The 57,671-nt window shown below is 42.5% G+C and carries 53 protein-coding genes and 1 tRNA gene (2 of these 54 only partly in view); 32 read left to right on the forward strand and 22 right to left on the reverse strand.

Translation table 11 applies throughout. The annotated features are described in order from the left end of the window. The 3 genes from KI659_RS03155 to KI659_RS03165 all read right to left on the reverse strand — a co-directional run. Positions 1–2,221, reverse strand: partial view of an amidohydrolase family protein gene (locus KI659_RS03155; RefSeq protein WP_213943874.1) — the 5' portion only. 1,076 nt of this gene lie to the left of the window's left edge; the window shows 2,221 of its 3,297 coding nt (coding positions 1–2,221); it begins with the start codon at positions 2,219–2,221; its stop codon lies beyond the left edge, outside the window. A gap of 118 nt (positions 2,222–2,339) precedes the next feature. Then, positions 2,340–2,783, reverse strand: a complete 444-nt coding sequence (locus tag KI659_RS03160; RefSeq protein ID WP_213943875.1) for a hypothetical protein — start codon at positions 2,781–2,783, stop codon at positions 2,340–2,342. Between the two features lie 245 nt (positions 2,784–3,028). Continuing rightward, positions 3,029–3,820, reverse strand: coding sequence for a glycerophosphodiester phosphodiesterase (locus KI659_RS03165; RefSeq protein ID WP_213943876.1), 792 nt, complete (start codon positions 3,818–3,820; stop codon positions 3,029–3,031). A gap of 210 nt (positions 3,821–4,030) precedes the next feature. Between KI659_RS03165 and rmuC the strand changes: the two genes are divergently transcribed. The 3 genes from rmuC (at position 4,031) to KI659_RS03180 (ending at position 8,169) form a co-directional block, all read left to right on the forward strand. Continuing rightward, entirely contained in the window at positions 4,031–5,344 is a 1,314-nt protein-coding gene (gene rmuC / locus KI659_RS03170) for a DNA recombination protein RmuC (RefSeq protein WP_213943877.1), read from the forward strand. 73 nt (positions 5,345–5,417) lie between these two features. Next, complete coding sequence (locus KI659_RS03175; protein WP_213943878.1) at positions 5,418–5,765, forward strand: hypothetical protein; 348 nt, start codon at positions 5,418–5,420, stop codon at positions 5,763–5,765. A gap of 283 nt (positions 5,766–6,048) precedes the next feature. Further along, positions 6,049–8,169: a catalase gene (locus KI659_RS03180; RefSeq protein WP_213943879.1), complete on the forward strand. Its 2,121-nt coding sequence runs from the start codon at positions 6,049–6,051 to the stop codon at positions 8,167–8,169. A 74-nt stretch (positions 8,170–8,243) separates the two neighbouring features. Here the strand turns inward: KI659_RS03180 and KI659_RS03185 are convergent, their stop codons facing one another. From KI659_RS03185 to KI659_RS03200, 4 genes are read right to left on the reverse strand one after another with little or no spacing between them, the layout of a single operon-like run. Continuing rightward, positions 8,244–9,101, reverse strand: a complete 858-nt coding sequence (locus KI659_RS03185; protein ID WP_213943880.1) for an NAD(P)H-binding protein — start codon at positions 9,099–9,101, stop codon at positions 8,244–8,246. A gap of 29 nt (positions 9,102–9,130) precedes the next feature. Further along, the gene (locus KI659_RS03190) at positions 9,131–9,826 is read right to left on the reverse strand and encodes a DUF421 domain-containing protein (protein ID WP_213943881.1); all 696 of its coding nucleotides are present in this window, start codon (positions 9,824–9,826) and stop codon (positions 9,131–9,133) included. Continuing rightward, a complete protein-coding gene (locus KI659_RS03195; protein ID WP_213943882.1) occupies positions 9,823–10,410 on the reverse strand; it encodes a DUF421 domain-containing protein in 588 nt (195 codons plus the stop codon). Before KI659_RS03195 ends, KI659_RS03190 begins: the two co-directional genes overlap by 4 nt. 26 nt (positions 10,411–10,436) lie before the next feature. Continuing rightward, positions 10,437–10,958, reverse strand: a complete 522-nt coding sequence (locus tag KI659_RS03200; RefSeq protein WP_213943883.1) for a YciE/YciF ferroxidase family protein — start codon at positions 10,956–10,958, stop codon at positions 10,437–10,439. Positions 10,959–11,360: 402 nt separating this feature from the next. Here KI659_RS03200 and KI659_RS03205 point away from each other — a divergent pair, with 402 nt between their 5' ends. The 3 genes from KI659_RS03205 (at position 11,361) to KI659_RS03215 (ending at position 17,135) form a co-directional block, all read left to right on the forward strand. Beyond that, positions 11,361–12,896: an FAD-dependent oxidoreductase gene (locus KI659_RS03205; protein WP_213943884.1), complete on the forward strand. Its 1,536-nt coding sequence runs from the start codon at positions 11,361–11,363 to the stop codon at positions 12,894–12,896. A gap of 282 nt (positions 12,897–13,178) precedes the next feature. After that, entirely contained in the window at positions 13,179–15,377 is a 2,199-nt protein-coding gene (locus tag KI659_RS03210) for a bifunctional alpha,alpha-trehalose-phosphate synthase (UDP-forming)/trehalose-phosphatase (RefSeq protein WP_317195911.1), read from the forward strand. A 258-nt stretch (positions 15,378–15,635) separates the two neighbouring features. Beyond that, on the forward strand, positions 15,636–17,135 hold the full coding sequence (locus KI659_RS03215; RefSeq protein ID WP_213943886.1) for a PAS domain-containing sensor histidine kinase: 1,500 nt from the start codon (positions 15,636–15,638) through the stop codon (positions 17,133–17,135). Positions 17,136–17,162: 27 nt separating this feature from the next. Here the strand turns inward: KI659_RS03215 and KI659_RS03220 are convergent, their stop codons facing one another. Further along, positions 17,163–17,681, reverse strand: coding sequence for a CinA family protein (locus KI659_RS03220; RefSeq protein WP_213943887.1), 519 nt, complete (start codon positions 17,679–17,681; stop codon positions 17,163–17,165). Between the two features lie 372 nt (positions 17,682–18,053). Here KI659_RS03220 and KI659_RS03225 point away from each other — a divergent pair, with 372 nt between their 5' ends. Beyond that, on the forward strand, positions 18,054–18,704 hold the full coding sequence (locus tag KI659_RS03225; RefSeq protein ID WP_213943888.1) for a DUF4328 domain-containing protein: 651 nt from the start codon (positions 18,054–18,056) through the stop codon (positions 18,702–18,704). Between the two features lie 61 nt (positions 18,705–18,765). Here the strand turns inward: KI659_RS03225 and KI659_RS03230 are convergent, their stop codons facing one another. After that, complete coding sequence (locus KI659_RS03230; RefSeq protein ID WP_213943889.1) at positions 18,766–19,518, reverse strand: SDR family NAD(P)-dependent oxidoreductase; 753 nt, start codon at positions 19,516–19,518, stop codon at positions 18,766–18,768. Positions 19,519–19,710: 192 nt separating this feature from the next. Here KI659_RS03230 and KI659_RS03235 point away from each other — a divergent pair, with 192 nt between their 5' ends. Both KI659_RS03235 and KI659_RS03240 read left to right on the forward strand, forming a co-directional pair. Then, positions 19,711–21,099 carry an APC family permease gene (locus KI659_RS03235; RefSeq protein ID WP_213943890.1) on the forward strand — a complete coding sequence of 463 codons (1,389 nt, stop codon included), beginning with the start codon at positions 19,711–19,713 and terminating at the stop codon, positions 21,097–21,099. Between the two features lie 44 nt (positions 21,100–21,143). Then, positions 21,144–21,731 carry an SAM-dependent methyltransferase gene (locus tag KI659_RS03240; protein ID WP_246535269.1) on the forward strand — a complete coding sequence of 196 codons (588 nt, stop codon included), beginning with the start codon at positions 21,144–21,146 and terminating at the stop codon, positions 21,729–21,731. A gap of 15 nt (positions 21,732–21,746) precedes the next feature. Here the strand turns inward: KI659_RS03240 and KI659_RS03245 are convergent, their stop codons facing one another. The 3 genes from KI659_RS03245 to KI659_RS03255 all read right to left on the reverse strand — a co-directional run bounded on the left by KI659_RS03245 (position 21,747) and on the right by KI659_RS03255 (position 24,701). After that, positions 21,747–22,367 carry a carbonic anhydrase family protein gene (locus KI659_RS03245; protein ID WP_213943891.1) on the reverse strand — a complete coding sequence of 207 codons (621 nt, stop codon included), beginning with the start codon at positions 22,365–22,367 and terminating at the stop codon, positions 21,747–21,749. Positions 22,368–22,394: 27 nt separating this feature from the next. After that, positions 22,395–23,288 (reverse strand): bestrophin family protein, encoded by an 894-nt coding sequence (locus tag KI659_RS03250; protein WP_213943892.1) that lies wholly within the window; start codon positions 23,286–23,288, stop codon positions 22,395–22,397. A 189-nt stretch (positions 23,289–23,477) separates the two neighbouring features. Further along, complete coding sequence (locus KI659_RS03255; protein WP_213943893.1) at positions 23,478–24,701, reverse strand: exo-alpha-sialidase; 1,224 nt, start codon at positions 24,699–24,701, stop codon at positions 23,478–23,480. Between the two features lie 325 nt (positions 24,702–25,026). Here KI659_RS03255 and KI659_RS03260 point away from each other — a divergent pair, with 325 nt between their 5' ends. Then, complete coding sequence (locus KI659_RS03260; protein ID WP_213943894.1) at positions 25,027–25,503, forward strand: DUF6508 domain-containing protein; 477 nt, start codon at positions 25,027–25,029, stop codon at positions 25,501–25,503. 3 nt (positions 25,504–25,506) lie between these two features. On the opposite strand, the gene KI659_RS03265 is transcribed toward KI659_RS03260, so the two are convergent. Next, positions 25,507–26,010: a GreA/GreB family elongation factor gene (locus KI659_RS03265; protein WP_213943895.1), complete on the reverse strand. Its 504-nt coding sequence runs from the start codon at positions 26,008–26,010 to the stop codon at positions 25,507–25,509. A gap of 383 nt (positions 26,011–26,393) precedes the next feature. Between KI659_RS03265 and KI659_RS03270 the strand changes: the two genes are divergently transcribed. From KI659_RS03270 to KI659_RS03290, 5 genes are all read left to right on the forward strand, one after another. Next, positions 26,394–26,969, forward strand: a complete 576-nt coding sequence (locus tag KI659_RS03270; protein WP_213943896.1) for a hypothetical protein — start codon at positions 26,394–26,396, stop codon at positions 26,967–26,969. A 137-nt stretch (positions 26,970–27,106) separates the two neighbouring features. Further along, complete coding sequence (locus KI659_RS03275) at positions 27,107–27,592, forward strand: methylated-DNA--[protein]-cysteine S-methyltransferase (protein WP_213943897.1); 486 nt, start codon at positions 27,107–27,109, stop codon at positions 27,590–27,592. A 63-nt stretch (positions 27,593–27,655) separates the two neighbouring features. Continuing rightward, positions 27,656–28,420 (forward strand): UDP-2,3-diacylglucosamine diphosphatase, encoded by a 765-nt coding sequence (locus KI659_RS03280; RefSeq protein ID WP_213943898.1) that lies wholly within the window; start codon positions 27,656–27,658, stop codon positions 28,418–28,420. Then, positions 28,421–29,227 carry a hypothetical protein gene (locus KI659_RS03285; RefSeq protein WP_213943899.1) on the forward strand — a complete coding sequence of 269 codons (807 nt, stop codon included), beginning with the start codon at positions 28,421–28,423 and terminating at the stop codon, positions 29,225–29,227. A 122-nt stretch (positions 29,228–29,349) separates the two neighbouring features. Beyond that, positions 29,350–29,703 carry a hypothetical protein gene (locus KI659_RS03290; protein WP_246535270.1) on the forward strand — a complete coding sequence of 118 codons (354 nt, stop codon included), beginning with the start codon at positions 29,350–29,352 and terminating at the stop codon, positions 29,701–29,703. Between the two features lie 30 nt (positions 29,704–29,733). Here the strand turns inward: KI659_RS03290 and KI659_RS03295 are convergent, their stop codons facing one another. Next, positions 29,734–30,162, reverse strand: coding sequence for an FKBP-type peptidyl-prolyl cis-trans isomerase (locus KI659_RS03295; RefSeq protein WP_213943901.1), 429 nt, complete (start codon positions 30,160–30,162; stop codon positions 29,734–29,736). A gap of 215 nt (positions 30,163–30,377) precedes the next feature. Between KI659_RS03295 and KI659_RS03300 the strand changes: the two genes are divergently transcribed. The 5 genes from KI659_RS03300 to KI659_RS03320 all read left to right on the forward strand — a co-directional run bounded on the left by KI659_RS03300 (position 30,378) and on the right by KI659_RS03320 (position 37,168). Beyond that, positions 30,378–31,763, forward strand: coding sequence for a sigma-54-dependent transcriptional regulator (locus tag KI659_RS03300; RefSeq protein WP_213943902.1), 1,386 nt, complete (start codon positions 30,378–30,380; stop codon positions 31,761–31,763). Then, a complete protein-coding gene (locus KI659_RS03305) occupies positions 31,753–33,096 on the forward strand; it encodes a sensor histidine kinase (protein WP_213943903.1) in 1,344 nt (447 codons plus the stop codon). Before KI659_RS03300 ends, KI659_RS03305 begins: the two co-directional genes overlap by 11 nt. Positions 33,097–33,260: 164 nt before the next feature. After that, positions 33,261–35,927, forward strand: coding sequence for an MGH1-like glycoside hydrolase domain-containing protein (locus tag KI659_RS03310; protein WP_213943904.1), 2,667 nt, complete (start codon positions 33,261–33,263; stop codon positions 35,925–35,927). Continuing rightward, positions 35,899–36,501 carry a ribonuclease HII gene (locus tag KI659_RS03315; protein WP_213943905.1) on the forward strand — a complete coding sequence of 201 codons (603 nt, stop codon included), beginning with the start codon at positions 35,899–35,901 and terminating at the stop codon, positions 36,499–36,501. The genes KI659_RS03310 and KI659_RS03315 overlap by 29 nt, the downstream gene beginning before the upstream one ends. Positions 36,502–36,565: 64 nt before the next feature. Continuing rightward, a complete protein-coding gene (locus KI659_RS03320; RefSeq protein WP_213943906.1) occupies positions 36,566–37,168 on the forward strand; it encodes a hypothetical protein in 603 nt (200 codons plus the stop codon). 55 nt (positions 37,169–37,223) lie between these two features. Here KI659_RS03320 and KI659_RS03325 read toward each other — a convergent pair. Together KI659_RS03325 and KI659_RS03330 are read right to left on the reverse strand one after the other, a co-directional pair. Continuing rightward, positions 37,224–37,306 (reverse strand) — tRNA-Leu (locus KI659_RS03325). 79 nt (positions 37,307–37,385) lie between these two features. Then, positions 37,386–38,417, reverse strand: coding sequence for an alpha/beta hydrolase (locus KI659_RS03330; protein WP_213943907.1), 1,032 nt, complete (start codon positions 38,415–38,417; stop codon positions 37,386–37,388). Between the two features lie 117 nt (positions 38,418–38,534). Here KI659_RS03330 and KI659_RS03335 point away from each other — a divergent pair, with 117 nt between their 5' ends. The 5 genes from KI659_RS03335 (at position 38,535) to metG (ending at position 44,827) form a co-directional block, all read left to right on the forward strand. After that, entirely contained in the window at positions 38,535–40,190 is a 1,656-nt protein-coding gene (locus KI659_RS03335) for a M28 family metallopeptidase (protein WP_213943908.1), read from the forward strand. Positions 40,191–40,685: 495 nt separating this feature from the next. Next, positions 40,686–41,486: a mechanosensitive ion channel family protein gene (locus tag KI659_RS03340; protein ID WP_213943909.1), complete on the forward strand. Its 801-nt coding sequence runs from the start codon at positions 40,686–40,688 to the stop codon at positions 41,484–41,486. Between the two features lie 104 nt (positions 41,487–41,590). Beyond that, positions 41,591–42,145 carry a hypothetical protein gene (locus KI659_RS03345; RefSeq protein ID WP_213943910.1) on the forward strand — a complete coding sequence of 185 codons (555 nt, stop codon included), beginning with the start codon at positions 41,591–41,593 and terminating at the stop codon, positions 42,143–42,145. 25 nt (positions 42,146–42,170) lie between these two features. Continuing rightward, positions 42,171–42,674, forward strand: coding sequence for a hypothetical protein (locus KI659_RS03350; protein WP_213943911.1), 504 nt, complete (start codon positions 42,171–42,173; stop codon positions 42,672–42,674). Between the two features lie 92 nt (positions 42,675–42,766). Then, on the forward strand, positions 42,767–44,827 hold the full coding sequence (gene metG / locus KI659_RS03355) for a methionine--tRNA ligase (RefSeq protein ID WP_213943912.1): 2,061 nt from the start codon (positions 42,767–42,769) through the stop codon (positions 44,825–44,827). A 64-nt stretch (positions 44,828–44,891) separates the two neighbouring features. Here metG and KI659_RS03360 read toward each other — a convergent pair whose 3' ends face one another. Then, complete coding sequence (locus tag KI659_RS03360; RefSeq protein WP_213943913.1) at positions 44,892–45,809, reverse strand: EamA family transporter; 918 nt, start codon at positions 45,807–45,809, stop codon at positions 44,892–44,894. 159 nt (positions 45,810–45,968) lie between these two features. Here KI659_RS03360 and KI659_RS03365 point away from each other — a divergent pair, with 159 nt between their 5' ends. Next, on the forward strand, positions 45,969–46,160 hold the full coding sequence (locus tag KI659_RS03365) for a hypothetical protein (RefSeq protein ID WP_213943914.1): 192 nt from the start codon (positions 45,969–45,971) through the stop codon (positions 46,158–46,160). A gap of 11 nt (positions 46,161–46,171) precedes the next feature. Here KI659_RS03365 and KI659_RS03370 read toward each other — a convergent pair whose 3' ends face one another. The 5 genes from KI659_RS03370 to rsfS all read right to left on the reverse strand — a co-directional run bounded on the left by KI659_RS03370 (position 46,172) and on the right by rsfS (position 51,220). Next, the gene (locus tag KI659_RS03370; protein ID WP_213943915.1) at positions 46,172–46,636 is read right to left on the reverse strand and encodes a hypothetical protein; all 465 of its coding nucleotides are present in this window, start codon (positions 46,634–46,636) and stop codon (positions 46,172–46,174) included. 150 nt (positions 46,637–46,786) lie between these two features. After that, complete coding sequence (locus tag KI659_RS03375) at positions 46,787–47,239, reverse strand: ferritin-like domain-containing protein (protein ID WP_213943916.1); 453 nt, start codon at positions 47,237–47,239, stop codon at positions 46,787–46,789. A gap of 190 nt (positions 47,240–47,429) precedes the next feature. After that, on the reverse strand, positions 47,430–48,677 hold the full coding sequence (locus KI659_RS03380; RefSeq protein WP_213943917.1) for a metallophosphoesterase: 1,248 nt from the start codon (positions 48,675–48,677) through the stop codon (positions 47,430–47,432). Between the two features lie 80 nt (positions 48,678–48,757). Further along, a complete protein-coding gene (gene ftsH, locus KI659_RS03385; RefSeq protein WP_213943918.1) occupies positions 48,758–50,809 on the reverse strand; it encodes an ATP-dependent zinc metalloprotease FtsH in 2,052 nt (683 codons plus the stop codon). A gap of 63 nt (positions 50,810–50,872) precedes the next feature. Beyond that, a complete protein-coding gene (gene rsfS / locus KI659_RS03390; RefSeq protein ID WP_213943919.1) occupies positions 50,873–51,220 on the reverse strand; it encodes a ribosome silencing factor in 348 nt (115 codons plus the stop codon). 88 nt (positions 51,221–51,308) lie between these two features. Here rsfS and KI659_RS03395 point away from each other — a divergent pair, with 88 nt between their 5' ends. The 6 genes from KI659_RS03395 to KI659_RS03420 form a co-directional block, all read left to right on the forward strand. After that, entirely contained in the window at positions 51,309–52,070 is a 762-nt protein-coding gene (locus tag KI659_RS03395) for a biotin--[acetyl-CoA-carboxylase] ligase (protein WP_213943920.1), read from the forward strand. Positions 52,071–52,151: 81 nt separating this feature from the next. Beyond that, entirely contained in the window at positions 52,152–53,471 is a 1,320-nt protein-coding gene (ahcY, locus tag KI659_RS03400; RefSeq protein ID WP_213943921.1) for an adenosylhomocysteinase, read from the forward strand. 159 nt (positions 53,472–53,630) lie between these two features. Beyond that, a complete protein-coding gene (locus KI659_RS03405) occupies positions 53,631–54,308 on the forward strand; it encodes a TetR/AcrR family transcriptional regulator (protein ID WP_213943922.1) in 678 nt (225 codons plus the stop codon). Next, positions 54,305–56,011, forward strand: a complete 1,707-nt coding sequence (locus tag KI659_RS03410; RefSeq protein WP_213943923.1) for a peptidase domain-containing ABC transporter — start codon at positions 54,305–54,307, stop codon at positions 56,009–56,011. The genes KI659_RS03405 and KI659_RS03410 overlap by 4 nt, the downstream gene beginning before the upstream one ends. Positions 56,012–56,015: 4 nt before the next feature. After that, complete coding sequence (locus KI659_RS03415) at positions 56,016–57,365, forward strand: HlyD family secretion protein (protein ID WP_213943924.1); 1,350 nt, start codon at positions 56,016–56,018, stop codon at positions 57,363–57,365. After that, positions 57,362–57,671, forward strand: partial view of a TolC family protein gene (locus tag KI659_RS03420; protein ID WP_213943925.1) — the 5' portion only. 1,103 nt of this gene lie beyond the right edge of the window; the window shows 310 of its 1,413 coding nt (coding positions 1–310); the start codon lies at positions 57,362–57,364; the stop codon falls past the right edge of the window. Before KI659_RS03415 ends, KI659_RS03420 begins: the two co-directional genes overlap by 4 nt.

Below are 57,671 nucleotides of genomic sequence, written 5' to 3' on the forward strand. Positions count from 1 at the left end.
TAGCATAAAACTGCCAGTTTTGCTTTACATTCAGGCCTTCACGGAATGCACCGATATGCGCATGCGCATCTACTATACCCGGCATGATGGTTTTGCCCTCCATGTCGTACACTTTGGCGTTGCCAGGCACATTAATCTCATCAGCTTTTCCGATAGCGCTAATTTTGTTTTGATCGATTACGATTGTCCCGCTTTCTATCACTTCATTCCCTTCCATGGTGATTAGACGGGCGTTGGTGAAGGCTATAATCCCATCGGGTTTGTCCACCTTGGCGGTCAGAGTTATTTTCAACCCATCTTCAGCTGGCTTCACAGGCTCCTCCGGAGAATCTGGCAGGAAAGTAAACTTGTCGGCCAATTTATTGGAATAATAGGTATCACCCATCATCCAGTAGACCACATCGCTGTCTTTAGACCAATGCAGGTTTACCCCGGCATCCCTGGAAAGTTGGGAAACTGGTATAGAGGTGGACTTATCGTCCAGGTCCAAGGTACGGCCAGTCATCACTAGAGGAGCTACATAAGCTTTGTGAAGGTGCGTGAAGGCTACCCATTTGTTATCTGGGCTAGGTACCAAGCGATTAGCATATTTAGACTTAATGTGGGACCTTTCGTCATGTCCATTTAAATCGACACTTTTCAGCTCTTTGGTCAAGCTTCCAAAGAAAGTACCTCCCGTTTGGATAAAGATGCGGTCTCCTTCCCTGTTGAAAGTGGGATGATCCCCATCCTTTGTAATTAACTTAATGTTTTCACCTTCAGAAGACATGGTATAAATGCCCGGATTTTTGGAGAAAGTCCTTCCTTGGTCCATATTTCCAGACTCTCTTCGGAACACGATCGTTTTCCCGTCAGGAGAGAAAGAGGGTCGTCTGTAAATTCCTTTTTCCTTGGTGAGTTTGGTGGTTTTGCCACCTGAGGTGGCCACCTTGTGAATGGCGCCCATTTCCTCATCATCCCAAGTCACGAATACTATCGTTTTGCCATCGGCAGAAAAAGCCGGCTCTGACTCAAAATGCTCCCCTGAAGTAAGTCTTTTGGGGGTCCCGTTTGGAAGGCTTTTGGTGTAAATATATCCAACAGCATTAAATGCAAGGGTTTTCCCATCAGGCGAAGTAACTGCATTTCGGATTACTTTCGACTCGAAGGTGTCTTCAGGAATTGGGTTTTTCTGATGAACCCTATCGGCAATTTGGATTTCGGCATCAACCGTAAATGGGATTTCCGAAACTTCAGCAGACTTGACAGTTACTTTGTTGATTTTACCATTTGCCCAAAATACAATCTGCTCATTATTCGGCATCCAGCTGAAACCTGGATAAACCCCAAAAATAGCCCAGGCAGTTTGCTGATCTTGATTCAAACCATCAAAAATAGGCCATTCTTCTCCTGTTTCAAGGTCATGGATATATAGAACTGATTTGGTCCTTACTCTTTTAACAAAGGCCAGTTTCTTCCCGTCAGGAGATACCTGAGGTCTTGCTGCTCCTCCCGGTCCACCGGTGATTGTGGTGATTTCTCCATTGGCAAAATCATACCGTTTGATGACATAGATTTGCTTATTGGGGTCTCTGTTGTATTCAAATGCCCCTCCAGGAGCCATATCTTCACTATAATACATGTATTTGCCATCAGGGGATACAGTTGGTTCATTGGTGTCTTGCTGGTCATTGCGGCGCTCGGTAAGCTGGATGCCGTTGCCCCCTGTGATGTGGAATTTCCACATTTCTCCGGCTCCTAGTGATCTGCCAGAAGTGAAATGTTTTCGGGCAATGAGAAAATTGCCATCAGGCATCCAGGCAGCGTTGTTGAGAAGTCGGAAGGTTTCCTTGGTTACCTGGCGGGCTTCTGAGCCATCAGGCTTCATCACCCATAGGTTGTCCCCGCCACCCGCATCGCTGGTGAAGGAGATCCAGTTGCCATCAGGGCTGAATCTCGGCTGTACCTCAAATGGAAGTCCTGTTCGCACGGGAGTGGCCTTTCCCCCGTCAATAGACATAGTGTAAATGTCGCCTAAAAGGTCAAAAACAATTGTTTTGCCATCAGGACTGACATCAAGGTTCATCCAAGTACCCTCATCGGTAGTAAAAGTATGTGTTTTGAAATTCCAGTCTCCTTTGGGGTTGGAGACATCCCATTTGCCATCATTCTCTTCTTGGGCAAAAACCGCCAAAGAAAACAGACAGGCAAGTAAGGAAAAGCTAAATTTGAGGTTTATCATAAGTCTATATTGGTTTTAAAAAGGAAACCAAATATAAGACTCGAAGAGGAAATCTCCTACGTGGATTATAGGAGTGGGATATATGGTGGCAATAATAGCGGGATGTAAGGAAAAAATATTAACTGGATGTGCCTTCCAAGTGGCTTAGTTCCTCGATTTTTTGTCCCAGTATCCAGGCTGTTTGTTTCTTAGGGCTCTCGAAATCCTCTTGATTGTCGTCGATCTGGATCTGTTCGAGTGCTGCTTTGTAATATTGGACCGCCTGATTATAATCACCTTTTTGTATCAACACCTTTGCTTTGTATTCGGCTTCCTGGTACACTTCATATGGATGCTTTTGATGCCGATTTCCAAATTTAAACTTGTAAAATAAGATGCCTGCTACCACAAAAATTACGGTAAATATATACATAAGTTCGGATGAGGAATCAAAACTGTAAAGGTTATAAATGGAAGTGGTCTCGGGTTTTAATTTATTAACACTTAACTCGCCTTGTGCTGATAATATTTGGGAAAAGGTATCGGAGCGATACAAAAACTCAATGAAAGGATCTATACTCATATCATTAGTGGCGTTTAGTAGAATAGTACAATTAAAAGGTAGCCTTGGTGGCTGGTTTCTTATTGAACGTCTGCAAGTAATGAAAAAGATATTTAATTATCTAAATTTGAGCCCGATTAATTGTTAAAACCATAAAATTTGTGTGTAAAGTGAAAGTTTTTCGAGTTTTGTCAGGCCTTAGACCTAGTAACTGTTGAATTACTTTCTTTTATACCGCCATCTGGTTTGAGTTTGTCAAGATAATTTCAATCCCTTTTTTGTACAATTTCAAGTAGCATCTCTGGCTCATCTGTGGTGATGAAATCCGTATTGTGATCGAGTAGCCAATTCATGTCCTCAGGATTGTTGACAGTCCAGGCATTTACAGTCAAGCTTAATTGATGAGCTTGGGTAATCCATTCGGGATTTTTTTTCACCACTGATATATGGTAGTCAAATCCGTAATAGCCTTTGTCGGCCAATTCTTGTGGGGATTTTTCACCATTTAAATAAGCCACCCGTGCCATTGGGTCAAGCTCAATTATCTTTCTGCAAATTGCTTTCTCAAAGGAAATGTAATCCACCCAGTCCTGCGCATCAAGCCTTTTGACCAACTCCACACTCTTTTCAGCCAACAATACACTTCTTTCCACGCCCAGTTCTGATGGCTTGGCCTCAAAAATCAGTTTGGTCTTTTTCTGCTTGATCCCTTCCTTTAAATACTCTTCAGCGGTCGGGATTCTTTCACCGTTAGGCAATTCTTTTTCGTAAAGTTGCTCCAAGGTGGATGTTTCTATGGACATGCCCATGAAGTCCGGGTCATGGTTGACTACCAAAATGCTGTCTGCTGTCATCCATACATCAAATTCGGATCCCTCACAGCCAAGTTTGATCGCCTCCCTGAGTGAGGCTAGGCTGTTTTGAGGATGACCGGCATTTTTCCAAGCTCCTCTATGGGCTATTACTTTGTTTTTGTGAAATTCGGAGCCGGCATCTTGTTGGCAGGCTGAAAAAGAAAAGCCAATCAGGAGAAGCAAAAGAATGGAATAGGTATGCATGATTTTTTTGTTGAAAAATAGCGAGAATCCCTTATGCCTACAAATTTTTTGCGTCAAATAATGTCTAAGAAATCATTAAGCCACCATGATTTTTTTACTTTAGGATAAATTTAGGTAAAATCAAATATGGAGATTATTGGATGGGTTGCAGCTTTAGGTCTTTTGGGGCTTAGTATGATGGTATTAGTAAGGTTGATATCACAATTAGCGATGTCAACAGAACAAATTAGATCAGGTGAGGAAAAGCTCAGGGAACAAGTGGAAAGAAATGCCTCATTGGAGATTCGATTATCGGAAAATGTCAACTTGGAAAGTCAGTATAGACTTTCCCTCGGGAGGCTGGAGGATGCCTTGGCACGTGAAAAAGAATTGATAAAGCAATTTGATAGCCTGCAGCAAGAAGCTTCTGACACTAAAGAAAAACTCATTACTTCAAGGGAAAGGGCGATCAATCTGGAGGATAAGCTTGCGGCTCAAACCGCTGATCTTGAAAAACTAGGCCAGAAATTCACCCAACAATTTGAACTGCTGGCGGGGAAAATTCTCGAAGAAAAATCCCAGCGCTTCAGCCAGCAAAACAAGGAAAATATAGAATTGATCCTGAAGCCTTTGAACAACGAGTTGGGTGAATTTAAGAAAAAGGTGGAGGAGACCTATGATAAGGAATCCAAGGAGAGGTTTAGCCTTGAAAAGCAGGTCAAGGATCTGATGGCACTGAATTATCAGATTAGCGAGGAGGCCAAAAACCTTACGGCAGCGCTAAAAGGGAACACCAAGACACAGGGAAACTGGGGAGAGGCGATTCTGGAGACGATTTTGCAAAACTCAGGGCTGGAAAAAAACCGGCATTACGTGGTTCAGGAGTTTTTGCGGGATGAATGCGGAGAATACCTCTATGGGCCAAATGGGAAAAGAATGCAGCCAGATGTCACCATCACTTACCCAGATGACCGAAAAATTATTATAGACTCCAAAGTATCCCTTTTGGCATATGAGCAGTATTTCAATGCCGAACTTGCAGATGACCGCAAACTGGCCCTTCAAGCTCATCTAAAATCAATCAAGACTCATATAGACCAGCTTTCGGCCAAACAATACGATGGTTATGCCAAGGTTTTGGATTTCGTAATCATGTTCGTACCCTTGGAGGCTGCCTATATTGCGGCAGTGCAGGCCGATTCGCAGCTTTGGGAATATGCCTATAAGAAGCGCATTTTGTTAATCAGCAGTAGTAATTTAATCGCGGCTTTAAAAATGATCAAAGACCTTTGGGTCAGAACGGATCAGAGCCAAAATGCCTTGGAGATTGCAGAAAGAGGGGGGAAGCTGTATGAAAAGTTTGTTAATTTTATAGGGAGCTTGGAGGAAATCGGAGGGCATTTGGAAAAATCGCAGGCGTCATATGAAACCGCCATGAAGCAGCTGAAAACCGGAAGGGGCAACTTAATCGGGCAGGTGGAAAAACTGAAGCAACTAGGGGCAAAAGCCAATTCCTCCATCCCTGAAAAGTTGCTAAAAGAGTGAGAAAAGAGCAGGTGGCGCAATTTTTGAACCGTTTAAAATAGATTTGATTTTTCATTTTAACCACGAAGAAATTATGAGCGATTCCACGTATATGACCCCACTCTCCCAAGTTATGAAAAGGCTTGAGGAAAAAGGATATGGTGCAGAATTTAGAACCAAAAAAGACAAAGGAGCCGTACTGGATGATGGCGATAAAAGCTATTCAGCTGAGGACTTGAAAATTGTAAAGGTCTATCGCTTTGAGGGAGAGTCAGATCCTGCGGACATGGCGATTCTTTATGCCATTCAGGCCAATGATGGAAAGCATGGTTACCTATTAGATGCCTATGGGACATATTCTGATGAAGAGCAGCAATATCATATAGAATTTATCAAAAAAGTACCAGCCGATAAGGATGAAAGGCTGGATGATATAGATTAGGATTTTAAACGATAAAATAAAGGGGGTAGGAGAATTTCTACCCCCTTATTTTTGTCCAAAATAGTAAAGACTATTACCGAAAGTAGTCATTTTGTATCCAATGCGAGTCACAGCCTTTTACTCCGGATTGGATTGAGGGGCTGTTCCCTAGGATGAGAAGAGCCCATTATGGTTAATTAACTGAGCATTTTGATTAAACTATCCGTGGTCTGCTTTTTTAGGTTTAAATGGAATGGCCTTTGAAACCTGAATGTCTTTTAACCACTAAAAAATTTTCAGTTTTATGGACAATAAGCCAAAAAACCAACCTGGCCAAGAGCATGATTACATGACCACCAACCAGGGTGTGAAAATCAACCACACCGACGATAGCTTGAAAATAGGAGAGCGCGGGCCAACCATCATGGATGACCATCATTTTAGAGAAAAAATGATGCATTTTGACCACGAGAGGATTCCTGAGCGGGTTGTCCATGCCCGGGGTTCGGCTGCCCATGGCTATTTTCAGGTATATGAAAGCATGGCTCCCTATTCAAAGGCCAAATTTCTGCAGGATCCTTCAAAAAAGACGCCCGTTTTTGTGCGGTTTTCTACTGTGGTAGGCTTTAAAGGCTCTGCGGACACAGTTCGGGATGTGAGAGGTTTTGCCACCAAGTTTTACACCGAGGAGGGAAATTACGACCTTGTGGGTAACAACATGCCGGTATTTTTTATTCAGGATGCCATCAAGTTTCCTGATTTGGTGCATTCCATAAAACCAGAACCAGATAAAGAAATTCCTCAGGCAGCTGCAGCCCATGATTCATTCTGGGATTTTATCTCTCTGATGCCCGAATCCATGCACATGATTATGTGGGTCCTTTCTGATAGGGGGGTGCCTCGAAGCTACTCCAAGATGGAGGGCTTTGGGGTACATACCTTCAGATTTATCAATAATGAAGGCAAGAGCCATTTCATCAAACTGCATTGGAAACCTTTGACTGATATGGCCTCCCTAGTGTGGGATGAAGCGCAAAAGGCTGCCGGGAAAGATCCGGATTTTAATCGAAGAGACCTTTGGGAATCGATCGAAATGGGTAATTACCCAGAATTCGAGCTCTGTGTACAAATGATTCCAGAAGAAGATGAGCATAAGTTTGCGTTTGATATACTGGATGCGACTAAGTTGTGGCCGGAGGAACTGGTGCCGCTCAAAAAAGTAGGAAAAATGGTATTAGATAGAAATCCTGAGGATTTCTTTACCGAAACTGAGCAGGTGGCCTTCCATCCTGGGCATCTGGTTTCAGGGATTGACCTGACAAATGATCCCCTGCTGCAGGGAAGGCTGTTTTCCTATTTGGATACCCAATTGACACGATTGGGAGGACCAAATTTTGCGGAGCTCCCAATTAACAGGCCCCATGCAAAAGTGGAAAATAACCAGCAGGACGGCATTATGCGCCACCACAACAACCACCGCAACGCGGTAAATTATTACCCCAATACGAGAGCTGATGGCAAGCCCAAAATGGCTCCTGAGGATGAGCAAGGGTATGTGCATTATCCCCAGGAAGTATCTGGCAAGAAAATCCGAGGCAGAAGTGAAGGGTTTAAGGACCATTATTCTCAGGCGACACTTTTCTATAGAAGCATGACGGATATTGAGAAAAAGCATATAGTGGAAGCCGCTTGGTTTGAATTGGGCAAAGTGAAAGAAATGGCAATACGTGAGAGAGTTGTAAAACAATTCTATCACATTGATGCAGATATGGCCAAGCAGGTGGCTGAGGGAATTGGCGTTAAGCCATTGGAGCAGTCTGAAGTGGATAAGATTCAGCAGGAGGTGAAAGCCTTCCAGGAGAATTTATGGAGTGGTAAAGAAAATGTAACAGACTCCCCATCTTTGAGCATGGAAAAGGTGAAAAAAGCTGATTCCATCAAAGGTGTCAAAGTAGGAATCTTAGCTGAAAAAGGTGCGAATGTTTCTACAGTCAACAAATTAAAAGATTGGCTAAAAGAGCATAATGCCGATGCCGAGGTAGTTGCTTCGCAGTTTGGGGTTTTTGGCGATGAGCTGAAAGTGGATAAATCGTATATTACCACCGCCTCCGTTTTGTACGACAGCATATTTATAGTGGATGGTAAGGAGAGTATTGAGGCGATGGCCGAAAATGGAGATTCTATCCACTTTGTGAATGAATGCTACAAACATTGCAAGCCAATCGGCCTGATTGGAAACGCTTCGGAGTTTTTGGAAAACACCTCTATCCGTAAGCTTGTACAGGCCAATGGGGAAGGCAACTGGTCAGATAAAGGGGTAGTTAGCGGAAAAGAAGCGTCAGACGATTTCTTTAGCGACTATTTCAAAGCCCTTGCCATGCAAAGACATTGGGGCAGGTCCAGTAAGAATAAGGTACCTGCTTAAAAAGAAAATAACCCCCTTGTTGATCAAGGGGGTTATTTTTGTATCACCGGTTAATAGGAAAATTCAAACTATGATTAGATTTGGTTGAGATCCAGTTGGTCTAAATATTCTTCAAAAGTCATCTTACCATGTTTTTCCCCAATCATGTCCTTCGAACAGACAAACCGGAAATAATCCATGTTGTGAAATAAGTCAGGCTTCAAAACGGATAAAGGAAGAATGGAACCTTTCACGGCCGTATTGGGTACTTTTAGGATTTCCCCACCAGTTTTTCTTTGAATCATTTTGGCCATTTCCAAACGTGTATGGATTAGGGGACCGCCTACTTCCATAATCTCCGGTCCGGCATTGAGGTTGTCATAAATCAGTTGAGCCAAATCGCCTTGGTATATCGAGTTGGTCTTGGGCGAACCATCGCCAATGACTGGGATCATCCCATGTTTGCCGAGTTTGATCAGGTCATTTAGACCTCCAAAAAATCCTGCAGGCCTGATGATGGTGTGATTTTTGAAATTCTCAGCGAGCGCCTTTTCAGCCTTATAGTGGACTTGGGCCAATTCCAAAGAGTTTTCTTCCGAGGCTCCCATAATTGAAACGAATAGGCCCCTCTTGACCCCGGCTTGGCTTGCCTGTTCAAAAAGGTTTTTGTTGCCGTGGAAATCAATGCTGTCATATGTTCCCTCAGTACTTCTGAAGATACTTACACTTTTCCCAATAGATGAAAGGAGGATATTGACATTTTCAAATACCCCCAATTCGTGAATGGGCTTTTGGACATCTTGAATGACAATATCCTCTGTGAGACGTCTGACTTGTTCTATGTTTTCGTCGTCATGGATTAAGGCTCTCACTAAATGTCCGTTTTGGGTAAGAATTTTAAGGATTTCCAATCCAAGTGTCCCTGAGGCTCCGGCTAAAAGTATTTTGTCCATGGTTAGGTTGGGTTAGGGTTTCTAGTTTTTTAAGATGATTTGGCTATTACAGCCTTTTCGGTTGCGGTATTGCCGCAATTATTGCACATAAAATCATGCCGTGTGCTTGCCTTGGATGCACATCTGGAGCAAATGATGATTTGCACCTCTTCAGTTACTTCCCTAATGAACTCCTGGTCGATAGCCGGTAAAAGCAGAAGGCCTGGTTTTGGGTCTTTATCCTCCACCAAAGAAAAGGATCCGTTACTTTCGAAATAAAGTCTTTTGACCTGACCAGTATGGATGAGTTTTTCGGATCTAAGTTGGGCTTTTAGCCTTTCTTTGGATATGAGGGTTTTCTCCATGGTTTTGATATCCAGCACCCCATCCTCTATTATCGTGGCCACATCTCCTTGGACTATTCTTTCGAACCTTTCATTTTTTGAATTGGTCCAAGAAATCAGGCGCTGTGAAAACACCACAATTACCGCAATGATTAGGGCGTCCAAAAGACCTTGCTCGGGGGCTAGCACTGGTACCCCAATGGCAGCTGCAAGGGCTACCATGGATGCCATTTCGAGCCGGCTTAATTGTGAGGTCATTCTTTTACCCATTAGCCTCATGGAAACCATCAGAAGTGCGTATACAAACACGGTTCTCAGCACAACTTCCAGCAGAAATGCCTCAGGCACTTTTCCAAAAATGAACCTGTGATAATCAGAAAGTCCGATTTCCAATAATGTCATAGATTGTTGAATTTTGCTTCCCGCTGGATTTTCTCATCCTTCATTGGAAGTATATGGTTCTTCTTTTCCTCGTTTTCTGATTTATATATTGAAATAGTGCCGCTGGCTTCCAAGTAAAGTCGCTTTACCTCCGATAGATGGGTGATCTGTTCGTTTCTTAATAAGGCAAAAAGCTGGTTTTTGCTGATTCTCGACTTCAGCATCGCATCTTCCAAGATTTTGCCATCCTTTACCAAAATGGAAAGCTTACCTTGGGAAAGTTCTTCAAACCAGGTGTATTTGACGCCCATTAGATTAAAGCCCCGCTGGAAAAAGTATGCGATTATGAGTGCGGTAAAGCCCATCAGCAGTCCTCTGTCATATATTTGCATAGGGACGGCTACCAAGGCACCGAGAGTTACCATCACGGCCATTTCGGATAGGCTCAATTGGCCACCCATTCTTTTCCCCATTATTCGCAGGGTGAATAGGAGGGTGGCAAATACTATGATGGAACGGATAAGTACCTCTACCAGAAACATAGTAGGCACATCACCAACCCAGATCCGGTGCCAGTCCCACATTTCAACTTCTACATGCTCCATAATTCAAAAAGTATTAGTTTCTCTTTCTAAAAGGTCAGAAGGCTTTCACTTGTTTGAATTTTCTCTGACATTTTCTGTTCGGAATGGAGGTTTTCCCTAAGTAAGCCATTCACGTCGGTAAGCCCCATCTTATCGCTTACTGCCACTAATTGTGAATAGCAGGCGATTTTATAATGGTTAAAATGGCTTAGGAGTTTATAGATTTTGAGGTCGATTATTGCTGGGGAAGAATCGTTATCTTCTGATATGTCTTTGGCTTCCTGACTGACGGCGCTTAGGATATGGCCGTGTATCGATTTGATGGGATTATCCACCAATAGGAAAATCGTTTCCAGGTTTTCCACATGCTTGTTACTAATTGAAGCATAAAAGCTGATGGTTTTGCCGAAATCTTTTGAAAATTCTTTTCGGAGAAAAAGGCCTAAAATATCAAGCATTTCTTTTTCCGTTCCGTAGATGCTTTTTAAGTCGGTGAGAAAAAGGGTAGCCAAAACTTGGTTGTCATGATCCTGTAGTCTTTTCGGGGAGGGGTGGTCTGGAAAAATCATAGCTCATCTTTTAGTATTGATTATGTTCCCCCAAAAAGATACCAGTATTTAACTCCTATACTTTTCAGGTTACCAATAACCCTATTCAAGGAATTTTCCATGGAGATAGATACTGAAAAGTAACATCTTGTTACACCTCAGCCTCAGCTTTACTGGGTATGCATAGTTTTATGCCGTTGACTAGATTTGAGATTTAAAATAACACATTGGGGTAAAGGGTAAACAAATTGTGATTTTACGCAAAACAATAACTTGAAAATCGTGTCTTTCTCCCTACAATGCGGTGAATGTATTGGGTAATCCGTATTTTATTTCTGATATTTTTTTCTTCAAAAGGCTTAAGGAATAGACTTTGGCTAAGTAAAAGTTAACCTTGAAAAGGGTTTAACTAAAAAAGATCAAATGGAAGATATAAATAAGTCATTGTGGGAAGAAAAGGAATATCCAAATTATACCATTTTGGATATCGGGGTGGAAACTCAAGTCTGTGTGATAGGTGGCGGAATTACGGGCCTAACTACTGCCTTACTTTTAAGGCAGAAAGGCCTTGAGGTTGTCCTCTTAGAACGGGGGAAGATAGGCTCCGGAACCAGTGGGCACACGACCGGGCATATCACCTCGGCAATAGATTTTTACTATCACCGGCTTATGAGATTTTACGGGCAGGAGACATCCCAGGAGATTTATATGGCGACCGTAAAGGCCAGAAAGCTTATTGAGAATCTGATCAACAATTACCAAATCACGGATGCCAATTACGAAAGCATCCCCGCTACCTATTTTGTGGACAGGGCCAAGCAAATGGATGAGTTTTTCAAAGAGCGTGATGCTTTTGAAAAGCTCGGAGTGGGAATAGCCCATGACCATGAGTGGAAGATCGAGGGGGAGCTGACAAGTTTTAGTATCCATAACCAAGGAATGATGGATACGCTGGGCTATTTGCATGGATTGGCAAAGGCGCTTACAGAAGCGGGCGTCAACGTTTGTGAGTATTCACCAGTTACTGATTTTACACACGTTAAAGACAAATGGCATATAAAAGTCAATGGGCATTTTGTGGTAGCGGACCATTTGGTTCAGGCTACTCATACTCCGCTGGGCCTAAATCCTGTCCACATGGAAATGGTGCCTTACAATTCCTATGTGATGGTGTTTAAGCCTAAATTGCCCGTGCAAAAAGGGTTATTTTATGATTTCAGTTCGCCGTACCATTATATTAGGCCTTGCAAATACAAAGGAGAGGATTGTTACATGCTCGGGGGGGCGGACAGCAAGTCGGGAAAGAAAAACCAACAGCAACAGCGGTTGCTTAAATTAAGGGCTTATGCTGAGGAAAAGTTCGGAATTGAAAAGATTTACCATGAGTGGTCATCCATGTTTTTTGAGCCTTCCAATGAACTGCCGTTTATAGGGAAAACGCCGTTTGGGAAAAATAACTACATAGCCTGCGGTTTTTCGGGGGACGGGCTCACCTTTGGGACGATATCGGCAATGATGATTGCTTCTCTGATTTCTGAGGGCCGTCACCCATTGGAAAAAACCTTCAACCCCTCAAGAGTTGAGTTCAACGCCATTCCATTTATCCTTCGGGAAAATCTCAATAACATGAAAGACCTCATCGGTGATCGGATCAAATTGAAGATAGATAAAATCAAAACCCTGCAAAAAGGAAAGGGGATAATAGTGAAAATTGAGGAACAAACTGTTGGTGTGAGCCTGGATCAGAAAGGTGAGCTCCATGGAGTAATACCTGTATGCCCGCATATGAAATGCCTGGTGAAATGGAACGACCAAGGTCAAACTTGGGACTGTGGTTGTCATGGAAGCAGATTTAATGCAAAAGGGGAGGTGGTAGCGGGACCCTCTATGAACCCTCTCCCAACAGTGAAGGTGGAAGTACAGCCAGTGGCACCTATACCTAATACCCGAATCGAGTAAATTGCAGTTTGGGGGTAGTTATTGGCAAGAAATGCTTTTATTACCCCAAATACACTTGGTGCATTTTGTGTACATTATGAGACAAATTAACCACGCATATCAGTAATTGGTATTTTAGCCAACAGGGCATTTTTTCGGCCAACTTGCTTTAATTGTACCTTTTGCCAAAATACCCAAGTTGGCTCGAATACTGCCTGTTTTTACAGTGACCTCAGTAAATAGTTGCAAGGTATTTATTGTAGGTTTTTTTATTGGCCAAATCAAAAGAATGAAATGGGTAAAATGATAATAGTTTCTAATAGGTTGCCTATTAGTTCGACTGAAAGAGGGGATAAGAGTGTGGTGCAGATTTTGGCGGGGGAATATGCCTCGGGACTGCTTAACCAATTGGATAAAGAAGAATATCTTTGGTTTGGATGGCCAGGCGTGGCGGTGGCCGAAGCTGAGGAAAGGGCGGAAATGATTGTTTCCCTCAAAGAAAAGGGAATGGTTCCAATTTTTATGGACCAAAAAGAAGCCGAGCAATTTTACGACGGCTTTTGTAATGAGACCCTTTGGCCAACCTACCATTATTTTACACAATACATAGCCTTTGATGATGATCTTTGGGAGGTATACAAAAAGATAAATGACCGTTACTGTCAAGCTATCCTTAAAAAAGCAAAGGCTGGCGACACGGTTTGGATCCATGACTATCATCTATTGTTGCTCCCTCAGATGTTGAAAGAGCAAATGCCTGAACTTAAAATCGGGTTTTTCCAGCATATACCCTTTCCTTCCTACGAAATATTCAGGGTGTTACCTTGGCGCAAAGAAATCCTTGAAGGCATGTGTGGAGCTGATCTGGTAGGTTTTAACACCTATGATGACATGAGGCACTTTTTAAGCTCGGTTGGAAGAATCCTTGGGTACAACCATGAAGCAGGGTATATCCATACCCCGCATCACCTAGTCAATGTGGATTCTTTTCCCCTTGGAGTAAATTATAATAAGTTCAGAGAGGCTGCGGAAAGCAAGGAGGTTTGCGAATTGGTACACCAATATAAGCATGAATTGGGCAGCCAAAAACTTGTGCTTACCAGTGACAGGCTGGATTATAGCAAAGGGCTTTTGCAAAGATTGAGGGCCTTTGACTTACTCATTGACAATCACCCTGAATATTTGGAAAAAGTCAGTATGGTGATGATCGTGATGCCCTCAAGGACGACGGTGCCCGAGTATATGGACCTCAAGGAGAAGATTGATACCCTGGTAGGTCGCATAAATAGTAAATATTCCACCCTAGACTGGGTTCCGATCCATTATTTCTACCGAAGACTATCATTTCACGAACTGGTGGCTTATTACAGGATTTCTTCGGTGGCACTGGTGACGCCCTTGCGGGATGGAATGAACCTAGTATGCAAGGAATTTATTGCTTCCAGAACGAATGGCGACGGTGTGCTGGTGCTTTCCGAAATGGCAGGAGCCAGCAAGGAGCTTCAGGAGGCCATCATCGTAAATCCCAATAACATCAAAATGATGGAGCAAGCCATTTATGCTGCACTTAATAGCCCGATTGAGGAGCAGCAGAAAAGGATGGAGTCTATGCAAAAGACTGTTCGTAAATATGATGTGTATCATTGGAGCAAGATTTTCCTTTCCTCACTCGATAGGGTAGTTCAAAAGCAACAGAAATTGAAATCCAGATTCTTAGGCAGAAAGGAAATGTCCCTGCTCAAGCAAGGGTTTGAAATAGCCGAAAATCCCGTGATATTTTTGGACTATGATGGGGCATTGATTGATTATAAAGAGAAACCAGAGGAAGCACAGCCAGATCAGCAAGTAATAAATATACTTAAAGAGTTGAGCAAAAATTCGGAGATTGTGATTGTGAGTGGTAGGGATAAAGCTACTTTGGAAAAGTGGCTTGATGGCACTCCTGTCCATATAATGGCCGAACATGGGGTTTATTGGAAACACCAAGATTCAAAAAAGTGGATAACCAAAGTAGACCTAGTCAATGATTGGAAAGCGGCTTTCCGAAAAGAGATGGATGAATTTGTGGAAAGGACACCGGGGACCTTTGTGGAAGAAAAAGAACACTCCTTAGTGTGGCATTATAGGAAAGTTGAGAGCGGGCTGGGAAATCTTAGAAAGCGGGAGCTATTTAGTCATCTTAAATATGTGGCTAGAGGACATCAGCTTCAGGTATTGGAAGGTAACAGAGCACTGGAGATCAAAAAACCCGATATCAGCAAAAGTAAGGCGACGCTGGAGTTTCTGGAAAATAAATCCTATGATTTTATTTTAGTAATTGGGGATAATTGGACCGATGAGGAGACTTTCAAAAAACTCTCGCCAAGTGCAGTTACTATACGTGTGGGCTACACTTATACACGGGCCAAATATAATCTTCAAAATCATTTTCAAGTGAGGGAGTTCTTAAAAGGACTCAGTCTTAACAATACCCCCTCCTCAAAGGGCGTGAATTTGGTGTAAATTACTTATATTTAAACAGGCAAAGCCGCAATTGCTGAATTCAACTGATTTTCGTTAATCCAATTTTCTGATTAATAAAAATCAGTTTTTATTAAACATTTTGGCATTATTTTCGTTGAAAGTCTTTCATAAAAAATATCATTAACGCTTAAATGCACGTTAGTTCTAAAGTGAGCTAGAAGATTTGTGGTGAAGTGAATTATTTTATTTAGGGCATTGAAATTCAGTTTTCACTTATGTCCCCAAAATTTCAGTAGCATGTCTAAGTCAATGTTTGATAATCTTTCTCTAAGAGCAAAGGAATTTACCCGTAACCAAGCACTCTCGGCCCTTACCCAGGATCCCTTAGCAAAAGAGTGGGGCACTTGGCACTATGATTTGATTTTTAAAAAATTAAGCTGGTCAGAAGAACTTACCGATATTTTTAAAATTGAAGGCAAAAAAGGGCAGGGTTTTGACCCTTACATAAACCTTGTGGTGGAAGAAGATAGAGAGAGAGTCAAAAAGGCGCTCAACCTAGCTTTGGAAGAAGGCAAAATAGATGCCCTCATGCATAAGGTGCAACTTAAAAACGGCAACATTAAAACACTCTTTCTTGAAATTAAAATTGCCTATGACAATGCAGGTAAGCCTTTGATTGTTTTTGGAACTCTGAATGATGTGACCGAAACCAAACATGTACAGAGTCAGGAAGTCAAACTTCTAAATGTAATCCAGCATAGTGTCAATGAGATTTACCTCTTCGATGCAGATACATTGAAGTTTTTGTACATCAATGATGGAGCATTAAACAACAGCGGCTACCAGGTCAATGAGGTAAAACAAATGACTCCGCTAGATATAAAGCCTGAGTTCACAGAACAGAAATTTCAGGACTTGATTAAGCCTTTGATAGATGGTTCTCAAGAAAAGGTGCTGTTTGAAACGGTGCATTTGAGAAAGGATGGGAGCCTTTACCCGGTAGAAATCCACCTTCAGTTAATGGGGCACGGGGATAACAAAGCCTTTTTAGCCATAGTGCTCGACATTACCCAGAGAAAGAAAGCTGAGGAAAAAATCCGACAAAGCCATAACTCTCTAAAAGACCAGAATAAGCAACTATTGAGATTTTGTGATCTAGTGCTGGATAACTTAAAAGAGCCATTAAAAAACCTGGCCGATTTGACTGAGGATTTGGAAAAAGCCTCGGAGGAAGCCACCAGAAAGAACCTGATACCAAAACTTCGTCCTGAAGTGACACATTTACAGGAGACTTTCGAATACTTGATTGAAGGACTACGGGTAAGCCAAAGTCTTGAAATGGATTCCAAGTGGAATGACCTGGAATCTGCTCTAAAAAAAAGTCTAGGTAAATTTGAAAGCGAGCTTGTTCTCTATAGCCCCAAGATAGATTTGGATTTAAAAGAGGTAAAAACCATCAAATGTCCCCCAAAATATTTTGACAGTATTTTGGAAAACCTCCTAAGTAATGCATTTAAATATCATTCTCCGGAAAGAAAATTACATATCATAGTCGGCGCTGAGCATGTAAATGACAGTACCTTGCTTACTATAAAGGATAATGGTATAGGCATGCAAATAAAAGGTGGGGATGAGTCCATCTTTGAGATCAAACCACAAAAAAAACATCCCAATTCTAAAGGATTCGGCCTTTTTCTGACCAAAACCCAAGTGGACGCCATAGGCGGTACGATCTGGGTGGAGAGTGAAGAAGGAAAAGGAACAACTTTCTTTGTAGAGTTTCCCAATCAAAAATAAAAAAAATGAGACCGGGTTTGCCCGGTCTCATTTTTTTTGCTCCAAGTATTCTGCAAATTTCTTAATTAACAGGGCGGCGTAATCTTCGCGTCTTTCTTCAGGAGTTTCCTTTTCGCTTTCAATTTTTTCGCAAAATAATAGCTCGCCTTTGTAAGAAGCTGCTCCAAAGGCATAGAGATCAAAAATTCCTTCTTCTGGAAAAGTTGAGGCAAAACCTGTCAACGCCAATCCGTAATCTGATTGGTAAAGGTCGCAAATATTTAAAGCCAACATTTTGGACACTTCCCAGGATACACCGTTACAAGGTTCGCTCAAGGAAAGTGGGACTTTCAGTTGCCTTTTCTTTTGCTCGCAATTGTAGACCGTCAGTCCGCCTTCAAAAAACAAACCTGCTTCCTCTTCTGCGCTAAACAATAACTGAAGTGCTCCAGAAGAAGCGCTTTCGGCCACAGCAATGGTCCGTTTGTTTTTCCTACAATGGTCCTTAATCAAGTCAAGTTGATCTTTAACGTCCTTATAAAACGCAATAGGTTTGTCTTTTCCCATAGATATCTATTAATCTGCTTCGCAGTCCTGCAGGAAAGCATTCATGCATTTTATTAAATTTATATTGAAAAGTGTACTTGACACTTAACTAAAACCATTCCAATTTCTGGTCCTAATAATAGCTAAGATAGCTTTGTTTTTAAATGGTATCCGATTGATGAACAGGGGTGTAGAGACTAGGATGTTCTTTAAAGTAATAAATTTTGTTTTTGTATCTCTTATTTTGCTTTGTGATATTTTTTTTGATAATTATAAAATTTATTGGTTGATTTGATATGAAGACTAATCGAAAATTTTGTATTAAATGTTGATTGTCTACAAAAAAGCGTATTTAAATTTTAAATCAATTTCTTACCTTCAAACACATTCATTATGGGACAAATTTTACAGAATGATTATCGAGCTTACAGAGTATTGTCCGTATTGGCAATTGTGTTCTTTCTAACACTTTCCTGCTTGTTTTTCAGTTATCTGGAATTGCAGATGTTGTCCGGAATGACCAGTAGAAACGCCATTCCATCCATGATGGTGGACCTAAGGCAGGGTTTATTGGGAAATCTGCAAATCATCTTTCTTATTGGATCTGCCTATTTGTTTGTGAAGTGGTTTAAAACCGCTTACCATAACCTCCACCAGATCGATTCCAAAAGCTTGGCTTTCAATGAGCGTTGGTCAATAGTGTGTTGGCTGATGCCTTTCTATAATTTCTATCATCCCTATCAGATCATGAAAGAGATTTGGGTTAAAACCCAGGAATTTAATTATGGTACCCAAGTTCAGAAGACTCCCTTAATAGACCTTTGGTGGGCACTTTGTGTGGTAAATGTGATTGGCAGAATAGTTTACCTGCGTTTGGCATTCCACGCCAATACTTTTGCAGAAATGCACAATGCGACTCAAATGGGCATTTTTATGGATTTGCTTGGGCTTTTGACACTGTTTGTTACCTTTAGTTTGATACACAAAGTTATGGAGTATGAAAGGGATTTGATAGCAACAAGAAAGAATTTGATAGGAGCTTGATTAGTTTGGGTTTAAGTAGTGCTAAAGGGCTGAAGTTTATTCTTCAGCCCTTTTTTGATGCCTATTGTGCGAGGTATCCACCGTCAACCGGATAATAGGAGCCCGTGACAAAAGACGCCTTGTCAGAACTCAGCCACAGTACTAATTCAGCTACCTCTGGGGATTGGCCAAGCCGCCCGATAGGGTGGAGGATAACCAGTCCGTCGAGTTGTTCCTGGGTGAGGTTATTGTCCAGTAAAGGTGTTTTGATGTAGGCTGGCCCCACAGAGTTGATTCGGATATTTTGGTTGGCATACTCCAAGGCTGAAGCCTTGGTCAGCCCTACTACACCATGTTTGGCCGCTACATAGGCAGGAGAATAGCGTGTGCCCACATTGCCAAGGATGGAGGCCATATTCACTATTGCGCCACCACCTGCCTTCAGCATTTCTGGAATTTGATACCTCATTCCATAAAAAACCCCTGAGAGGTTTACAGCGATGACCTTGTCCCAGCCTTCAACTGGGTATTCTCCTGTCATTCCCATTGGGCCTCCTATTCCGGCATTGTTGCAGGCGATGTGCAAGGAACCATATTTTTCAACTGTTCTTTTTACCAGTTCCTCATTTCCATCAGCCGTGCCTACATCGGCCTTTATGAAAAAGGCCTCGCCGCCGTCTTTTTTGATGTCGTCTACGGTTTTGTGGCCGCCATCCTCATTGAGGTCACTGACTATTACTTTGGCGCCTTCTTTGGCGTAAGAGATGGCGACGGCATGGCCGATACCAGAGCCTGCTCCGGTGACTAGGGCAATTTTGTTTTCAAGTGTTTTCATCAATTTGGGATTTAAAGTGAATGGGTAAAAATAGGGTTGTCTTCAAAGTTGATAATGCAATTTTATTAATATAAAAATACTCAAGGCCGATCGAATACCAAAGCAGTTTGTTTGCTTTCAAGAAGTTAGTTTAAACAGCCTTTGGGCTTCATGGTTATAACCTAAGAAGTTATCCACCCATTATTTTTTACCATGAAACATTCTGAGTCCAGTACTGATGCTTTTGCCATGAAGAATCAGATTAATCCGGAAAAAACTTACAATCCTAAAAAGTCTTTAACAACCACGGACGCAGTGGCCCTGATTGTCGGGCTGGTAGTGGGGGCGGGGATTTTTAAGACCCCGTCTTTGGTAGCGGCCAATGTGGAGACTGGAATGGGTTTTATTGGGGTGTGGGTGCTCGGCGGTTTATTTTCCTTTATTGGGGCGCTATGCTATGCAGAATTGACCACAGCTTATCCCAATGCAGGTGGAGATTATCATTTTATTCGCTTGTCATTTGGCAGAAAAATAGCCTTTCTGTTTGCATGGGCCCGGATGAGCGTCATCCAGACGGGTTCTATTGCGCTTCTAGCTTTTATATTTGGGGATTATGCTACCCAGCTTTTCAGTTTGGGAGAATTTTCATCGGTGATTTATGCCGCTCTCGCCATTTGCCTGCTCACCGGCATTAATATTATTGGGGTGAACATGGGAACGGGTGTTCAGAAAGTGTTAACATTGCTGGAGATTGTTGGAATCCTGCTGTTGATTGGAGTGGGGGTGTTTTATAGCCAAGAAGTAATTGGCGACGCAGAATTGATGAAAGAGGAGTCGGTATTAGGTACTAATTTTGGCCTAGCAATGGTTTTTGTCTTATTGACTTTTGGGGGGTGGAATGAAGCCGCCTATATCTCCGCGGAGCTTAAGTATGGTCGAAAGCAGATGGTCAGGGCACTGATCATTGGAATTGGAGTTATCACATTATTATATACTTTAATTAACCTGTCTTATTTGAAGGTTTTAGGTCTTGAGGGGATGGCTGGCTCTACTGCTATCGCTAGTGATATGATGCTGGCAAGCTTGGGTAGGGGCTGGGCTATTGTGATTGTACTGCTGGTGGCTGTGGCTGCTTTGACTTCCGCCAATGCCACTATTTTTACAGGCGCTAGGTCCAATTATGCATTGGGAAGAGATTTTGAGGTGTTTTCTGCACTCGGCAATTGGAACCACGACTTATCCGTGCCTAAAATTGCTTTTCTTGTTCAGGGAGTGATATCCTTATTATTAGTTGGGCTTGGTGTATTTTCTAGAGATGGTTTTGAAACCATGGTGGAATACACGGCACCAGTTTTCTGGTTCTTTTTTCTGTTAGCGGGAATTGCCCTTTTTATCTTAAGAGTTAAGAATGGAAAACAGAAATTCGCTTTCCAAGTACCTCTTTATCCTGTCTTGCCAATAATCTTCTGCTTGACCAGTCTTTATCTTTTATATTCCAGTATTGCCTATACAGGCTGGGGAGCTTTGGTAGGGATTGGAGTCCTGGTTTTGGGATTTTTCCCTTTATTTCTCCAAAAAAGGAAAGAGATAAAATCAAAATGACCAGTAATTAGTTATGATATAATTCACTTAACCATAAAGTTCTAATGAAAAATTTACTTAAAATATTTTCAGGGGGATTATTGTTTTTTTGTATTTCCCCAATGGTCTTTGCACAGCAGTTTACAAAACCTTCTGTTGCCCTAGACGTGCCCTATGTGCCAACGAAAGAGATCATTGTCAATGAAATGCTGGAAATGGCCGATGTTAAAGGGGAGGATGTTCTTTACGATTTGGGGTCAGGAGACGGCAGGATTCCCATCACTGCGGCCAAAAGGTTTGGGACAAGAGGAGTGGGAGTGGATATCAACCCGTTAAGGATAGAGGAAGCAAATGCAAGAGCTGAAAAAGAACAAGTAACCGACAAGGTGAAGTTTATTGAAGCGAATATTTTTGATGTCGATTTCAGTGAGGCGACGGTGGTAACACTCTATTTATTGCCCCAAGTAAATATGAAGCTTAGGCCTAAAATATTGGATCTAAAACCAGGTACCCGTGTAGTTTCGCATAACTACGATATGGGAGATTGGGAGCCCCAGAAAATGAAAAAGATCGAGACGGACAAAGGGTTTGTCCACACCATTTATTATTGGGTGGTACCCGAAAAAGATTATCAAAAAAAGCCAGGGCATTAACCCTGGCTTTTAATTTTATAACCACGTGACTTTTCCGTTGTCCACATCATATATGGCTCCTACGATTTTAATGTCACCGCTTTTTTCTAAGTCATCCACAATTGGGCTTTTATCGCGGATCTGTTCGATCACCACTTCCACGTTTTTCTTTACCACTTCATTGACATAATCGACGTTTTGGCCATTTTTCTCTCCAGATGTTTCCGCTCTTTCCATGGCTGGTTCGATTTTCTTCAATAGGGAAGTCAGGTTGCCCATTTCAAAATGGTCACAAGCACCCGCAACCGCCCCGCATTTCGTATGTCCCAAAACAAGTACAATTCTGGTACCTACGGCCTTGCAGCCATACTCCATGCTTCCCAATACATCTTCATTGACAACATTACCTGCCACCCTGATGCTGAATATATCTCCAATACCCTGATCAAAAATCAGTTCTACGGAAGTTCTGGAGTCCATGCAACTCAAAACAGTAGCAAATGGAAACTGACCCATGGTAGTATCCTGAACCTGTTCAAGTAAGTTTCTTTCAGCCTTTAGGTTTTTGACAAACCTTTCATTTCCTTCTTTAAGGATTTCAATCGCCTTGTCGGGATTGATTTGACTTTGGGTGTCTTTTGTGTGTGCTTTTAGCATTGTAGTTATAGTTTAGGTTAATGAAATTTATAAAATATAGAAGCCATCCGGCTTCAGTGGGCTTGGAACCTTCTGTTTTTCAAGTAGCTGTTTGATATTGACCTCGATGGTTCTTGCAATAGCCGTCACAGGGGTGTCATTTGGCTTGTTTTCGAAGGGATCTTGCAGGTGCGAGGCTGCTTTTTCCAGAAGAAAGAAAACCGAGGAAATCGCTACCAGCAAGGGTATTTCAAATATGAAACTCACATGTCGCAGTGAAATCGATAGGATGATGACGAATAGGTAAATTGACATGTGAAGAAACATCTTATATGTGACCGGGAAGAAGGTGTTGTTGATCCTTTCTGCCATTCCCATATGGTCTATTAATCTAGAAATCGTGCTGTTAATATGTACATGTGTGAAACTATCGATTTCACCCTGGTCTTTTAATTCTTTTAAATCTCTGGCATTCAGCTGCTGAATAGCCAAAGCCTTATTGGTATGTTTGGAGATTTTAATGATTTCTTCTTCTTCTAAGTATTTTTCCATTTCCTCCAAAGGAGGCAGTCCTCTCAAAGACCGCCCCAACACATAGCACCAGGCAATCTGCCTAAATGCCATTTTACGGATCAACGGGGAAAAAGATTGGTCAATAAAAGTTTGTAGTTGGATGGTGAAACTTCTGGAGTCGTTGACTATGGCTCCCCAAACTTTTCGTGCCTCCCACCATCGGTCGTAGGACTGGGCCATTTTGAAAGAAAGCAGGATGGAGATAGCCGTACCCATAAACATCGGAATGGATAGGGGCATTTCGGGTAGATAGGTGTAAAATGACCTAGTCAAAAAATGTACAATTGCTCCGACCACCAATACATAGAGCAAGTCATATCTTATTTTGCTGATTATGTATAGGTATGGGACTTTTTTGGGGATTAGCATTCCTAGGATGTAAATTAGTAGGTTAAGAAAAGCATATAGGATAAACTCCCGATATGTCACATTAGTTTAGGTGATTATACCCCGTTTTATTGAATAGATTCCATAAAAAAAGCCTTTGTATTCCAAAAGGCCCGTGAATTGGGTTTAATTAAAGTTACTAAATTTGGTGAGATTTACCAAACAGGTGGGTTAGAAGGCCGCCACCGAGATTTGTGCAGTGAGTATTTCAGAATTATCTTTTTTGGTGTCAGTCCAGGCAAAAACCAGCTTGTCTCCGCTTTTGGTCATTTGGGGAAAACCGCTGCTTCTCTGGTCTGAGGAGGAGGCAATCTGGACAATCGGCCCTACATTTCCATCCACATTTATCTTTCTGGCCAAAATATCAGCCCCTTCCATCCAGCTTACAATACCGCTTTCTTCATCGATCAAGGTAAAATCCACTCTGCCTATGGTATTTCCTGAATTGATAGGAATAGGTTGCTTAAAGTTTTCCCCGGCGTCTTGGGAAAAAGCCACCTTTACCTCTGGTCTGCCATTAGGGGCAGCAAACCATGCCACGCCCAGTAGGTTTCCCTTACCATCAATTCTTGGTCCGTTTACAGGGCAGCCCGGTATTTTCCAATTGTCGGGATAGACTGGGCGGGGTGAGGTCCATTCCCCGTCAACATATCTTACGATGCTGATGTTTCGCACCTCTTCATCGGAGCGGTCTCGATATACGATCACAGGGCCCTTGGACGTAAGTGTTGCGCTCGTTTGGCAGCAGTCGCAAACTTTGTCATCCAATTCCCACTCTATAGGTTTGTTGCCGTGTTTATCTAGCAGAGCAGCTCTTAAAGTCATAGCCCCACCGTTGTGGCCATGGTGTGCGTCATGTCCGCCTGCTGTATTTCTACCGTCCAGCCAAGCGGCCAGCATTTTATCCTCATAGGGTACAAATGAAACAAAGCCATGCTCTGCTTCCTTTCCATCATCGTGAAGGGGATGCGGGTCGGACCAGGTGTTGCCACCTTCAGAATGGGATAATTTAATATCGTAAGAGTAAACTCCTTCTCCACTTTTTTGAAGGAAAAAACTTATGAGGCTATTTTCCTTGAAGCTGCTAATCTGTGGGTAATCGGCCCAATTTACGAACCAGTCACTTCCTGTGGCAATCTTTTGGGGTTCTGACCATTCATTATTCTGTAAATATGTGTAAAAAAGGCTGTGTTGGTCCCCTTCAGTTTTGATAAAACTCATCATTACCACATCAGCTTGATTGGAATATAAGTAGGGTTGCCCATATTTCGCATTTTGATCCATGTCGAATTGTAGCTGAGTTACGGCAGGCGTTTCATTTTTTTCAGAGGCTTTTTCCTGATTACATCCTACTATTAATAGCATTGTGACAATAGTCAATATGGATTTATTCATAATATCGTAGGTTTTGCGGGTAAGACTGACAAGATAGCAAAAGCTTATTAAATATGTTTAAACAGTTGTTTTTAGTAACCGTATTTTTTTGTTCAACATAAGTCTAGTTATGTTAAACATAAAGTAAGGATATAAGCTAATATAATCTTACAATAATTATACAAATGGGTTTCTATAGCTAGAAGTCTAATTAATTGATATTGAGTATGTATTGATTAAATGTGAGTAAGAAATTATAAAAAGTATAAAAGTGTTTACTAGGTATTGTAAACTCAGCGATATACATTTGTCAATATAAGAATTAAAAAAGTTTAACGATTGGATAATGGATATTTCATTAACGCCGATAGAAAAATTCCCGGGGATATGGCAAGGCATGCAAGCCGAGACATTGGAGCCTCTCTTTTCATTAGCGAATGAGATTGAGAAAGAGTACCAATGGGTAGACAAGTGCATGGGAAGGGTGTTGACTACTAAAAATGCCCAGGCATATTATAATTTGGAGGGTTTTGATACTAGGTTTTTAGATTGTATCAAACTCACCGGTCTATGCGTTGGTTTTGACTGGGAAGAGTGGAAAGATGAGTTGAAGGACTTCAAAAACAACCGCTATGAAGACCTTATTCTTCTAAATCCACTTACTTTGTGCAAGATATTGACGGTATTGGCCATGAGTGAAAAAGAAACTCCGGGAGGTATATCGTCCAGACTTCAGGATAAATTTCTTTTCGCCCTGATAAAAGCCATCCGCCACCAGTTTGAAAATAAAATGACCTATAGTAATACAGCCAGACCGAGCTGAGGATCAAGCCAGATCAAGAAGTTCCAGCTTTTCCACAGTATTGCCTATTTGGAACTCCAACTTTTCATTTAGCCGCTTCCCGATGACAGCCTTGGCAATAGGGGCTGTAAAGGCGATTTTATTCTTTTTCACATCCGCCTCGTCCACGCCCACAATTTTGAATTTCCTCACCATACCGGGTTTTAGCCCTGAAATGGTTTTCAGGGTTACAGTTGAGCCGAACCTTGCTTCGTCCATATTTCCACTGCTTTCCACCACTTTCGCCGAATTAATGCGCTCGATCAGCAGCTTAAGCTTCCCTTCGATCATCAGGTTTTCATAGCGGCGGGCGGCATCATTTTCCTGCTTGTTTTGGGATTTGGCCATTTCCAGTTCAGCTTTTTCATCCAGTAAGGCCTGTAGACCCTCTGGCGTCACATAGTTGGCAACACCGGCAGGCAGAGCAGCCCTTGGCGGTATGATTGGCGCTTCCTCTTGATCTTCTTCCTTTACAAAACCTCTACTCATCTTTAGTATAATTTGTTCTAGCTCTATATACTAAACAATTACCTGACAAACTGTTTATTTTTCATTTTCTCCATCATAAAGATGCAATAATGAACAAAATCTGTCCGCTTTTGTACGGAGTGCTGATAGGACATTTATGAAGGTGTTTTTTTGAAAAAATATTTTAAGTGGTAAGTGAATTTTTTTTCTATCTAAAAATAAGATTTTTCCATGATAATTGTCCGAATTGAAACATTTGGACAATTCAAAATACAAAATTGCTTGAAAACGGACAGGTGGGTTTCCATGCCAAATTTAGTGTTAATACTGTTTGACCCTGAGGGGATTAGAGTGGAATAGAAGATGGATTAGAAGAGGAAACGAACTTCTAAAATCTACTAGCTATGAAAACCTTATTCACATTCGCACTGGCCTTCGGTATTACCTTGATGAGTGTTGCCGACCCAAAAAACCAATTGACAGAACTCTCAGGTGTTGCTTTCGCATATGATAAAGCAAAAGTTACCCTATTGGAGGGAGCAGGAAGAGTGAAGGTTTCTCTTTATGATAAAGAGGGCAACAGACTTCACACCCGATCAGTAAGTGTAAAAGAAAGCGTGACAATCCCTTATGACCTTTCCGATTTACCTACTGGAGCTTATTTGATTAGAATTGAAAACAAGCTGGAAAAGGTTGACCACATCATCGAAACCAAGAACCGGGCTCCAAAAACTCAAGGCTTTAAAGCCATCGTGAAAAAAGGAAAATCCGACAACTCTATGAAGCTTTCCGTTTATGAGGTGAACCAAGCCGGCTTGGATGTCAAATTAATTGATGATGAAAACAAAGTTGTCTATCGGGAATTTATTGAAAATGATGAGCCATTTGTAAGAAAATACAATTTGAAATCCATTTCCAAGGATAGAGTTTATGTGGTGGTGACCGATAAAAATGGTCATAAGCAGTATTTTCATAATTAAGCTAAGATTGTGACCAAACCTTAAGCCGCTTTTAATTTGGCGGCTTTTTCTATGCCTACATGTGGAGGGGTTTGCAATTACTCCATTAGTTTTTTAATCGTAAAGAATACCTTAAATTTAGGCTGGAATTTTTTATTATGAGAGAAATGATGGTCATGCGCTCCAGTCTAGGCAATATTAGGCTGGAAGCAGAAGACGAGAAACTGGTGTCGCTAAATTTTACAGAGGAGAACTTTTCGCTGGAAATAAGTTCCGTGTTTCTATTGGAAGTGAGAAGGCAGTTGAAAAGCTATCTGGATGGGGATCTGCGCCGGTTTGATTTTCCGATAGAGTCGAAAGGGACGGTTTTTCAGAAAAAAGTATGGCAAAAAGTGAGTGAAATCCCTTATGGAAGGACTTGCAGCTACGAGACAATCGCCCATCAGTTGGAAAGTAAAAACGGAGCCCGGGCTGTGGGTGCAGCCAACGGGGATAACCCGCTCTTGATCGTGGTGCCCTGCCACCGGGTCATTTCCAAGTCAGGAGCCCTCACCGGATATGCAGGGGGCTTGTGGAGAAAAGTGAAGCTTTTACAGCTGGAAATGCGCGATCTGCCAGGCAATCAATATTGCCTTGGGTTTTAGTTTGCGCGGCCGACTTTTTGTCGATGGGATAAAGTTTCTAAATTTGCAGCTTATCCCCAAAACATGAACATAAGTCTAAAACCTGGCCAGAAAGTATTTTTCGCATCCGATTTTCATCTCGGCGCACCCGATCCCCAAAGCAGTAAAAAACGGGAGGAAAAAATCATCCGTTGGCTTAACAGTATCGAGAAGGAGGCCGCTGCCTTGTTTTTGGTTGGTGATGTGTTCGATTTTTGGTTTGAGTATGATAAGGTGATTCCAAAAGGCTTTATCAGGTTTATGGGCAAGATCGCCGACTTGAGGGATAAGGGCATACCTATTATCTTTTTTACAGGCAATCACGACTTGTGGATGAAGGATTATTTTACGCAAGAGCTTGATGTTCCGGTTTATGGAAACCCTATCCAAATTAAGATAAATGATAAAAAGTTTCTTGTCGGTCATGGTGATGGGCTGGGGCCGGGGGATAAGAAATACAAAGTGCTCAAAAAGGTGTTTACCAATGAAGCCTGTCAATGGTTTTTTAAATGGCTGCACCCCGATATAGGAATTCGCATTGCCCAAAAGTGGTCGGGCAGCAGCCGCATCACCAACATGCAGAAGAACGAAGATCAGTTTAAAGGGGAGGATGAGTGGTTGTGGCAATATTGCAAGCAGGTAGAAAACCAGATGCATCATGACTTTTATATATTTGGACACCGCCACCTGCCTTTGGAGCTTCCTGTGGGAGAGAGGGGCAAGTATTATAATCTGGGTGAATGGGTAAGTCAATATACCTACGGTGAGTTTGATGGGGAGGAGATGAGTATTAAATCATATAAGTTTTAAATGCGGTTCAGGCTTACATTGCTCGCGATATTTCTCACCACGGCAAGACTTTTTGCCCAAGAGGAAATTGAATTAAGGCCTCTTGCCGAAGTGGAAATGCAAAGTTTAGGGCTTTTGGCCATTGATAACCGGGATAATATTTTTGTTTCCGATGCTAGTGGGGGTATATATCAGTTCAATGCCAAAGGGGAGCAGGTCAACCATTTTTCTCCCAGTCGGCAGGCCCAGGTAACGCAACTGGATGCTGATCGAACGGTCAACATCTTCTCTTTTTCCTATGATCTGCAGGAGTTCAATATCTTTGATAGATTTCTCAACCAGATTGTTTCCAACAAACTGGATAGTCCTGTTGGGATTATCCGGGCAGCGACTTTAGGTAACAATCAGGCGCTTTGGGTGTTTGATGAGAGCAATCTGGACCTGCTGAAACTGGATCACCGACGGATGGTCGTTTTGCAGCATCAGCCACTGAGTTTGTTGTTGGGGGAAGAAGCACTGGAAATCGAGGAAATCAGGGAGTATCAAAACCTGCTTTTTGTCCGAACCGATACCAAGGTGTTTGTTTTTGACAATCAGGGCAACTATTTGCGGCAACACACTTATCAGGGGCAGGACCGACTTGCGCTATTCGGAAACCACCTTTATTATGTAAAGAAGGATGGATTGAGAAGACAGGATTACCGCACTGGGGAAGTGGAGGGGTTTAAGCTACCTGATTATTCTAGACATGCTGTACAGTTGCAAGGTGGTATTTTAGTGCTTTATAATGATAATGGCTTTCAGGTTTTTGAGAATCCGTTTAGATAATTTCTGTTAAATCGCAATTTAGTTATTTCAAACTGGTTGGATTTTTGCGATTTTGCGGCCGAATGGAAAAAACTCTACTAAGAAAAACAAACCTATTTTATAGCCTATTGATTTACTTATCCTTGATAAGTTTGCAAATCAGCTATGCCCAAGGATTGGGAAAAGAAAAGGATCTGAAGTTTCCCAAGGACCTTGCCTATCAGCCCCCGATTGATTTTAATTTGGAAAGCCAGGGCTATAAACAATTCGTGATAAAGCTGAATAATAAAACCAAAGTTTCTACCCGTGTGAAAGTTTATGATATGGTGGGTAATTTGATCATTGAAGATACCATAAAACCCTCTGACGGAGTCTTGAAAAAATACGACATGCGGGATGTCAATACTCAACTTTTTGTGGTGGAAATAGGAAATTCGAAATACAACAAAACTAAAAGTATCTACGCCAATCCAGCCGGTAAAAGAAAAAGGGATTAAAAAAAGACCGGCTTAAGCCGGTCTTTTCAATTATGCTATCTCTACCAATTTGATGTCAAAGATCAAGTCTTTTCCAGCCAATGGGTGATTGGCATCCAAGGTGATTTTCTCCTCGTCCACGTGAACCACTTTTACAGGCATTGGCTGCCCATTCTGATTTTGGATGGAAAGATCCATTCCTATTTCTGGATTGATATCAGCAGGTACCTGCGTACGTGGGATATCCACCAACATCTCGTCTCTTTTTTCGCCGTATGCTTCTGCCGATGGGATAGTGACACTCTTGTCTTCCCCTACAGCCATACCGTGAACCGCCGCATCAAACCCTTTGATCATGTTTCCATCTCCAAGAGTAAACTGAAGGGGCTCTCTGTTTTCAGAACTATCGAATACAGTTCCATCTTGCAATTTACCAGTGTAGTGTACTTTTACGGTATTTCCTTTAGTTGCTACAGACATTTAAATATTTGTTTTGATTTATGATAAAAGTAAAGATAACGATTAAAAAACAGGATAAAAAGTATGTCCGCCATTAATCCCGGAAGTGTCCGCTTTGTGGATGTTTTTGTACGAAAATGAACATCTGAATGGTGTAAAATGCCCTAATTTGCGTATATTGACAGGAAAATTATATGGCACCGTTTCGGCATTGCCATTATTAAACATTTCTTTTTATGGAAGACCAGAATTTAGGTAGAATCTTGATCGTGGATGATAATGAAGATCTCCTATTTGCAGCCAAGATGCTGCTGAAAAAGCACGCCAAAGAAGTGGTGATCGAAAAGGATCCCCGCCGAATTCCTTTTTTGGTCAATAATAACAATTTTGATGTCATCTTGCTGGACATGAATTTCACCGAGGATACCACCTCTGGTAAAGAAGGGTTCCACTGGTTAAAACAAATCAAAGAAATAGATCCCAAAGCAGTAGTAATTTTGATCACAGGTTTCGGTGATGTGGAAATGGCCGTAAAGGCCCTCAAAGAAGGAGCGACCGATTTTATCCTCAAGCCTTGGCAGAATGAAAAGCTCATTGCTACTTTGACTTCCGCTGTCCGGTTAAAGGAAAGTTACAATGAAGTAGAAAAGCTTTCCAAAAAGCAGAAAGCCCTGCAGGCGGACCTGAAAAAACCATTTGCAGATATCATTGGCAGCAGTCCTGCAATGAAGAATGTTTTTGCCATCATTGACAAGGTCGCCCAAACTGATGCGAATGTTTTGATCCTTGGAGAAAACGGTACGGGGAAAGAATTAATCGCCAGAGCTATTCATGACAGGTCCCACCGTCACGATGAGATCTTCGTAGGGGTGGATATGGGTGCGATCACAGAAACCCTTTTTGAAAGTGAGCTTTTTGGGCATAAGAGAGGGGCTTTTACCGATGCCAAGGAGGACCGGGCAGGCAGGTTTGAAGTCGCTGACAAAGGAAGCTTGTTTCTCGATGAAATTGGAAATCTTTCCATGCCGCTCCAATCCAAATTATTGACTGTGCTTCAAAAGCGTGAAGTGACCCGGATTGGTACCAATAAATCTATCCCGGTGGATATCCGATTGATCTGCGCCACCAATATGCCTATCCATGACATGGTGATGGAAAATACCTTCCGTCAAGATTTGCTCTATAGGATCAATACGGTGGAGATATTTCTGCCACCCTTGAGGGACAGGCAAGAGGATATCCCGCTGTTGGCGGAGCATTTCCTCAAGATCTATTCGAATAAATACAGAAAGAATTTCACGGGATTCAAACCCAATGCCATGCAATTGCTGCAGCGGTATACCTGGCCAGGCAACATCCGTGAGCTTCAGCACGCCCTTGAGCGGGCTATCATTATGGCGGAAGGCACCGAGTTGGACAGCAGGGATTTCTTTTTCCTGTCAAACAAGCCTGTCAATGAAAAGCATGCCCCGGCTGCAAATACGCTGAATCTCGATGACATGGAGAAAAATGTGATTCAGAAGGCGATTGACAAAAACGGTGGCAACATTTCCAAAGCTGCAAAAGAGCTGGGGCTCACAAGGGCTTCCTTATATAGAAGATTAGAGAAATATGGATTATAAAATAGGGTTGCTAGGCAGGGTAGTGTTGTTGGCAATGACCCTGTTTTTGACAGCTTATCTCATGGTGGGAGACGGGGGAGTGTTCCCTGTTTCCCTTTTGATTATCTTGGCAATTGCCCAATTGGTGTTTTTGATCCGCTACTCGGAAAGCAGCTTTAAAAAGGTGCGGGAGTTTCTCAACAACATCAAGAAAAACGATTATGCAACGGTTTATCCAGTCAAATTTGACGGAACGGAAACCGATGACCTGCATATAGAATTTAATACTATTTTGGCCAAACTCAAGGAAGACCAAGCTGAAAAAGAAGCGAATTACCACTATTTCCGCTCAGTATTTCAGCACCTAAGCATCGGCCTCATTACTTTCCAGGAGGATGGCGCCATCCAGATTCTCAACACCGCTGCCAAGCGTATGCTCAACATACAGACGCTTGAAAACATAGCTGAAATCAACAAGGTGAACAAAGAGCTTTATCACGCTATTGGAAGTCTTCGCACAGGTGGGAGTGAGCTCATCAAAATCGCCCATCCCGATGGCATTATGCAGCTTTCTGTCTATGTGATTGAGCTGGTGCTGCGCAAAACCAAAATCAAATTGGTCTCTCTGCAAAATATTCAAAGTGAATTGGAAGAAAAGGAGATGGAGGCTTGGCAGAATCTTGTAAAAGTGCTGACCCACGAGATTATGAACTCCATCGCACCGATTTCATCCCTGGCTGCGACTATACGAGCGGATATTGAGGATAAAATTGACCATAACCACGGGGCGAGCGTGGAGGAAGTGGAAGATTACCTGATGGGGGTAGGTACTATTGAGAAAAGAAGCGAGGGTCTCATTAATTTCGTGAGTGACTTTAGAAGCCTTGCCCACATTCCCAACCCTAAGTTTTCCTCCATAAGTCTGGTGGATTTATTCGAAAGGATGGAAATCCTTTTTCAAAACCAGCGTGAAAAGTATGGTATAGACTGTGAAAAGGAAATAGTGCCGGCTGACTTGGTGTTTTTTGCCGATATCACCATGATCGAGCAGGTGTTGATCAATATTTTACAGAACGCCATCCATGCCGTGGAGCATGCTGAAGTGAAAAAGATCAGCTTGAGGGCCTATATTGATGATAACAGTAAGATCATAATCGAAATTAAGGATAGTGGAAAAGGGATTGAAGAAGAAGCGCTGAGCAAGATTTTTATCCCATTTTTCACCACCAAGCAAAAAGGTTCTGGTATTGGCCTTAGCCTTTCCAAACAGATCATGAGGCGCCACAAAGGCAACATCCAAGTGAGCTCGAAAGTGGGGGAGGGCACAGTTTTCAAATTGATATTCAACGGATAAGTGGAAAAGCCAGCAAAACGACTGCTGGCTTTTTTTATTTTTATCTATTTTGCCGAATTAGTCTACAAAGTGAACTTTTGGCCTAAAATAAGCTTACTCTTAGGTGATGCACTTTTGAATAAATCACTTAAATTCACACTCTATTTTTGGATGCAAATACTACAATGAACATAGAAAAGCTCAAATTAAAGGAAGACCGCGACCGCAAAAAACATTGGAAAAAATGGGGGCCTTACCTTACCGATAGACAATGGGGGACCGTGAGGGAGGATTATAGCCCGGATGGCTCTGCCTGGGAAAATGTGACCCATGATGATGCCAGAAGCAAGGCCTATAGATGGGGCGAAGAAGGAATTGGGGGGATTTGTGATCACAAACAGAAACTTTGTTTTGCTTGGGCATTTTGGAACGGGAAGGATCCCATGCTCAAAGAACGCTTTTTTGGCTTGACTGGAAATCAGGGCAATCATGGTGAGGATGTCAAGGAACTCTATTATTACTTGGACTCCAGTCCTACACACAGCTACATGAAAATGCTGTACAAGTATCCCCAAGCTGAATTCCCATATAAATCTTTGCTGGAGGAAAATGCCAGAAGAAGCAAAAAGGACCCTGAATTTGAAATAATCGACACAGGAGTCTTTGATGAAAACGCATACTATGACATCTTTTTGGAATATGCCAAGCATGATGTGGAAGATATAGTGTGTAAAGCCACCATCCATAATAGGGGAAAAGAGGATCAGGAACTCTGGGTAATTCCCACGCTTTGGTTCAGAAAAAACTGGTTTACCGGGCAGGAAAGCTATATGCCTAGGTTTACCAAAGAAGAGAACAATACGGTTGGGGCATTCTTACCTAAGTCGGGAAATTACACTTTTTCATTCTCAGAGGAGCCTGAGTTGGTTTTTTGCGATAATGAAACAAACCGGGAGCGCCTTTATAACATTGAAAACCAGAAGAAATACCTGAAGGATGCTGTCAATGATTATGTGATCCATGGTGACAAAAAGCACCTAAACCCCAACGCTGTGGGTACTAAAGCCTCTGCAATTTATAAAATAACTATTCCTGCTGAGAGTTCGAAAACAGTAACGGTTAGGATGGCACATGAGAAATCTGCAGGTGGGTTGGATAGTGCCGATGAGGTAATAGAAAACCGCAAGAAGGACTGTGATGATTTTTATGCCGAACTTCAGGGAAGAGTAAGGGACAAGGAAATGGTCAATATCCAAAGGCAGGCCTTTGGGGGAATGATGTGGACCAAGCAGTTCTACTATTACAATGTGGAAAGGTGGCTGGAGGGCGATCCGGGCCGATATGTGCCACCAAAAGAAAGAAAAAAAGGCAGAAATACCCATTGGAGACACCTCCAAAACTACGATATTATCTCCATGCCTGATAAATGGGAATACCCCTGGTATGCTGCTTGGGATCTGGCATTCCATTGTATTCCCTTGGCAAGACTTGACCCTGATTTTGCCAAAGACCAGCTGATCCTTTTGCTCAATGATTGGTACATGCATCCTAACGGGCAAATCCCAGCATATGAGTGGAACTTTGGGGACGTGAATCCACCGGTTCATGCATGGGCAGTATTAAGGGTTTTCCAAATTGACTTAAAATACAACGGCAAACCTGATTATGACTTTTTGGAGAGGGCTTTCCATAAGTTGATCCAAAACTTCACCTGGTGGGTTAACCAAAAGGATAGTGAAGGTAAGAACATCTTTGAGGGAGGCTTCTTGGGGCTTGATAACATCAGTGTGTTTGACAGAAGTAACCCTGAAAAATTCAGTGGCCGCTTGGAGCAGGCGGATGCAACCTCTTGGATGGCCATGTTTGCCTTGAATATGCTTAGGATTTCCTTGGATCTTAGCAATCACAACAAAGTGTATCAGCATACAGCCACCAAGTTCATAGAGCACTTCCTCTATATTGCCGGTGCCATGGCCAACATCAAGGGTGATTCCATTTCCCTATGGGATGAGCAGGACAAGTTTTTCTACGACATCCTTCATATGGACGGGCAGGAGCCCGAAATGATGAAGGTGAAATCCATCGTGGGGATCATTCCAATGTTTGCCGTAGAGCCCATTCGGGAAGAGATGTTTGAAAACCTTCCTGAATTCAAAAAACGTTTGGATTTCTTCTTGAAAGAGAAGCCGAAGCTGGCGGCTTTGGTGTCCAGCTGGATTGAACCAGGAAAGAACAAAAGACGTCTTTTCTCCCTATTGAGAGGGCAGAAAATGAAGAGTATACTGAACAAGCTTTTGGACGAAAAAGAGTTTCTTTCTCCATACGGCATCCGTTCCCTATCCAAATACCACGAGAAAAACCCTTATTCGGTGAATCTAAATGGGGTGGAACATTCCATTAAGTACACTCCAGGAGAATCTGATACCGTCATGTTTGGCGGGAATTCCAACTGGCGTGGTCCGATATGGTTTCCTATCAACTTCCTGATCATAGAGTCGCTGAAGAAATTCAACTTTTATTACGGTGGCAATTTTGCCATTGAGTATCCGACGGGCTCTGGGAAGCACATGACTTTGGATATGGTTGCCAAAGAACTATCTTTGAGACTTATAAAGATTTTCAAGCAGGATAAGGATGGGAAAAGAGCTGTTTATGGATTAAATGAACGCTTCCGAAACGACCCCCATTTCAAGGATTACATCCTGTTCTATGAATATTTCAATGGTGACACGGGCGAAGGGCTCGGGGCTTCCCACCAGACTGGCTGGACTGGGTTGGTGGCGGAGTTGATCCATAAAATTTACAAAGAAGAAGAGACTGTGCATGACCCTTTTACCTTATTTAGAATCTGACAGAGTAGAAGCGGGGTGTGATGAAGTTGGAAGGGGCTGTCTTTGTGGTCCCGTGGTGGCGGCGGCGGTAATCTTGCCCCCTGATTATGCGAATGAGTTGATCAATGATTCAAAAAAATTGACCAAAAGCAACCGGCAGGCCTTGGTGGAAGAGATCAAGGCCAATGCCGTGGCTTGGTCTATAGCAGAAGCCTCTGTGGAGGAAATCGACCAGATCAACATTTTGAATGCCTCTTTTTTGGCCATGAGTCGATCTATTTTGGCGCTTGCCATTACTCCTGACCATCTGCTGATAGATGGCAACCGGTTTAAGAGTGAAATTTCCATCCCATTTGATTGCATTATAAAGGGTGATGGGAAATATGCCAGTATAGCTGCGGCTTCTATTTTAGCCAAAGAGTACCGAGATGAACTGATGGTGGAATATGACCGGCGGTACCCAGGTTACGGTTGGAGTTCAAACGCCGGCTATCCAACAAAGGCACACCGTTATGGTATTGAAAAGCTCGGAGCGACCCCCATTCACAGAAAATCCTTCAGGCTATTACCCGATCAATTAGAAATAAGCTTTTGATAGTTGGTGGAAATTACTTAGTTTGCCCATAATTGAGAGAGTTTTACCGATTAAATTAGAGTGAATGGGTATTTTAGGATTAGCAATTACCGGGTTTCTGGGGTTTTTCTTTGTAAGAACCATAGTGCCAACTTACTTCATGAAGAACAAAGAGAATCTTCATCTTAAGTTCAACAAGTCAAAATCCAATCGAATTCATTTTATAGTCCCTTCACTCATTCAGGATGTTAATGGACAAAAGTTTGGTTGGATAACTTTGGACAGTGAATACAACTTAGTGGCCATTAAAGAGCATGTGGGTTTTGGAAGTTCCAGTGGTGTATTGATGGATAAAACTTTGGCTGAATTCAAAAAAGACCTATCAAAAGCCAGCTTTATGATGTCATTTGATGCCACAGAAGTCTCTAATGAGTTTGATTTGGATGGAAAAATGGATTCACCAGACCTGGTTTGTTTGAAAGCTTTATCAGCTGAGTTTGCAAGAAAAGCTGGTATAGATACTGATTCCTTTGGCCTGGCCAAGACACTGGAAAATCTATTTGGTGCAGATGCAAAGGATTTTGACGTCACTGATCTAGGGATCAATCTTTTGCTTCAAGCCAAAGTGGTCCAGAAATTTGGACAAATGAACCTCATTCCAGCAAAAGTCCCAGTGATGGTTAATTAAGAGAAAAGCTATAAAAACGAAAAAAGCCGCTTAAAAAGCGGCTTTTTTCGTTTTGTGCGCACGAGAAGACTCGAACTTCCATGCCCAGAGGGCACCACCCCCTCAAGATGGCGTGTCTACCAATTTCACCACGTGCGCAGTAAAGGGAGAGCAAAAGTAGGAAGGTTTTTGGGTGTTTGCAAACCGATAGACCATATTTTGCCCTCTTGAAATTAAATTATTTTGCGTATTCAACTTCCTCGATAGGTACCGGAATGCCAACTCGCTGAGAAAGAAACTCTTTGCAAGCTTCCAGTACTGACTGCCAGTCCTCAGAGGTAATAGCCGAGCCGATAACATGGTCGTTAGTCTCAGGAAAAGCCATCTTTACCTTCAACTTCTCATCCGTTCCCAATTCCTCAAACATATCCAGCATGGCCGGGACAGACACTACAAGGTCTTGATTTTCATCATCCTTGTAATAATAGCCCATGAAAACGGGTTGCTTAATTTGTTCAAAAGTATCGGTGTTCATTTTTGATTTCAGCAGGACGGCAAGGCTGGTATAGGCATTCACATGGTATTGCTCAGACCAATATTGGGCTTTGTCGCCTGATCTTTCGATTATCTGGACGCCCTCCTCATTGGTAATGGCTGATGCCAAAAGGTTAGTCATCCAGGGTTGAAAGAGTAATTCCAAACGGCCTTCAAAATCCCTGATGGCAGGCGAAAGAAGGACTAATGCCTCAATGTCCTCTTGTTCCGAGCCAAGCATCAAAGTCAAAGCCCCACCCATGGAAGTGCCAATCACCACCACCTTGTCGCCTATTGCCTTGCCTATAGAGTAGGCCTCACGCGCCGCATCAGCCAATTGCTGGGCACTCAAATGCCGGAAGGCGTCATTTCTGTCAATGCCATGTTCTGGAAGCCTGGTCAAAAAGAGGTTTGCCCCAAAATACTGCGCCAGCTCCCTGTGCAGGGGATGTCCCTCTTTCTCACTGGCCCCAAAGCCGTGGATGTAGACAAAAGCGTATTCAGTTTTGTGTTTAGTGGAGGAATCTGCCCATATGATTTTGGCCTCATTGTCTTCTTTGAGGCCTTTCACCGTGTCCTCTCGCAATTGGAGGTAGGCTTCAAGTTCTAAGGGGTCAATAGGAACTTCCGGGTAATCTCCAGTCAGGGGTGAGATTCGTTGCCGGGGACCGGAAACATATCCTATGGCCATGATCACTGCCAACACCAGCAGTACGATCAGTATTTTTCTTAACATGTCTTTTGGATTTTAACCTTAAAACTAGGCGCTTTTCCCTCAAATTCCAATGGCTATTTACTTGATCTATAATTTTTGATTATCTTGATGGGGTTTAATACACATATCAGCAATTTTATGAAAACAAAGTATACCTTATTGGGATTGACTGGACTTGGCCTGCTGTTTTCCTGTCAGCAGGACTTGGCAAATTACGGACAAGGATCCGATCTCATCAAAAAAGAAAACCTTGAAAAGCACGTTCAAACTCTGGCCTCAGATAATTTTTTAGGTAGGATGCCCTTTACGGAAGGAGAAACCAAAACTATCAACTACCTCAAGTCAAATTTTGAAGAAATGGGTTTGGAACCTGGCAATAACGGAAGTTATTTTCAAGAGGTACCCTTGATGAAAATTACGGCCTCGCCTGCTTCAAGCATGAAAGTGGTGAGTGAGAAGGGGGATCTTGAACTGGAAGGGCTAAAGGATTATGTGATCTGGACCCAGCGGACCGAGGAGAAAGTTAGCTTTGAAGATGCGGAGTTGGTGTTTGCAGGCTTTGGAATTGTAGCCCCGGAATATGGTTGGGATGATTATAAGAATATTGACGTCAAGGACAAAATCGTTGTCGTGTTGGTAAATGATCCAGGTTTCGGTACAGAAGATGCCGAGCTTTTCAAAGGCAACACGATGACTTACTACGGGCGCTGGACCTATAAATATGAGGAGGCGGCCAGACAAGGCGCGTTGGGCTGCCTGATCGTTCACAATACCATTCCAGCAGGCTATGGTTTCAACGTGGTTCAAAACAACTGGAACACCTCTAAGCTGTATTTGGATGATAGGTCATCCACAGCATACAAACCTGCTTTCGAGGGTTGGGTGACCTTGTCGGTGGCCAATAAGCTGTTTGATCTAGCAGGCCTTAATGAGCGGGAAATGCTGGCCAAAGCCAGAAAGTCAGATTTTCAGGCGGTGCCGATGAACATGAAAGCCTCCTCTTCCCTTGAGGTTATGGCTGAATATGATGTGTCCAAAAATGTAATAGCCAAATTAGAGGGCAGCAAGCGTTCGGATGAGTATATCATCTATACCGCCCATTGGGACCACTTGGGCATCGGAAAACCCGATGAAACTGGGGACAGTATCTATAACGGGGCTTTGGACAACGCAAGCGGTACCGCCGCTTTGCTTGAAATCGCCCGGGCATTTAAGCAAGCTGATGAAAAGCCGGAACGGACGGTGGTCTTTTTGGCCGTAACGGCTGAAGAGCAAGGCCTTTGGGGGTCTGCTTACTACGCCGAAAACCCTGTTTTCCCCAAAGAAAAAACAGTCGCCAATATCAATATGGACGGCATCAATCCTTATGGTAAAATGAAGGATATCGTTTTGGTGGGAATGGGCCAATCTGAACTTGAAGAAACGCTGACCGACGAGGCTGATAAGGTGGGGCGCTATACCTCGCCAGAACCAACCCCTTCAGCAGGCTACTATTTCCGTTCCGACCATTTTAATTTCGCTAAAATTGGCATACCCGCACTATATACTGGTACGGGAATCGATCATGCCGAAAAGGGCAAGGAATATGGAAAAGAGCTTCAGGATAACTATACTGCCCAATACTACCATAAGCCAAGTGATGAATACGATCCTCAGAGGTGGAATCTTGACGGTGCAGTAGATGATGTAGAGCTGTTGTACCATGTAGGAAGGAAATTGGCACTTGGCAAGGATTGGCCTAACTGGAAAGAAGGGTCGGAATTCAAGGCGACTAGAGATGCGTATATGAAATGAGCGAACTTAAACCCCTTTCGTGGAAAGAAATGGGACACAGAGTTCCACGGAGTTTGGCAATGAGTTTCACAGAGCTTTCTACCGACAAAAGGCAGGAATCCTTCTTAGCGGAGAAGTTAAGGTAAAATTTTTTCACCTCGTTCAAATGTCAAATGAGAAAGGAGCTTACCCAATGGGTGGGCTCCTTTTTATTTAATAATAGTAACAGGGAGTAATTATGAATATTTTAACCAATCAAAAACCAGTGTTTAACCAGTGCTAAACCAGTGTTAAAACAATCTGTTATTGGTTTAACACTGGTTTATAATAGGTTGAAAATATTTATGTGATTGTAAAAAAGAGGGTTAATGAGTTAGGTTGCTTTCTATAATTTCCTGTCTGTTGTCTGCTTTAATGTAAATAAATCTATTGTCGGATATGGGTGAGGAGGAGTCTTGGCAGGGTTGACATTTGGTGCTTTTTTTGCTTCTAAGAGCTAAAATCTAAACTTTTTGAATGGAGACTTTTCTATCGGATATCCGGGGGCAATTTGGTGAATATTATGACACGCTTGTGGCCATCACGCCAAGGTTGCTTATCGCATTGGTTTTGTTGGTTGTCTTTTGGTATATAAGCTATTATGTAAAGAGACTTTCAACCAGCCGTTTGCAGAAAAACATGAATGATTCCCTGCTGGCCTCCTTTTTTGCCAGACTGATTGGGTCTTTGATTTTTATTTTGGGTTTGCTCTTCGTGCTGAGATTTTGGGGGCTCACGGGTATGGTCGGTAGTATTTTGGCCGGAGCGGGCATTACAGCCTTTGTCATCGGTTTTGCCCTTAAAGATATCGGGGAGAACTTTCTGGCGGGGATTTTATTGGCATTTAAGCGGCCTTTCAGGATTGGTGACACCATTGAAATCGTGGGCGTGCAGGGGAGGGTGGTTGCCCTAAACCTGAGGGATACCCAGATCAAGACCTTCGATGGCAAGGATGTGTATATGCCCAATGGGACCATTGTCAAAAGTCCTTTGACCAATTTTACCATTGACGGTTTTTTAAGGCATGGGTTTGATATCAAAATCCCCGCAAAGTCTGACTACGACGCCCTGCTTAAGCAGATTGAGATTGAAGTAAATAGGGTTGAAGGTGTGCTTAAAGGCAGACGAAAAACCTCAATACAGGTAAAAGACATCTCTGGAGGTACCGTTGTCATAACCATTCTGTTTTGGGTGGATACTTTTACAAAGAGAGTTCCTGCCACTCATGTCAAAAACAAGGTAATGCTTACCATACAGAAGTTGGTCGATTCTTGGTAAACTTTGCTGGTAACAGTCATAAGAATCAAATAATAAGATTTTTTACATTAAAACTTTCAGTTCAGAAAATCTTCCTATATTTAAGAAGTCTTTAGTCTGAATTTATGAAAGTACTTCTAATGTCAGCGCTTCTAGCGCTTCTTTTCCTTCCTGCATATGCGCAGGATGTGTATGGTCCACCCACCAAATCAGTATATGTCGAACTCGGTGGAGCGGGGTTGCCTTATTCCGTAAATTATGATTTCCGGTTTGACAAACACCGTGTAGATTCCTGGGGGATGCGTATCGGCGCAGGAGGCTGGGCCATCAATGAGGGTGAAAATTCCAGAACTAGCATGTTAACTATTCCTCTTCAAATCAATAGGCTTTTGGGAAGAGATAAGCATTATTTTGAAATCGGTGGTGGGGCGACTTTTGTAAGGTATAGGGATACTTACACCTCCTACTGGGGAACACCAACTATCACCACTAGTGAAAATTGGAATTTCATCTTGGATACCGGCAATACTCCAGCCCTTATGGGAACCCTCAATTTGGGATACCGAAGAGTGCCAGTGGACGGTGGATTTACCTTCAAAGCCAATCTCAACCCAATCTTTAACCACAATGGATTCTGGCCGCTTTGGTTCGGCATAGGGTTCGGTTATGCTTTTAACTAATTTTACTAACTTATCTTTTATATTTATGAAGAAGCTTTTATTTAGTGCAGTAATTCTGTTTTTTGTAGCCAATATTTGCAAAGCTCAAGCCCCTGAAAGATCAAAAAGTCAAGGAGTCTTTGTGGAGGTTTTAGGAAATGGATTGCTATATTCTGTCAATTATGACACCAGGTTTTCCCAAAGCATGAACGGCTTCGGCGGTCGTGCCGGAATCGGTTACATAGCAATTGAGGGAGTACGCCTCACCACCGTACCTTTATTAGTTAACTATTTGTTTGGTCATGAAAAACACTTTTTTGAAGTGGGCATCGGCGCTACCATTGTAGCCGGATCGGCTGAAACTGACAACGGTTTTGGGCCCGTCGGCGAAAGAGACAGGGCTTCTGGAGCTTTTGGTACAATGAGTATTGGTTACAGATTGGAGCCGACTGACGGTGGGTTTTTGTTTCGAGCGGGTATTACACCAGTTTTTGACTCAACAGTCTTTTGGCCATTGTGGCCGCAGCTTTCCTTTGGATATGCATTTTAAACCCCAAATCTTAACACTATAAATACAATCACCTGCCTTAAAGCAGGTGTTTTTTTATTTGTTAAAGCCACTTTTCCCTATCTTTGCAAGCTATGAGCAACAAAGAATTCAAAAGATATACCATCACAGCAGCCCTGCCTTATGCCAACGGCCCATTGCATATAGGCCATATGGCGGGATGCTATATTCCATCCGATATATATGTTCGTTATTTGCGTTCCCAAAAGCGGGATGTGGCCTACATATGTGGGTCTGACGAGCATGGTGTGGCCATTACGATTAAGGCTAAGAAGGAAGGCAAAACTCCCCAGGAGATTGTAGACCGATACAATGCTCAGATGAAGGAGAGTTTTGAGAAATTTGGGATCAGTTTTGACCATTACTCCAGAACTTCCTCCAAAATCCACCATGAAACGGCTTCGGAGTTTTTTAAGGATTTGTATGAAAAAGGTGAGTTTATGGAGCAAACCACCGAACAGTATTACGATGAAGAGGCCAACCAATTTTTGGCAGATAGGTACATTGAGGGTACTTGCCCAAAATGCGGATACGAATCGGCCTATGGTGACCAGTGCGAAAAGTGCGGCACTTCGTTAAACCCGACGGATCTTATAAATCCAAGATCCAAGCTGAGCGGAAATGTTCCGGTGCTTAAAGAAACGAAGCATTGGTTTTTGGACCTCGGTAAATATACCGAGTTCTTAAAAAAATGGATTCTTGAGGAGCACCAAGGCGACTGGAAAAACAATGTGCTAGGTCAATGCCGTTCCTGGCTGGAGGCTGGAGAGGGGCTTCAGGCACGCTCCATGACCCGGGATATGGACTGGGGAGTACCAGTGCCGGTGGAAGGTGCTGACGGCAAAGTGCTGTACGTGTGGTTTGACGCGCCTATTGGTTATATCAGTTCCACCAAAGAGTGGGCTCAGGAAAAGGGGATCGATTGGGAACCTTACTGGAAAGACAAGGATACCAAGTTGGTTCACTTTATCGGAAAGGACAACATTGTGTTTCATTGCATCATTTTCCCGGCCATTCTGAAAACCCATGGCGAGTTTGTTTTGCCTGACAATGTGCCGGCCAATGAATTCCTAAACCTGGAAGGGGATAAGATCTCGACTTCCCGCAACTGGGCTGTATGGCTTCATGAATATTTGGAGGAATTTCCCGATAAACAGGATGTGTTGCGCTATGTGCTCACCGCCAATGCACCGGAAACCAAGGATAATGACTTTACTTGGAAGGACTTTCAATCCAGAAACAACTCTGAACTGGTAGCGGTGTTTGGGAATTTTATCAATCGCGCCGTAGTGCTCACCCACAAATATTTTGATGGTCAGGTACCAGCTGCCGGTAATTGGAGCTCATTTGATGAAGAGACAATTGCGGAGCTTCAAGCTTTCCCTGATAAAATTGCCGCTTCCATAGAGAAGTATAGGTTCAGAGAAGCGCTATCCTTTGTCATGGATTTTGCCCGATTAGGGAATAAATACTTGGCAGATACCGAGCCTTGGAAAAGTATTAAAACAGATGAGAAGAGAACTGCGACTGTTCTAAATTTAGCCCTAAATATTGCGGCTAATCTAGCTATAGTAGCAGGACCTTTCTTGCCTCACACCGCACAAAAGCTTTATGACATGCTTCATCTTGACCAGAAACAGTGGGGCAATGCGGGCAGTGAAAAGATATTAGCGGTTGGGACACCAATTGAGAAAGCCACTTTACTATTTGAGAAAATAGAAGATGAGGTGGTTGAAAAACAAGTCAATAAATTACTGGAAGCCAAAAAGATGAATGAACTGCAAAACGCCACCGTACCGGCCATGAAGGATATCATAGCATTTGACGATTTTACCAAGCTGGATATGAGGGTGGTTACAGTTTTGGAAGCCGAAAAGGTGAAGAAGTCCAAAAAACTGCTGAAGCTTCTCGTGGATACAGGTTTGGGAAAGAGGACAGTATTGAGCGGAATTGCCGAACATTTTGAAGCCACAGATCTCATTGGGAAGCAGGTCACCATGTTGATCAATTTGGCGCCGCGCAAAATGATGGGAGTTGAGTCTGAAGGCATGATATTGATGGCCGAAGATAAAGATGGATCTTTGAGGTTGCTGCAACCAAATAAGGATACTACTTCTGGTGCTTCAATTAGTTAATGAATTAAGTGGAGATCAAAAACGTAATAAAAAAAGCTTTCCAGAGATATCTGGAAAGCTTTTTTTATACAGATACTTTTTGTGAAAGCTTACTGCTTTTAGTTAAAAGCTTTAATGCATTGGGCAAAATTATAGCAGCAAGGATAAGGATAACCCCAAGCCATTGTATGCCAAGCACAGTTTCATTTAGGATAAACCATGACATGAACACCGCTACAGGCAACTCTGCTGCACTTAGAATCGAACTTAGGGTAAGTCCAACCACCGGTATGCCTTTGGCAAAGAAAAGGGGAGGGATGACCGTTCCGAAAAGGGCCAAGAGAATTCCGAAAACCAATAGGCCATTTCCAAGGGAACCGTTCCAAAGGAACACGGGTGGGAATATTGAAAATATCAAGATACATGCTCCTGTGAGCATCAAAGCACTTTTTAATGCTGGTGGATATTGGTTGCCCACGCGGTTGTTGATCATCAAAAAGCAGCTATAGGAAAGTGCCGCCAGCAATCCATAGAAGATGCCGACGAGTTGTATGTTTTCAAAACCTTGGTGCAATACATTCCCAGCAAGCAAAGTCCCCAAAAGAACCCCAATTACCGATAAGGTTTGAAGTTTTGAAGGAAACTTTCTTGAAAACACCATGTCCAACACTACCCCCATCCAGGTAAACTGCATCAGCAAAAGAATGGCTATGGAGGCAGGGACCGATTGGACACATTTGTAATAAAATATGCTAACAAGTCCTGTGGAAGTCCCCATCAGAATAACTCTCAATTTTGGCTTAAAAGCTTTTTTCGTCCTTGGGACAGATTTGCTTTTTTGTTGAAAGAAATAGATCGTCCACAAAAGCATGGTACCAAAAAAGGCCTGAACTCCCGTTACTTCTCCAAGAGAAAAGCCATCTTTATAGGCCAACTTGACAATTGAAGAGAGTACTCCGAAACTGGAAGCGCCCAAGAAAACCAATAATACTCCTCTAAGCATAGGTTATTTAGCGTATGAAAATCTTTAGTGGGTTGAAAGTGGCTGGCAAAAGTAGAAAAAAATGTGAAAAAACAGGAAGAAACATCAAAAAATACCCTAATTACGGTATTTCAGGATTAAAATCGATTGCTTAACTTGTCAAACGATTTGCTTAGTATTATGAAATTCTTTTACATAGACGAGAACCTGTCAGATTCAGGGGTTAAAAAAATTCATGCTCAGGGCTGTGCCCAGATGCCGGATATGATGAACCGCCGATACTTAGGTCCATTTAACAACAGCGAGGAAGCCTTGAGAAGGGTAGCTCCACTTGAACCAACTGCGGAAATTTGTTCTGTATGTGGCAAATAGGATGTTTTTAATTAATCCTGCCTTAGGTTAAAGTCTCCTTGCTTTTTTTCTTCTAAAATAGGATTGTTCCAGGTTGGAGAAATCTGTATGGAAGGCCTATGCTTTAAGTAATTAGGCATGTCAAACTCCAAGGGTCTGGATTGCAATGGGATTGGTAATATGAACTCACTAATCTCCCTGTATTCTGGTAGCAATTCAGGATTGAAAGTCATTTCAGGTTCCTTCACGCTTTTTATCCTTCCATTAAACACATCATTGTCCTCAGGTTGAAATTCGCGGATCTTCATGGGAGACATGGTAGCCTGACCATTTTTGCTGTTGTAGATCAGTAAGCCTCCAGTGGGATTGGGATTAGTAACTAGAATGCCTGAAGCATCCGGTACACCATTAGTCATGCGATAACTTGGGTAGGTATCTTGGGCGAAAATTGGAAAACTTAAGGTCAAAAATACTAATGCAAACATAACTCGTACCATGGCTCTCTTCTTTAGTGTTCTTATTATATTACGATTTAAAATGGTAATTGTTATAAAAAATTAGTTTTAGCCCGGTTTTGAAATAGAGATGAGGCATAAAAAAACAGTAAGAGCAAAGCCCTTACTGTTCCAAATCCATGCGGTAAAAAATTATGGATTGTCACGATAACTCTTTATTACATTCAGTGCGTTTTTAATTCCGCTCAGTTGTTCATTGAGCAGGCTTCTTGTTGACCCGCTTATATATTCTTTCTCCAAAGCCTTTTCATAGCTCTCAATGGCTGATTCTTCACCTGTAATGCAGCCATTTACAATAGCCTCTCTGTCACCACCAGTAAAGGTCGATTTGATTTCTAACCAAGCTCGGTGAAGTGCGCCCTGCACATCCCCATCACTGTCCTTTGGCTTTCCGTTTAGGCCAATGATTTCTTGCTGAAGCTGGTTGACATAGGAGGCTCTTTCCTGTGAAAATTGCCTAAAGGAAGCCTTTGCTCCATGATCCTCAATGTTCTCAGCTGCGTTTTCATAGCCCTCTCGGCCATCAGCGGCTATAGCTATCAGATCATTTAATTTGTCTATGGTGTTTTTATTTGGGTTGTCCATTTAATCTTTGGTTTTAGTGGTTGGTAAGTATATGATAGCTATACTAATGCCACTAAAAAATATATGTGTATGCTGAAAAAAGCGGGTTCTTTTTTACCTTTTCTAAGCATAAATAGCTAGGTGCTTGAAAATATATACCAATAGGGATATTTTGCTGTTTATTTTATAAGAACAGTTTGGGCAGAAAATGTTACACCTGTTGTTTTTTTAGTTCTATTACAGTAATCTCAGGCCAGATACCAACCCGTCCGGAAAAGGCATGAAAACCGAAACCCCGATTGACATAGAGATATCGGTTGAGGGACTGTGCCAGTCCTGCCCAGTGGGGATATCTGTATTGGGCAGGACTCCACCGGATCACGGGGGTTTCTATTCCAAATTGCATCCCGTGGGTATGGCCAGAGAGAGTCAGGTGTATGTTGGATGGGTGGTCTTTTACCACTTCTTCCCAATGACTGGGATCATGGCTTAAAAGTACCTTAAACTCGTTTTTGTCCACCCCATCAAGGGCCTTGTCTAAATCACCCTTTTTATTGAACCCAATACCCCAATTTTCCACTCCCAACAAGCGAATACTGGAGTTGCCTTTTTTCACGGTGATGTTTTCATTCATCAATAACTTATAGCCCAGCTTCCCATGTTGTTCTATCATCCTATTGAAATTGTCCTTTTTTTCCTGTGGGGTAGGCCATGGAATATAGTCTCCGTAGTCATGGTTGCCTAGAATGGAAAACTGTCCGTGTTTCCCTTTGATGGTACTGAACTTTTCCAAAAACGGATCAATCTCTCCGGCTCTATGATTGACTAAGTCACCAGTGAAAACAAAAAGATCAGGTTCTTGGTCAATCACCATTTGTATCCCGCGCTCCACTGAACCGAAATCCTTGAAGCTGCCGGAATGAATATCAGAAAGCTGCACGATTTTAAAACCATCAAATTCCTCAGGCAGGTCTGAATAATAAACCGGCTGGTGGTGGACCTTGAAATTGTATTTGCCCTTAAAAATACCGTAAATAAATCCCGAAAAAGGAATTGCTGCTACTACCAGGCCAAGCTGGGTAACAAACTTTCGCCTGGATGGAAGAGATGCCTCATCAGAGGTTACATATTTTGCTCCCATGACCATACTTCTCACCAAGTCTTCCCCAAGCATGAATAGAATGAAAACGATTTGGGTACCGGTTACCGTAAGGATTACATTTACGAGGTTATGGGCACTGGGCGGGATCTTGCCTTCCACAGCGATCCGGATAAAGGTAATCACGGAAAATAACGTAATTCCCCCGAATATAATCCAATAACCAAGAAAGAAGGACTTCTTAGAATTACTTCCCCAATCCTCCACTAAGGTTTTGAGCCCTTGGAAAACGTACCAGTTGATGAAAGTGGATAAAAGTGTAAATACTATTATAAAGATGATTGATCCTATTCCGTTCATAAGTTTTGTAATCTCAAACAAAGCAACAAAAAAGGCACATAACAAGTTGTTATGTGCCTTAATAATATTACCGTCAATGATTAATCTTCATCATTTTTGGTGCTGATTTTTTCTGTTACTGATTCGTTGATATCGTCTTCGATATTTTTCTTTTCTTCAGATTCCTCTTTTTCTTTTGCATCGATCTTTCTTGTGAATGCTTCATAAGTAGTTTCCTTCTCAAAAGGTCTTTTCCCTATTAGTTTTTCAAGATCGGATTGAAAAAGAATTTCCTTCTCAAGAAGTTCTTTTGCCAAAATTTCCAAAGCGTCTCTTTTCTCCATTAGGAGCTCTTTTACCCTTTCGTAGGCAAATAAGATTAGCTTTCTTACCTCTTGGTCAATAGTCTCGGCAGTTGACTCAGAATAAGGCTTGCTGAACCTGTCTGATTGCTTACTGTCATAGAAAGAAACGTTTCCGATTTTCTCGTTCATACCGTAAACAGACACGATTGAATACGCCATTTTGGTTACTCTTTCCAAATCGCTCAGAGCACCGGTGGAAATTTTGCCAAAGATGATCTCTTCAGCGGCTCTTCCTCCGAGCGTCATGCACATCTCGTCGATTAGTTGCTCGGTTTGATAGAGGAACTGCTCTTTTGGCAGATACTGGGCGTAACCTAATGCAGCCACACCTCTTGGTACAATACTTACTTTTACCAATGGATCGGCATGCTCCAGGAACCAGCCTGCTACTGCGTGACCAGCCTCATGGTAAGCGACGATCTGCTTCTCCTCAGGAGATATGATTTTATTCTTCTTCTCAAGACCTCCAATCACACGGTCAACCGCATCCTGGAAATCCTGCATATCTACAGCTTTCTTATTTCTTCTAGCAGCTATCAATGCCGCTTCGTTACATACATTGGCAATTTCGGCACCTGCAAAACCTGGAGTCTGGGCTGCCAGTTTTTTCGCATCCACATCCTCAGCCGTTTTGATTGGCTTCAGGTGAACTTTGAAAATCGCTTCTCTACCCACAATGTCCGGCTTGTCGATGCTGATTTGACGGTCAAAACGACCTGGTCTTAGCAAGGCGCTATCCAGTACGTCAGGCCTATTGGTAGCGGCCAGTACAATCACCCCGGTGTCAGTTCCGAAACCGTCCATTTCCACCAAAAGTGAGTTAAGCGTGTTTTCTCTTTCGTCATTGGATCCTGGCATCTGGCCTTTACCTCTTGAACGGCCGATGGCGTCAATCTCATCAATGAAGATTATACAAGGCGCTTTTTCTTTGGCTTGCTTAAACAAATCCCTAACCCTTGCAGCACCCACACCTACAAACATTTCCACAAAGTCGGAACCTGAAAGCGTGAAGAATGGTACACCGGCTTCACCTGCTACAGCTTTTGCCAGCAATGTCTTACCTGTACCTGGAGGGCCTACAAGTAGGGCACCTTTAGGGATTTTACCGCCTAGTTTCGTGAATTTGGAAGGGTTTTTAAGGAATTCTACGATTTCTTGGATTTCTTCCTTGGCTTCATCTAGGCCGGCCACATTGCCGAAAGTGATTTTCACCTTGTTTTCGGCATCAAAAAGCTGGGCTTTAGATTTACCCACATTGAATATCTGTCCGCCAGGCCCACTTGGTCCTGCCATTCGTCTCATCATGATCCAGAAAAGGAAGAAAAGAAGAATGAGAAAACCAAAACTACCGAAGGTGTTCCAAAGGCTTTCCTGCTTTTCGGCAGAGTAGCCGATTCTTTGCTCTTCAGGCAATTGACTTTCAAGTCGGTCATAATCTTCGACAAACTTATCTACCGAGGCGATGTTGATTCTGTAATGTGGTCCAGAAGTGGTGGCAAATCTATTTTGAAGATCAAGTTCATCCGCATAGCGGGACTTTTCCAAAGCACTTTCAGTCAGAGTGACATCAACATAGTTTTGGTTGTAAACCACTACTACTTTGGCCACATCATTGGCCAAAACCATGTCCTCAAATCGCTTCATGGTGATGTCCACCACAGCATTACGCTGGCTAAACCACGAAACTCCAATGAGCACGATCACCGCGGTGATGATCAGCCACAATTGGAAGTTTGGCCTCTGAGGAGGTTTGGGAATGAATTTTTTATTCTTGTTTTTATCACTCATTGTATAATTATTAAGGCAATAAACTTAAAGTAGAACGGTTTTGAAAAATATAAGTTTGCGGGATTAAGAGATTGTGGTCACTTTTGCGTCACCCCACAGTTCCTCAAGAGCATAAAATTCCCTTTTGTCTTTCAAAAACACATGTGCTACTACGTTGGCATAATCTATTAACACCCACTGGCGGTTGTTTTTTCCCTCACTTCTCCACGGGCTTTCTTTGCTGGTTTTAAATACAGTCTCCTCGATTGAATCAGCAATAGCTTCTACTTGGGTGTCTGAATTGGCAGAACAAATCACAAAAAAATCTGATACTGAACTTTTTACATTTCTTAAATCCATTACTACAATATCGGAAGCTTTCTTCTCTTCCATTCCCTTCACGATAACTTTACTCAGCTGTTCTGCTGTCATATTATTAATTTAGTGTTTTAAGCTGTATTTTTGAGTTCCAAATAAACGATAAATATCTTTATTGTGGGACAAAATAACTAATATTTGTATGCATAAAATCCTTGCCAACACGATTTTTTTGGGAAAAGACATTCATTACCTGCCAGAGTGTCACTCGACCAATGATGAAGCTATGCAACTCTATAAGCAAGGAAAGGCTCGAGAAGGTTCCATTATCATCACCGATAAGCAAACTAAGGGTAGAGGACAACGCGGAAACCAGTGGTTTAGTGAACCCTCTAAAAATCTGACATTTACATTGGTTTTGTCCCCGTCTTTCTTAGATGCCAGCCAACAGTTTGATTTGAACATCATGATTACCCTGGCTGTCCAAGAAGTACTGGCACAATACACACCTGACATTCAAGTGAAATGGCCCAATGACATCATGCATCGATATGAAGGAAAGTTGGGTGGTGTGCTCATCGAAAATAGCGTCAGTACAAGGGGGATAGATATGTCTTTAGTGGGTATTGGGTTAAATCTGAACCAGACCGACTTTGCATTTCCAGGCCCGACATCTCTGGCCAAGTTGACAGGGAGCCAGGTGGAAGTTTGGGAGATATTGCGATTGATTGTAAAGACTGTTGAAAATTACTATCTTCGATTAAAGAGAGGTGAAGTTGAACTCCTGCGGAGACTTTTTATTCAGAATCTCTATCGCTATAATGAGTGGTCAGCTTACCGCGACCAAATGGACGGTGAATTTTTAGGCAAAATAACTGGTATTACTACGGAAGGAAAATTGAAAATAGAAAAGGAGAGTGGCCAGCTGAACCAATATGCTTTTAAAGAGGTTGAATTTCTTTAATTGCCTAATTTTCTTTTGTCTTCGCATTTCAGTAAATTTGGCATTCCAAGAATTGAAAATAATCCATAACTAAACGAATACATGTCAGAAACTACATCTAAAAAATACGTCAAGTATAAGGTTAAAGATATTTCTTTGGCTGATTGGGGCAGAAAAGAGATCAAGCTTGCTGAGGCTGAAATGCCGGGCTTGATGGCTTTGAGAGAAGAGTATGGCAAGTCGCAGCCTTTGAAAGGGGCCAAGATCGCCGGTTGTCTTCACATGACGATCCAAACTGCCGTTTTGATCGAAACATTGGTGGCTCTAGGAGCTGAGGTTACTTGGTCTTCTTGTAATATTTTCTCAACCCAGGACCATGCTGCCGCTGCCATAGCTGCTGCTGGTATCAGTGTGTATGCTTGGAAGGGCATGACTGAGGAGGAATTTAACTGGTGTATCGAGCAGACATTGTTCTTCGGTGAAGAGCAGGATCCTCTGAACATGATCCTAGATGACGGTGGCGACCTTACCAATATGGTTTTGGACGAATACCCTGAGTTGGTATCTGGCATCAAAGGTCTTTCTGAGGAAACCACTACTGGTGTTCACAGACTTTATGAAAGAATGAAAAAAGGCACTCTTCCTATGCCAGCTATTAACGTAAACGATTCTGTTACCAAGTCTAAATTTGACAACAAATATGGCTGTAAGGAATCTTTAGTAGACGCTATTAGAAGAGCTACCGATGTCATGATGGCAGGTAAAGTGGCCGTAGTGGCGGGATATGGTGACGTTGGGAAAGGTTCCGCAGCTTCCTTGAGGGGTGCTGGTGCGCGAGTAATCGTAACCGAAATCGATCCAATCTGTGCCCTTCAGGCCGCTATGGATGGTTTTGCCGTTAAGAAAATGGTCGATGCAGTGAAAGAAGCGGATATCGTGGTAACTGCAACTGGTAACAAAGATATCATCAGCGAGCCTCACTTCAGAGCCATGAGGGATAAAACTATTGTTTGTAACATCGGCCACTTTGATAACGAAATCGACATGGCGTGGATGAACAAGAATTATGGCCATACCAAAGATGTAATTAAGCCTCAGGTGGATCTTTATAATGTGGAAGGCAACGAGATCATCATTTTGGCTGAAGGCCGATTGGTAAACTTGGGTTGTGCCACAGGTCACCCATCATTTGTAATGTCTAATTCATTTACTAACCAGACCCTTGCCCAACTGGAGCTTTGGACGAATACGGATCAATATGAACCGGGGGTATATGTACTTCCTAAGCATTTGGATGAGAAGGTAGCGGCTTTGCACCTTAGCAAATTGGGTGTTGAGTTGGAGACCTTATCAGAGGAGCAAGCCGAGTACATCGGTGTGCCTCAGGAAGGACCATTCAAGCCAGAGTATTATAGATATTAATCTGCATAACAATAAAAAAAGCCGCTTAGCGGCTTTTTTTATGCCTATTCCCAAGGTGGTACATACCGTTAAAATATTTAACAATTATTATTGTTAGTATTACTAACTTATAATTACTTTTGCAAACATAAAGTTAGAGATAACGTTTGCGGATAGGATATGGAACAATTGCTAAATAGGATGCGAGTTGATGTAAACGAGAATGTTTACCTCAAGGACCCATTTAGTTCTGATTTGGGAAAGGAAATAATAGAGAAAAGCATCCAGGTGATGTCCACGTTAGGGCTGGAAAGTTTTACATTTAAAAAACTTGCAGTAGAAGTGGGGAGCACCGAGGCGGCTATTTACAGGTATTTTGAAAACAAACACAAATTACTGCTGTTTCTTAATCTTTGGTATTGGGGTTATTTGGAACTCAACTTAGTGATGGGGACAGCCAATCTCACCGATCCCAAGCATAAATTGCATATCGCCCTTCAGATATTAATCGATGGACCCATTGGAAAACAAAACGAGTTTGTCAACCCAGTACACCTGCGTCAGATGCTGATTGAGGAATCCTTCAAGGCTATTATGACTAAGGAAGTAGAGCGTGACTTCAAAAACGGCTATTTTTCTTCTTACCTCAAGATAGGAGAAAGGATAGCCGAAATTATATATGAGCTTAATCCCACCTACAAATTCCCCAAAACATTGGCGAGTACGATCATGGAGTCGAGTCTCCTGCAGCCGTATTATGCCAAACACATCCCTGTGCTCACAGAGATGACTGCCTCGGGAACCGAAAGGTTGGAGTTTTATAAGGAATTAGTTTTTAATGTTATAAGTACAAAATGAAAGGAGACAATCCGGCAATCACTCCCATGAAAAGGTTTGGTAAGCTGCTAAACCAGGAGAAGCGTGATGTATATGCCATCTATTTCTATGCTGTTCTCAACGGTGGGGTGGGGCTTATTTTGCCACTGGCCATTCAGGCCCTGTTTAATTTTATCCTTGGCGGGAGGGTATCTACCTCATGGGTGATCCTGATCGGCTTGGTAGCTGCTGGCTTTACTTTCAGCGGTTTCCTGCAGATCAGCCAGCTTTACCTTACGGAGAAATTGCAACAAAGAATATTCACCAAATCAGCCCTAGGCTTTGCATACAGATTCCCAAGGTTGAAACTTGATGCCTTGCAAAACAAATATGCCCCCGAATTGGTCAACAGGTTTTTTGACTCAGTCAACCTGCAAAAAGGAACTGCAAAGCTGTTACTTGACTTCCCAACGGCTATTCTGCAGGTTTTATTTGGGCTGATTCTCTTGGCGTTTTACCATCCATACTTCATCCTTTTTGGGGTAATTCTGATCTTGATTTTGATTGCGATATTTTACTTTACCTCTCCTAAGGGTATGGAAACGGCATTAAAAGAATCGTCAGCTAAATACAATGTGGCCTATTGGCTCGAGGAAGTGGCAAGGGCACTGCCTAGCTTTAAGCTTTCGGGTAGTTCCAAATTACCTCTTTTGAAGGTTGATTACTTGCTGCAGTCCTATGTGGATTTTAGGAACAAGCACTTTAATGTGCTTATTTTTCAATACAAAGTACTTATTGCTTTTAAAGTGTTGATAGTGACAGCACTTTTGGGAGTAGGTTCTTTGTTGTTGATAAACGAGGAAATCAGTATAGGCCAGTTTGTCGCGGCTGAAATTGTAATCATCCTCGTGATCGGTTCAGTGGAAAAAATGATTCTAAGCTTGGAGACGGTATATGATACCCTGACTGCTGTAGAAAAACTGGGATTGGTAATGGATATGCCTATTGAAAAGCAGATCGGTACCGAAAAGTCTTTATCCAAAAACGAGCATGGGCTGAAGTTTGAACTCAACAAGCTTTATTTTAAATCCTCCAATAAGCAATTTAACATTCTGGAGAACATTAACTTCAGTATTGATGCTGGGGAAAAAGTGGTGTTGACTGGTGGTAGTGGCAGTGGTAAAAGTACGCTTCTCCATCTTTTGGCAGGTCTTTATGAGGATTACCGCGGCAAAATAATTGTCAATGGGCTTCCTCTGGATGTTTTGGATATTAATAAATTCCGGGGATACCTGGGAGAAAGCTTTAACAACCAATATATTTTCCATGGTACAATGCGGGAAAATATCACCTTGGGTAGGGATGTTGAAGAACCCAAGGTAAGAAAAGTGCTGGAGCTGGTTGGTTTGAATAATTACGTGTTTAGCCTTCCAGATGATTTGGAAACTATGCTCATGCCCGAGGGTAAAGGGTTGAGCCAAGTGGATATCAGAAAAATAATCGTGGCCCGTTGTCTGGTGCACAACCCAAGAACCTTATTGCTTGAGGATCTGTGGAGCCTGCTCAAGGGTGAAGAAGAAGAAATCATCGATTACATTTTTAAAGGAGAGTGGACAGCCATTTTCATATCCGAAGATGAAAAGTTGATTTCAAAGGCTGATAAAGTGATTGAACTTGTCAAAGGCAGGGTGAAGTTTGTCGGAACACCTGCTGAATACAACGAATTTAAAAACGGTAACAACTAAGGGTATGCTCAACATTTCTTCCAACAAGTTAGAGGGAAAGGTCAATTTTGAGAATTTCAAGAGTCTCAGCATGACCATTCCTGCCAGCGAGAGCAAAAAAAGGGTGAAGATTTTACTTTATATCTTTCTCTTCCTGCTACTCTTTATTTTCCTACCCTGGACTCAGACGATCCGGTCTAAAGGGATGGTGACGGCTTTGAGACAAGATCACAGGCCTCAGACCATCCAGACGGTAATTGCAGGTCGGATAGAGCAGTGGTATGTGGCTGAGGGTGATTATGTGAACCGCGGTGATACATTACTATTGATTTCAGAGATCAAGGATGATTATTTCGATCCCTTGCTATTGGAGAGAACGCTTAAGCAGGTAGATGCCAAAAACCTTTCTGCTCGCTCTTATGCAGAGCGGGTGAAGGCTCAAGAAGGGCAGATTTTGGCCTTAAAGGCAAATAATTCCCTCCGAATAGAGCAAGCGCAAAATAGGCTGGAAATGGCCGAGTTGCAGGTGCAGTCTGACAGTATCCGATTGGAGCAGGCCAAAGTCAACTTTTCCATTGGGGAAGACCAATATGCCCGTGCAGAGAAGCTTTTTGAAGAAGGTCTTAGATCTTTGACAGATTTGGAACAAAGAAGGTTAAGGTTTCAAGAAGTGCAGGCAAACCTGATTGCAGCGGAAAATACGCTTTTGAGTAGCAGAAATGAAAAAATCGCAGCACAGATTGAGTTAAACGCAATAGATAATGAATTTAGGGACAGGCTAGCCAGGGCAGAGGCGGATAAATTTTCTGCCATGTCCTCCCAATTTGATGCCGAGGCTACCGCTACAAGGCTAGAAAACCAGTATAGCAACTATGAAGTCCGAACAGGCATGCGTTATGTTTTGGCCCCCCAAAACGGTTACATTGCTAGGGCCCTACAGGTGGGTATTGGTGAAACCGTAAATGAAGGTACCCAGATCATGAGCATCATGCCAGCTGACGCCCAATTAGCGGTGGAAATGTATGTGGAACCAATTGACCTGCCATTAGTAAGGTTGGGTAATCGGGTTAGATTTATCTTTGACGGTTGGCCGGCAATTGTCTTTTCAGGATGGCCGCAGATTTCCAACGGGACCTTTGGGGGCAAGGTAGTGGCGATAGATAAATTTACCAGTGCCAACAACAAATACAGGGTAGTAGTGGCTCAGGATCCTGATGACAAGCCTTGGCCAGATGGTTTGCAGATAGGATCGGCGGCTGATGGCATAGCTCTTCTCAATGATGTGCCAATCTGGTACGAGATCTGGCGACAACTGAATGGATTCCCAGCAGATTATTATACTGCTGAAGAAAAGAGACAAGCAAGAAGGCAATGAGAAAACTAATTGGATTACTGGGTATGATTGTCGTGCTGGCCACTAATGTCAGTGCTCAGGATACCCTTTCATACAACCAGTTTATCAAATGGGTTTCTTTTTACCATCCAGTAGTCAACCAGGCAGTCATCACCACCGAGATGGGCCGCCAGGAGCTGAGGATGGCAAGAGGAGGGTTTGACCCGTACCTCTTTGGTAATCTGGATGAGAAGGAATATAACAACGTTGGATACTATCACAAGCGAGAAGCGGGTGTAGTGGTACCCACCATGGGTGGTGTTCAGTTGAAAGGCCTGGTAGAGCAAA

The sequence above is a fragment of the Litoribacter ruber genome, from assembly GCF_018449405.1.
GTDB classification, from domain to species: Bacteria; Bacteroidota; Bacteroidia; order Cytophagales; family Cyclobacteriaceae; genus Litoribacter; species Litoribacter ruber.

Excerpts from the sequence above, each read along its gene's own strand:
- KI659_RS03160 (WP_213943875.1), bottom strand. The coding sequence starts at position 2,783 with ATGAGTATAGATCCTTTCATTGAGTTTTTGTATCGCTCCGATACCTTT.
- KI659_RS03165 (WP_213943876.1), bottom strand. The coding sequence starts at position 3,820 with ATGCATACCTATTCCATTCTTTTGCTTCTCCTGATTGGCTTTTCTTTT.
- rmuC (WP_213943877.1), top strand. The coding sequence starts at position 4,031 with ATGTCAACAGAACAAATTAGATCAGGTGAGGAAAAGCTCAGGGAACAA.
- KI659_RS03175 (WP_213943878.1), top strand. The coding sequence starts at position 5,418 with ATGAGCGATTCCACGTATATGACCCCACTCTCCCAAGTTATGAAAAGG.
- KI659_RS03180 (WP_213943879.1), top strand. The coding sequence starts at position 6,049 with ATGGACAATAAGCCAAAAAACCAACCTGGCCAAGAGCATGATTACATG.
- KI659_RS03185 (WP_213943880.1), bottom strand. The coding sequence starts at position 9,101 with ATGGACAAAATACTTTTAGCCGGAGCCTCAGGGACACTTGGATTGGAA.
- KI659_RS03190 (WP_213943881.1), bottom strand. The coding sequence starts at position 9,826 with ATGACATTATTGGAAATCGGACTTTCTGATTATCACAGGTTCATTTTT.
- KI659_RS03195 (WP_213943882.1), bottom strand. The coding sequence starts at position 10,410 with ATGGAGCATGTAGAAGTTGAAATGTGGGACTGGCACCGGATCTGGGTT.
- KI659_RS03200 (WP_213943883.1), bottom strand. The coding sequence starts at position 10,958 with ATGATTTTTCCAGACCACCCCTCCCCGAAAAGACTACAGGATCATGAC.
- KI659_RS03205 (WP_213943884.1), top strand. The coding sequence starts at position 11,361 with ATGGAAGATATAAATAAGTCATTGTGGGAAGAAAAGGAATATCCAAAT.
- KI659_RS03210 (WP_317195911.1), top strand. The coding sequence starts at position 13,179 with ATGATAATAGTTTCTAATAGGTTGCCTATTAGTTCGACTGAAAGAGGG.
- KI659_RS03215 (WP_213943886.1), top strand. The coding sequence starts at position 15,636 with ATGTCTAAGTCAATGTTTGATAATCTTTCTCTAAGAGCAAAGGAATTT.
- KI659_RS03220 (WP_213943887.1), bottom strand. The coding sequence starts at position 17,681 with ATGGGAAAAGACAAACCTATTGCGTTTTATAAGGACGTTAAAGATCAA.
- KI659_RS03225 (WP_213943888.1), top strand. The coding sequence starts at position 18,054 with ATGGGACAAATTTTACAGAATGATTATCGAGCTTACAGAGTATTGTCC.
- KI659_RS03230 (WP_213943889.1), bottom strand. The coding sequence starts at position 19,518 with ATGAAAACACTTGAAAACAAAATTGCCCTAGTCACCGGAGCAGGCTCT.
- KI659_RS03235 (WP_213943890.1), top strand. The coding sequence starts at position 19,711 with ATGAAACATTCTGAGTCCAGTACTGATGCTTTTGCCATGAAGAATCAG.
- KI659_RS03240 (WP_246535269.1), top strand. The coding sequence starts at position 21,144 with ATGAAAAATTTACTTAAAATATTTTCAGGGGGATTATTGTTTTTTTGT.
- KI659_RS03245 (WP_213943891.1), bottom strand. The coding sequence starts at position 22,367 with ATGCTAAAAGCACACACAAAAGACACCCAAAGTCAAATCAATCCCGAC.
- KI659_RS03250 (WP_213943892.1), bottom strand. The coding sequence starts at position 23,288 with ATGCTAATCCCCAAAAAAGTCCCATACCTATACATAATCAGCAAAATA.
- KI659_RS03255 (WP_213943893.1), bottom strand. The coding sequence starts at position 24,701 with ATGAATAAATCCATATTGACTATTGTCACAATGCTATTAATAGTAGGA.
- KI659_RS03260 (WP_213943894.1), top strand. The coding sequence starts at position 25,027 with ATGGATATTTCATTAACGCCGATAGAAAAATTCCCGGGGATATGGCAA.
- KI659_RS03265 (WP_213943895.1), bottom strand. The coding sequence starts at position 26,010 with ATGAGTAGAGGTTTTGTAAAGGAAGAAGATCAAGAGGAAGCGCCAATC.
- KI659_RS03270 (WP_213943896.1), top strand. The coding sequence starts at position 26,394 with ATGAAAACCTTATTCACATTCGCACTGGCCTTCGGTATTACCTTGATG.
- KI659_RS03275 (WP_213943897.1), top strand. The coding sequence starts at position 27,107 with ATGAGAGAAATGATGGTCATGCGCTCCAGTCTAGGCAATATTAGGCTG.
- KI659_RS03280 (WP_213943898.1), top strand. The coding sequence starts at position 27,656 with ATGAACATAAGTCTAAAACCTGGCCAGAAAGTATTTTTCGCATCCGAT.
- KI659_RS03285 (WP_213943899.1), top strand. The coding sequence starts at position 28,421 with ATGCGGTTCAGGCTTACATTGCTCGCGATATTTCTCACCACGGCAAGA.
- KI659_RS03295 (WP_213943901.1), bottom strand. The coding sequence starts at position 30,162 with ATGTCTGTAGCAACTAAAGGAAATACCGTAAAAGTACACTACACTGGT.
- KI659_RS03300 (WP_213943902.1), top strand. The coding sequence starts at position 30,378 with ATGGAAGACCAGAATTTAGGTAGAATCTTGATCGTGGATGATAATGAA.
- KI659_RS03305 (WP_213943903.1), top strand. The coding sequence starts at position 31,753 with ATGGATTATAAAATAGGGTTGCTAGGCAGGGTAGTGTTGTTGGCAATG.
- KI659_RS03310 (WP_213943904.1), top strand. The coding sequence starts at position 33,261 with ATGAACATAGAAAAGCTCAAATTAAAGGAAGACCGCGACCGCAAAAAA.
- KI659_RS03315 (WP_213943905.1), top strand. The coding sequence starts at position 35,899 with ATGACCCTTTTACCTTATTTAGAATCTGACAGAGTAGAAGCGGGGTGT.
- KI659_RS03320 (WP_213943906.1), top strand. The coding sequence starts at position 36,566 with ATGGGTATTTTAGGATTAGCAATTACCGGGTTTCTGGGGTTTTTCTTT.
- KI659_RS03330 (WP_213943907.1), bottom strand. The coding sequence starts at position 38,417 with ATGTTAAGAAAAATACTGATCGTACTGCTGGTGTTGGCAGTGATCATG.
- KI659_RS03335 (WP_213943908.1), top strand. The coding sequence starts at position 38,535 with ATGAAAACAAAGTATACCTTATTGGGATTGACTGGACTTGGCCTGCTG.
- KI659_RS03340 (WP_213943909.1), top strand. The coding sequence starts at position 40,686 with ATGGAGACTTTTCTATCGGATATCCGGGGGCAATTTGGTGAATATTAT.
- KI659_RS03345 (WP_213943910.1), top strand. The coding sequence starts at position 41,591 with ATGAAAGTACTTCTAATGTCAGCGCTTCTAGCGCTTCTTTTCCTTCCT.
- KI659_RS03350 (WP_213943911.1), top strand. The coding sequence starts at position 42,171 with ATGAAGAAGCTTTTATTTAGTGCAGTAATTCTGTTTTTTGTAGCCAAT.
- metG (WP_213943912.1), top strand. The coding sequence starts at position 42,767 with ATGAGCAACAAAGAATTCAAAAGATATACCATCACAGCAGCCCTGCCT.
- KI659_RS03360 (WP_213943913.1), bottom strand. The coding sequence starts at position 45,809 with ATGCTTAGAGGAGTATTATTGGTTTTCTTGGGCGCTTCCAGTTTCGGA.
- KI659_RS03365 (WP_213943914.1), top strand. The coding sequence starts at position 45,969 with ATGAAATTCTTTTACATAGACGAGAACCTGTCAGATTCAGGGGTTAAA.
- KI659_RS03370 (WP_213943915.1), bottom strand. The coding sequence starts at position 46,636 with ATGGTACGAGTTATGTTTGCATTAGTATTTTTGACCTTAAGTTTTCCA.
- KI659_RS03375 (WP_213943916.1), bottom strand. The coding sequence starts at position 47,239 with ATGGACAACCCAAATAAAAACACCATAGACAAATTAAATGATCTGATA.
- KI659_RS03380 (WP_213943917.1), bottom strand. The coding sequence starts at position 48,677 with ATGAACGGAATAGGATCAATCATCTTTATAATAGTATTTACACTTTTA.
- ftsH (WP_213943918.1), bottom strand. The coding sequence starts at position 50,809 with ATGAGTGATAAAAACAAGAATAAAAAATTCATTCCCAAACCTCCTCAG.
- rsfS (WP_213943919.1), bottom strand. The coding sequence starts at position 51,220 with ATGACAGCAGAACAGCTGAGTAAAGTTATCGTGAAGGGAATGGAAGAG.
- KI659_RS03395 (WP_213943920.1), top strand. The coding sequence starts at position 51,309 with ATGCATAAAATCCTTGCCAACACGATTTTTTTGGGAAAAGACATTCAT.
- ahcY (WP_213943921.1), top strand. The coding sequence starts at position 52,152 with ATGTCAGAAACTACATCTAAAAAATACGTCAAGTATAAGGTTAAAGAT.
- KI659_RS03405 (WP_213943922.1), top strand. The coding sequence starts at position 53,631 with ATGGAACAATTGCTAAATAGGATGCGAGTTGATGTAAACGAGAATGTT.
- KI659_RS03410 (WP_213943923.1), top strand. The coding sequence starts at position 54,305 with ATGAAAGGAGACAATCCGGCAATCACTCCCATGAAAAGGTTTGGTAAG.
- KI659_RS03415 (WP_213943924.1), top strand. The coding sequence starts at position 56,016 with ATGCTCAACATTTCTTCCAACAAGTTAGAGGGAAAGGTCAATTTTGAG.